The organism is Muriicola marianensis (assembly GCF_014638095.1).
GTDB lineage: Bacteria > Bacteroidota > Bacteroidia > Flavobacteriales > Flavobacteriaceae > Muriicola > Muriicola marianensis.
Map to the genome: position 1 here is coordinate 1,710,599 of NZ_BMFH01000001.1, position 57,671 is coordinate 1,768,269.

Genomic DNA, 57,671 nt, shown 5'->3' on the forward strand with positions numbered 1-57,671 from the left:
GGGATCTGCGTACACCACTACCGCAAGGAGTATCACGCTCCCCAGAACGACAAAGTAATTCGTGATCTGTGCATAGGCCCTTTGAGGGTTTTCAGACCTGGAATGGCTGAAAAAGAAGGGTTCGATGCCCAGCCTGAAGGCCGTGGCAAACAAGGTCATGAACAGGGCGATCTTGTAGCAAGCAGAGTATTTTCCAATCTCACTTTTGGCAATCGAGGCAGGGAGGAGTTCGGAGAGCATGATCCTATCGAAAACCTCATTGATGGTAAAAGCAATTCCTGCGATCATCACAGGAAGACCATACCGTATCATTTTAGACCACAGTACCCTGTCAAAGGCATAGGTGCGCAATCGATAGCTGGGAAACATCAGAGCCAGGGTTAGTCCGCTGGCTATAAGGTTTGAAATAAAGATATAGGAGATCTGAAAATCCGGCACGTAGATCGCGCTGAATAAACCTTCGGAATTTCCCTCCGACAATCCCGGTAAAAGCAAAAGAAAGAAAACATTAAGACTGAGATTGACCGCTACATTCAGGATCTTGATCACCGCATAACGCTGGGGTTTTTGCATCGCTCTCAACATGGCAAAGGGTATGATCGCCAGGGCATCGAGGGCCAGGATGAAGATCACGTACTTTATATACTGAGGGTCTATATTGAGCCAAACTGCCATTTGGTCCCTGATGACAAAAGCGATTAAGGTAAAAACAGCTGTAGTAGCTCCGATTGAGATCAGGGCTGTAGAGGTCACCCGGGTGGGCTTTTCTTCGCTGTTGAAGAATCTGAAAAAGGCTGTTTCCATCCCGTACGCCAGCACTACGTTGAAGATGGCAAACCATGCAAAGATCAAAGTAACCTCCCCATAAGCCCCCGTAGGCATGACCTTTGTGTACAAAGGTACCAGGATGAAAGATAACATCCTGGGTAAGACCGTGGCCAATCCGTAAATAAAGGTTTGCTTGAATAACTTCTGAAAAAGACTCAACCGCAGGAATGTTAGGTAAAGTCTAAATTTAGACAATTAGCGTCTGCCTGCAAAGTTAGTTTTGAGGTCTCGAGGGATATTGAACTGGCATTTTTTCTTTTATCCCGACGATCTTGTAAAAACGGGATTTCCGTTTTCCCTCCACTTTGTATTCTAAAACGGCCTCGTCACTATTCAGTTCAAATGGTAAATCTTCCTCTTTTTCCTTCAGCATTACAGGTGGTTGATTGCCTACCTCTTCCATCGGATCTGCATGCATGATGATGTCCTTCTGAGCACCTGCTTCTTCCCTCTCGAACTTACACACTAACTCCGAATTTCCTTTTTCTGTTTCCAACTGAGGTGTCAAAACCCTTCCTCTGAAATATACCTTTCCGAACTGTATGGATGGTGGTAAGGTTTCCAAAGGGATCCTTAGGATATATCCTGAACCTCCTTCGGGTCTTCCGGCGGCAAATTCCTGACAGGTCGGACCCTCTACCACAAATGGGGCCTGCTCCACCAGTTTTTTTTGTGAGGAACACCCGAACAAGCCTAAGATCAATATAAAGGTGTACAAAGGCATTTTATTCATAATACAGGTCTTTTTTTGACATAGTATTCAATAGTAATGCCAAAAGTAGTTATTCCGTGGTCCGGAAAAAAGAAACCCCGGCCAGTGCCGGGGTTATTTCCTGTAATGAAAAAGAATATTTATCCGTTCAAAGCTTCCGCACCACCAACGATCTCCAGAATCTCATTGGTAATGGCAGCCTGACGCGCCTTGTTATAAGTAAGCTTTAACTGGTCTCTCAATTCTGAGGCGTTATCCGTGGCCTTATGCATGGCAGTCATCCTGGCGCCGTGCTCACTGGCAAAAGAGTCCCTCACCGCTTTGTACAATTGCGTTTTAAGCGATTTTGGGATCAGCTCCATGACGATCTTTTCTTTTTCCGGCTCAAAAATATAGTCAGTTGAACTCCTGTTTTCAGAAGATTCAGGGACTATAGGCAGGAATTGCTCCGTCATCAGAATCTGCGTTGCCGCATTCTTGAACTTATTATAGACCAATACGATCTTGTCATAGGAACCACTTACAAAATGCTCCATGAGCTCTTCTGCAATTTGTGCCACATGGTCGAAAGTAAGGTCATCGAAGACCTTGCTGTGATCAGTAACAACCGTGTTCTTCTTTTTTAGGAGATCAAATCCTTTTTTTCCCACGGTCATAAAGTGTACTTCCTGGTCGACAAAGGTATTTTCTTTAAGGGAAATACATTCCTTGATCACATTCGAGTTAAACGCGCCACAAAGCCCTCTGTTAGAGGTGATGGAGACCACCAGTACCTTCCTCACCGGTCTTTCTTCGGCAAATGAACTTCCTGTGTCAGAATCCAGACTCCCGCTCAGGTTCTGAAGTAGTTCGGTGAGCTTATCGGCATACGGTCGCATGGCTGTAATGGCATCCTGTGCTTTTTTCAATTTCGCAGCCGATACCATCTTCATGGCGCTCGTGATCTGCATGGTTGAAGACACCGATGCTATTCTGTTCCGTATTTCCTTTAGGTTCGCCATAATCTAATCTGCTGCTGAATTACCCTTTGTACTTCTTGACCAGATCCTTACAAACTGCCGTCAAGGTTTCGGTAACCTCATCTGTAAGCTTACCTGCTTTCAACGTATCAAGCACATCCCTGTGCTTCGCATTCAGTATTTCGAGGTAATCCTGTTCAAATTGTTTTACCTTCTCTACAGGTACATCCCTGAGGAGGTTTTTGGAGCCCGCAAAGATGATAGCTACCTGATCTTCCACAGTAAACGGATCGTTTTGAGCCTGCTTTAGGATCTCCACATTCCTCCTACCTTTCTCGATCACATTCAGGGTTGCCGCATCAAGGTCGGATCCAAATTTGGCGAAAGCCTCCAGTTCGCGGAACTGGGCCTGATCGAGTTTAAGTGTTCCGGCCACCTTCTTCATGGATTTGATCTGTGCAGATCCTCCTACCCTCGATACAGAGATCCCCACGTTGATCGCCGGCCTTACCCCCTGGTTAAACAGGTCCTGTTCCAGGAATATCTGGCCATCTGTAATGGAGATCACGTTCGTAGGAATATAGGCAGAAACGTCCCCTGCCTGGGTTTCGATAACAGGTAGGGCTGTCAGGGATCCACCTCCTTTTACCATAGGCTTAAGTACTTCCGGGAGGTCATTCATATTCTTAGCGATGGCATCATCATTGATGATCTTCGCAGCTCGCTCCAGCAATCTGGAGTGCAGGTAGAATACGTCTCCGGGATAGGCTTCCCGTCCTGGTGGACGCCTGAGAAGAAGAGACACCTCACGGTAAGCCACGGCTTGTTTAGAAAGATCATCGTAAATGATCAGGGCCGGACGACCGGTATCCCTGAAATACTCCCCGATTGCCGCTCCTGCGAAAGGCGCGTACACCTGCATAGGAGCAGGGTCCGAAGCGTTGGCCGCAACAATGGTGGTATAGGCCAGGGCTCCTTTATCTTCTAATGTTTTGGCGATGTTGGCCACTGTTGAGGCTTTTTGCCCAATGGCCACATAAATACAATATACAGGTTGCCCTGCATCATAAAATTCCTTTTGATTGATGATCGTATCCACACAAACAGTCGTTTTACCTGTCTGGCGGTCACCGATCACAAGCTCCCGCTGTCCGCGACCGATAGGGATCATGGCATCAATCGCCTTGACACCCGTCTGCAGGGGCTCATTTACGGGCTGGCGGAAGATCACCCCGGGCGCCTTGCGCTCCAGTGGCATCTCGTAGGTCTTTCCGGCGATCGGACCTTTTCCATCAATTGGGTTACCCAGGGTATCCACAACACGTCCAACGATTCCCTCTCCAACATTGATGGAAGCGATCCTTTGGGTCCTTTTAACGGTCGTACCCTCCTTGATCTCTTTGGATGGCCCCAGCAATACAACACCAACGTTGTCTTCTTCCAGGTTGAGGACGATCCCTTCCAGACCTCCTTCAAACTCCACCAATTCACCGTATTGTGCATTGGAAAGTCCGTAAACGCGTGCGATACCGTCACCGACCTGAAGGACTGTTCCTATTTCGTCCAAAGTTGCCTCGGCCTCAAAGCCAGATAATTGCTTCTTTAAGATTGCTGATACCTCAGCGGCTTTAACTCCTGCCATATGTTCTAAATATCTGTCGGAAGCGATTGGTTACGAATCGTCTCCGGAATTAAATTTTATACGCTTTTTGTAAACTCTCTTTTAATCGTGTTCAACTGGTTGGCAATACTGGCGTCGTATTGCAGGTCTCCTATCCTCAGGATGAATCCTCCGACAATACTCTCGTCTATCTTATTCTTCAGGACGACCTTATTGCCCGTGATCTTGGAAACCTCTTTTAAAACCCTTTTTTCTAATTCTCCGGATAAAGGAACAGCTGTAGTTACAAAAGCTACCCCTTCTCCTTTGAGTTCTTCGTTGAGGATAATATATTTTAAAGCGACCTCGTTGAGGAGGTTGATCCTCCTGTTCTGAAACAACAGGTTCAAGAGACCCTCTGTGATGGAATCACATCCCTTGAAAACCGATAGCAAAGCCTTTTTCTTTGCTTCAGCCTTCAAAACGGGACTGCTCAGCATCTCCCTCAGCTCCTTGCTTCCTCCAATGGTCTCCACGATAGCCCTCATGTCGTTTTCAAGGACATCGGTCTTCTTTTTCTCTACCGCAAAATCCAGGATGGCTCTGGCGTAACGTGCTGCTGCTCTAGATTCGTTCATCAGGATTATTTAAGCTTTATATCACCCAACATATCATCGACCAGCTTTAACTGCTTGTCTTTGTTGGCCAGTTGCTCTTTTAAGATCTTTTCTGCGATCTGAACGGACAAATCTGCAACCTGAGTCTTGATCTCAGCCACGGCTGCCTTTTTCTCGCTGTCTATAGTTGCCTTTGCCTGAGCGATGAGCTTGTCTCCTTCCTGTTTGGCTTGCTCCCTGGCATCAGCCACCATTTTTTCCTTGATCTCCCGGGCTTCCTTCAACATGGCTTCACGCTCACCCCTGGCTTCCTTCAACAGTTTCTCGCTGTCTGCAGTGACGTTCTGCATTTCCTTTTTAGCCTCCTCGGCCGCAGCAAGCGCATTCTTTATGCCTTCCTCCCTGTCATTGATCGCGCTGAGAATGGGCTTCCAGGCGAAGCGATACAACAAGTACAGCAATAGCAGGAAGAGCAGCGTTTGCCATACAAAAAGGCCAAACGAAAAATCATTGATCAGTTTTTCCATCTAATGTTATTTTATGTACAATTTTAAACTAAGGAGGGCCATAACCAACCGTTATGGCCGCTTCCTTAAGCTGGTGTGTTACACGGCGAAAAGAGCCGCGAAACCAATACCTTCAATAAGCGCTGCTACGATCAGCATCGCTGTTTGAATCTTACCATAGGCCTCAGGCTGACGGGCAATGGCCTCCATGGCAGAACCACCGATCCTACCGATACCGATACCAACGCCGATTACTACCAATCCTGCACCTACCATTACTGGAATTTCCATACGCTATCTAGTTTAAAATTAAAATTCAATTCATTAAATCATTTATCCCGGATAACCCCTATAGGTGGGCCAATTCGGGATCTTCTTCATGTTCGTGTTCCTCTGAGGCAAAGCCAAAATAGAGGGATGACAACATGGTAAATATATATGCCTGTAACAAGGCTACTAATACTTCGATCAAGGTGATGGCAAATGCCAGGAAGAAAGACAGGGGGCTGCCTATCCAACTCTTAAAGATGAACATCAATCCAATAAGGCTCATCAGTACGATGTGACCTGCCTGCATGTTCGCGTACAAACGGATAAGCAGTGCAAAGGGTTTGATAATCAATCCCAGCAATTCAATGGGTACCAAGATGATATAGATCGGAATCTTCCCGTACCAGGGCATAGCATCTCCGAGGGGATCTACCAGGTGTTTCCAGTAATCCTTTGTCCCTGTGAAATTGGTGATCAGGAATGTGAGCAGGGCCAGTCCGAAGGTTATCGCAATGTTCCCTGTTACATTGATTCCCAGGGGAGTAAGCCCGAACATATTCAGGAACCAGATAAAAAAGAATATGGTCAACAGAAATGGCATGTACTTTTTATACCGCTTTTCCCCAATAGTAGGCCTTGCGATATCATCCCTGATATAAATCACAATAGGTTCGAAAAACCTTCCGGCCCCTGTCGGTACCCCATTGTTCTTTGCATATGATTTTGCAAGACTTGAAAACAACCAGAGCATTAACAATCCGGTAATGATCATCATGACCACATTCTTTGTGACCGAAAAATCTATGGGTTTTGCATTGGTGACATGCCCCTCATCATCGTGGCTGAGGTTTCCTTCTGCATCGGTCTTGTAGATCTTCCCATGCTCCAGGGCGTAGTAATTACCTCCTGATTCTGCAATGGTTTCTCCGTGGTGAAATTTCGAGGAAGAAAAGACGTGCAGTCCTTCATCCCAGAGGATCACCGGAAGCGGAATTCCCACATAGACGTGTTCCCCGTTATCCGCCGTATAAGAAAAGATGGAAAAATCGTGGGAGTCCTTGAGGTGGTGATCAATATATTCCTTGATCTCGGTCTTGATATCTTTCTTTGAACCGTCTGCCGATTCCTCTTTGGCGACAGCCTCAAGAGAAAATGCAGAAAAAACGGTAAAAAGCAGTAAAATCCTAAGAGTAAAAAATCTTCTCATAAGGCCGTAAAATGCGGGTCTCTAAAAATCGGTGCAAATGTAAGCTATTCTCCCAAAAAGAAAAAAGCATTTCCCCGTTTATTTTAAAGCCCGCCAACAGGCGATTTACAGGCTTAATCTTCAGGCTTCGTGAGGAGTATTTTTGCTGTGAAAACAGTTTCGAATAAAAGACAAAGTAAATAGGGCACAAAGAAGGCTCCGAATTCCGATCGGGTGACCATGGCGTCTTCCCGGTATCCTGGGTAAAACAAGAGGAAAAATACAAGGAATTTCAGCAGACTGCCCCCCATGTAGATAAAACCGATCTGATGTTTATACCTCTTTCTCAAAAGAAAAAGAAGGACAAAGATACCGGTCGCAAGTAAGAAATTAACTGAATAGGATAGATAGAGCATGTCTGAGCCCCTCTCTAAGCCCACATAGTTCTGCCACAGCAAATGAAGCCACAGGGAAATCAATAAGGCCACGATAAGTGAGATAAGGTAAGAAGAAACCAGGCCGGGGGTCCGCATCAGTACTGAATTCTTTTGAGTTGCAGTAAAACCACGTAGATAGCGATAGCGACACCCAGGAGCGTTGCTGCTGCAGTAAAGATGCCTTTTTCCATTTCGTAATAGTGATCCAGCCAGATCCCTCCCTTGGCAGCCAGATAGATAATAACCCCCATCTCGATCCCTATGCCGGATAAAATGGCGATATTCCTGAGCTGGTTTTTACCTTTAGGACGCTTTTGCTGGTTCATTCTTACTTTGGACCGACGAAGCTTTAAAAGCTGAAGCAGAAGAGCTTGCCGATTGGCCACCTGTTGCCGTACTCATGGCTCCCTTTCCCTTCATGGAACAGGAGGCATTGAAGGTAGCGCCGGGTTCAACAGCCAGTTTAGCAACTGTTACCGTTCCCTCTATAAGGGCAGAGGACTTCAGGGTAAGAAGTTCGGAGACCATTAATTCTCCATTGAAGTTGCCTTCGATATCCGCATTGAGGCATTCTACCTTACCATTGATGTAACCGTCTTTGCCGATGACCACTTTTCCGGAAGTCTTGAGGTTTCCGTTGAGTTTGCCATCTATCCTGAAATCGGCCTCGGAGACGATGTCTCCTTTGATCTTGGTGTGTTTCTCTATCCTGTTGGGTTGTCCTCCTGTTTCTGTCATAGCTTTAGGTTTTTTGTTATCTGAAAACATGGATTTAGGGTTTTGGGGTTAAATTGAGCCTTCTGTAATCGTCTAAATTCTTATGTATCTGAACGGTTTTATAGTTATCTGCTAAAATTACGAAATTCTCATTACGGATCCGGTAATCTTTATTGTTTTTTAGCAGTTCAACAAACCCTAATGCAAAATCTTTTGATCGAAACCCGTGCACCACAACAAACTCGTCTTCAAGGTTATAGATGTCTTTGGATACCTTGTTGGGATACCTCAGGTCTTCAATGGCGTCTTCCAGTCGCTTCTTCAGCTTTAGGGCCACTTCGTCATTGCTCCTCTTGAAAGGAAATACCACTTTCCAGTTACCGCCTGTATCACCAATGCCGGAAACAAAACCATTAGGTTCGAGTTTGGGCAACTGCTCAGCGACCATTTCCTGTGCTTTTTTTCCTTCCGCCTGGTTCGGATAATTCAGGGCTACATAATTCAGGGCCTCCCTGAATTCTTTGAATCCCTGCAATCTTCCTATGGCCGTAGCCTTAAGCATCTCGAGTTTAGGGACGATTGGGTCACCGGTAAAGCGACTGATAGATTCCTCAGCTCCGGTGATCACCCTTAAGAACTCCTGTTGTTTGAAAAGCTCGAAAAGTCGGGCATATTGAGCATCAGGACCATCCTCAGAGGCCTCCAGAACCGCCCTTGGGTTCAGCAGCAACTCTGCATATCTAGAACTGGGATGATTGATAATGATATTTTCTCTCATGTCTGTTGCAAGCGGACTTCCCTCTTCTTCGTAGATCTTGTACAAGTTGTACTTAGATGGCAGGACCAATCTCTCCTCAGGATCTGAACGCAAGACACTTTCCAGTTTCCCGGCTGCCAGCATGTTTTCTCTGAATTTCTCTTTGTAGATCAGTCCCAGCTGGTAGTTAGCAAAATTCCTCTCTTTCTTAAGACTGTCTATAACGCCAATTTCCGTTGGCACCAGATTCATATAATATTCAAGGGAGTATTTCTGGTCCTCAGTCAGGTTTTCCGGTGCATCCGTTCCTGCAAGGGGTTCTGCCCCGATCTCCGTTGCCTGGCCGGTAGCCTTGTTGCTCCACCTCCAGTTGTCCTCCAAGGTGCGATTGCCCCATCTCCGTTTGAATTCAGTCTTCCCGTAACCCAGACTGGTAATGTTGTAGAAATAGAATTTTCCCTTGTTCTCCTTTCCCCCCTTTGAGGCCCCGAACGCTGCAAATCCCGCTTCGAGTTTGGCCTCCTCCTTTGCGATCTCTTCCTCAGCCTCCGCTTTTAATTTGTCTATATATTCCTGAAAATATGCCTCTCTGTCTGGCAGCGGCATATTGTAGAGTGTGATGACACTGTCTGCGTATTGCACCGTACCCTCATAAGCGATCACATCTTCCAGGTTATCGAGTTTTTTTCTGATAATTCTGTATTTCTTCGTGTTTTCCGGCAGGTTGGGGAGAACACTGTCATAGTAAGCCCCGGCAGTCTTGTATTCGCTCTTTTCGAAGTGGAATTCGGCCAGGTCCTCATAATTAAGCGCCAGCAATTGCGCAGACCTTCCTGCGAGTTTGAGAGATTTGTTGTAATAGGCCAGGGAAAGGCTGTCCTGATCAAGGGTATTGTAGTAGACTGCTATCTGCCTGTAGATCTTATCTAAAAATGGGCGGTTCTCCCTGTTTTCCTCCAGCCACGTAAGGTATTCCAGAAGTTCTTCCCTGTTCTGATCAGTGATCTCCGTATTCATGAGTTTCTGCAAATGCGCATTCACCCAGTAGACACGGGGTGTCTTGCGCTGGAGCTTTATGATCCTCTCAAAGGCCAGATTGGCACTGTCCTTATATCCCAGCTGATTGTACAACTGCCCAATGATAAAAAGATAGCGCCCTTTTTCAGAATTCTTTTTGGTATATGCCGTGGCTATCTTCAATTGCTGGATGGCCGTATCCGGAGCTTTCAGGTTGATGTAGGCCTGGGCCATCATCGCACGAGTGTCGGCGTATTCCTGATCTTTCAGACGTTCGAGCTTCATCAGCCTTCTCAAGTTCCTGATGGCCAACTCTTCATTGGAAAGTCGGATGTTGGTCTTTTCCCTCCAGATCGTGGCTTCGTTCAGCTTGTCACTGTCTGTGTATTTTTGGAGAACATAGTTAAAAGCCTCTATGGCAGGTACATAACGCTGATCAAAATAACGGGCTTTGCCCAGCAGCAGGAAAGCTTCGTCTGTCTGAGGGTTACGCTCTTCCCCCCTGATCTCCATACTGTGTTTCTGTATCGCTTTGGTGGCCTTGTCCTCAGCCCTTTCAAAATTGGGATTGTTGTCCTCAGAATCCAGTTTGATATCTTCCGTGACCTCCAGTCGTTCCACCGGCAGGACTTCCCAGTAATTGTCGCGGTAAGATTCGTTGAGTTGTTCCCTTCCTTCCTCAAAGGCGAGGTTACCGTTGTACAGGACATTGTACTTGGTATTCAGGGCATGCCAGTTACGGTTGACAAAAGCGTCCTTTTTCGTTGAGCAGGAACTCACCAAAACAGACGCCGTCAGACATAGGGCGTAAAAAGTACTTCGAAGCTTCAAATTTCGAGATGTTCGTCCCTTATGTAAACTGTAAAAGCCCCCGTTTAGTATATAGCTTCTCGATAAAATACACCTCAGTTTGCCCAAAGGGTGAAAAGTGGTGCCCGCAATAAAGAAAAGCCCGCAATCAGCCTGCGAAAAATGACTCCAGTTCCCTCAGTGTTTGCGGGGAGGTCTGGATGTCCCGGACCACCTCTCCTTTGTTCAGAACCACGATCCTCTCACATACCTCTGTGACATGCATTAAATCATGGCTGGAAACAAGCACGGTAACATCCTTGTCAGAGGCGAGATCCCTGATGATCTGTTTTAACCGTATTTGTGTGGTAGGGTCGAGGTTTGCGAAGGGTTCATCCAAAATGACCACTTCGGGGTTGCCGATAAAAGAGGCAACGATCCCTACCTTTTTCTGATTTCCCTTGGAGAGGTCCCTGAGGTATTTCTTCTGCCCGAGGATCTCCCCGTGGAAGAAATTTTCAAAACCGCCGATCAGGGCGTCCACATCCGCCTTGTTCTGACCTCTCAGTTCCCCGATAAAATAAAAATACTCCTCCGGGGTGAGGTATCCGATAAGGAAGGTCTCATCTATAAAAGCCGATGTAAAAGGTTTCCAGGCTTCACTGATATCTACCTGTACCTCATTGTTGAGGATCTTCCCTGTTGTGGGCTGTATCAGGTCGAGCAGCAGGCTGAAAAAGGTGGTCTTCCCTGCCCCGTTGTTTCCGACCAGACCAAAACTCTGACCTTTAGGGATCTCCAGGTGAGGGATATTGAGTACGGTCTGAGAACCGTATACTTTTGTGATGTCGTGTACTGATATCATAGATATTTGCTGATGTTATGAAGTTTGTTTGTACGCCAGTAAGGTCTTGTATTTTTCTTTTTTATAGATCTTCTCAATCAATCTAAACACCTGTTCCTTGAAAACATATCCCAGGATCCCCGAGAGGGCTACCGCCAGATAACCGGCAAGCGGACTGATCAGATAGTACCCTGCAGCAAAAACGATCAGGGGAAGTACGAGTTTTGGGATTGTTAGCAACATCGTTTTTACATTAAAAGCCTGTTTGTCTCCGAATGCTTTTTTATTGGAGGTAAGGTCGATGGGGGTTTTGATATAGGCTCCACCCCAGAGTACGAGATAAGAATTCACTCCGATGTTGTAGATAGCCCCCACAACGATGGCCATATAGGCCTGCCATCCAAAATACAGGTAAAAGGATGACACTAGGGTGGTGATGATGGTCGCGAAGACGATCAGGTACCATTTAGAGGAGATATATTCCCGGTATTGGATATTCTGACTCATCATCAGAGGATAGTAGGAACTGTCCCAGCTGGGCACAAACTGTCCGAAACTGAAGAGGAAGCCCCCTGAGACGAAGATCCCGGCAAAAATGCCCCACACAGGTCCTTCATAGGTTTCTATGCTGCCCGTAAAAAAAAGCAATCCGTAAAAGATAAAAAGGACTCCCATAATGACCGAGGTCCTGGACCGTTTGTTCCTTTTGATAAGTTTAATATCGTTCTTGAGAAAGGTTCCGAGGTTCCCGAAACGGTTGAGCCAGGTGAAATCCTCTGTTTTTGCTTCCTCGTGTTTGGTAGCCAGCCCCCCATCGAGGTACATGTGTTTCCTGAAATACCTGAAGGAGGTCACAACCAATAAGACCAATAGCAGGCAGGGAATCAAGGCGTACACGCCCCCATAGGGCAGATCGAAGAAAGAATCGAATACCGGGGCTGTATAGGTGGTTATATCGAACCATCCCTTGTATTGAAGGAACCCAAATATAGCGAGCAGGACAACCACCGGGTAAAATACCTTGTCGAGGTTGTTCATCATGATATTGAGAAAGTTGTTGCAAAAGAAAAGGACCATCACTGCTATGTGCCAGGTGAGAACAGCCAGCGGATGATAACCCTGTGTGATCAAGACAATGGAAAACGGTACAAAGAAAAAAGCGTGCATCCAGTTAAAAAAGGAAAAGACGGTCTTCCCCAGAGAATAAGTGACCACTTCATTCTTTTTAAAAGGCATGTAAAGCAAGGGCTTGATGTTCAGGATGGGCATCTTCTGGAACATATAGCGGATGTAGAGGTCGAAGACCAAATAGTAGATCATAAACCTGTTGACCACCCTTAGAGGGTCTCCCAAACCCTGTTTCTCAATAATGAAATACGATCCCACTCCCAGTGAGAGAAAGACCAGGATAAAATAAAGCGCCATAAAGATCATCAGGATCTTATAGGCGAGGTTGGTTTTAAAGGATGCTGCACGGAAGAACGACTTCCATTGAAGGTTGAAAAAATGCTTAAACATGACCCGGGATCAATTCGTTTTGTGGGTTAGTCTGCCAAATATAGAATTTGTTACATTATTCAGATATTCCATAAAATTGCTGTCGAATTCCTCTTCCAATCCTTAGTTTTGCAAAAAATTTTGCTAAATGAGCACCTTTTTCACTCTGCCCGTGGCTGATGTATGCCCCCTGACCCCGAGTTCAGTAGCTATTTCTTTTGACATTCCGAAAGAACTGAAAGAAAAATTTGCATTTAAATCCGGACAATTCCTGACCCTGAAACAAGAGATCGATGGGAAGGAAGTGAGAAGGTCTTACTCCATATCCAGCCATCCGTCTGATGACAAGCTTACCATCGGGATCAAAAAAGTGGAGGGTGGGGTATTTTCTACCTGGGCCCATGAGAATATCAAAGTCGGTGACTCTATCCAAGTCATGCCTCCTGCAGGACATTTTGTCTTTCCCCCGTCAGGAGAGGCCAAACACATAGCCGCTTTTGCAGCCGGCAGTGGTATAACTCCTATCATGAGCATTGCACAGACCGTCCTGGATTCTGATTCAGACAACACTTTTGTCCTGGTCTATGGCAACCAATCCCCTGAGGAAACAATGTTTCTCAAAGAGATCGAAAAAATATCGGAAAAATACCCGGACAGGTTTTTTGTTCAGTTGCTATTCAGCAGAACCAGGGAAGACGATGCGATATTTGGAAGGATTGATGGGTCAATTGTAAACCTAATCACAAAAAACAAGTTCAAGGATCGGCGTTTTGATCATTTTTACCTCTGCGGACCTGAAGAAATGATCAATGAGGTCAAGGACACCTTAAATAAGAATGGATTGGGCAATGACCAGATCCATTTTGAGCTCTTTACCACTTCCCAGGAGGAGGACTTGTCTGATCTCGAAGGGCAAACCCGGGTAGAAGTGACTCTGGATGACGAGGTCTTTACCCTGATCATGGACAAGAAGAAGCTGGTTCTGGACGCAGTCCTGAGCGAAAATATAGATGCCCCTTATTCCTGCCAGGGAGGCGTTTGCAGTACCTGCATAGCCCGTGTGACTGAAGGGAAGGCAGAAATGGTCAAGAACCAGATCCTGACTGATAGTGAGATCGAAGAAGGATTTATCCTCACATGCCAGTCGCACCCCATAACCTCAACCCTCAAGATCGACTATGACGATGTATAATGGGTGTTTTATTACTGTGATTTAACGCTGAGTTCTTCCAGTACACGGCAAGCGTGGTCATAACCTATGGTATAGGCATTTTCTATCGCTTTTTTGTCAAAAACCCCGATGTGTTCCAGTTCGACAGGTTCGAAAATAATATCGCAACTCCTGATCTTCTGTCTGTTGATGGCGTAGACCATCAGGCTCGTCGTCCTGGAAGCGAGTTGAAAGGAGGAGCTTATTTCTTTCTTTGATACTTCCCTAACCATAGATACATTGCTGCCAATGATAAAATCGGCTTTGCCTTTCAGAGGTTCAGAGGGAAAATTATTCATGATGCCACCGTCGGCGTAAAGCATATTGTTCATTTCAACCGGACTAAATACCGGCGGAAGGGCGGCAGATGCCAGCAAAGGCATGATCAGCTCCCCTGTAGAAAAGACCTCCTCTACCCCTTTCTGCAAATTGGTAGTCATAACAAAGAGCTGCTTGTGAAGGGACTCAAAATCCGCGAAAGGGATATATTCCTTGAAAATGGGATAGTAGCGTTCCGTATCCACAAGGCCGGGTTTATTGATCGTGACAAAGTTGTATTTGAACAATGGGGTCTCTTTGAAGAAGGCCAGCATATCCTTCAAATCACGGTTTCCTGCATATAAAGCTCCAACCAGTGCCCCCACACTGCTGCCCGAAATGACAGAGGCTTCGATCTTATGTTCCTGAAGCGCTTTGAGCATCCCGATATGACCCATCCCTCTGACACCCCCACCGGACAGGACCAGACCTACGGACTTATTTTGCAACTCATTCATATCCATACCTCGAAAACCTTCTCAAAGCTAAGAATTTGCCTCAATTCCTGAGATGGCATTTCATTAAATAACAAACTACCCGGTTTGGACTCATGCATTGGGACGATTGCGCGCCAGTAAAAAGTGCATAATATCGATAGAGCTGCTTCACTTATCGTTAAAATTCCGGAGCCTTCTATGGTTTTGAAAATTAAAACCGACTGAGCAGTCGGGTTGCATTAAATCGACATATCAACAACTACTGCGACTCAAGGAATCGTTAAAACCCTTATGAACTTTTTCATTTCATTGTAAGTTTGGCAGGATTAGACGACGAAACAAATATCTTTGAAGACAATCATCAAATGACCTTTCATTTGGGTTTAACAAGACACTTATAAAACCCATTAATAAGGTCTACCTAAAATTTCCTGACATGGCAAATACGTATTACGAACCAGCGGATTTGAGAAAATTCGGCAAGATCACTGAATGGAGCGAAGAATTGGGAACCAAATTCTTCGATTACTACAATAAGGTTTTTGAAGAAGGAGCGTTGTCTGCTCGGGAAAAATCCCTGATAGCACTGGCTGTTGCTCACGTTGTAAAATGTCCTTATTGCATAGATGCTTATACCAAGGATGGCCTGCAAAGAGGCATAACCAAAGAAGAAATGATGGAAGCTGTACACGCCGGTGCGGCTATAGAGAGTGGGGCTACCCTTGTACACGGAGTGCAGATGATGAATAAATACAATAAATTAAGCATGTAGGAAAAGGGTCTAAATGACTCGATTATGCAAACAAAAAAGCAGGAATGGCGACCAAATCACTCAAGGCCAGACATAAAGAATTGGCAAATACCCAAAGACAACTGGAAATTCTGAGTAATGGTATTTTCAGGGATGGGGATTTACCCTATTTCAAAGATAAAATTGCCGAAATCGGCATGTTTCCACTCAAACCCCGCAAGCTGGAGGTCCTGCAGATCAATGTAGGATATATGTGCAACCAGGTTTGTGAACACTGCCATGTGGATGCGGGGCCGGATCGTAAAGAGATCATGACTCAGGAAACCATGGAATTGTGTCTCGAGGTGATCCGGAATACAGGGGCGCATACACTTGATCTCACCGGGGGTGCCCCGGAGATGAATCCCAATTTTCGCTGGTTTGTGGAAGAGGCCGCCAAAGCAGGTATTCAGGATTTTATCGTAAGATCTAACCTGACTATCATAAAGGCCAACAAGAAATACCAGGATCTTCCTGAATTCTTTAAGAAATTCAATATCCATGTAGTTTCCTCCATGCCTCATTACACCAGGGGCAAGACGGATAAACAGAGGGGTGAGGGGGTTTTTGACAAATCCATTGCGGCCCTTCAGGAATTAAATGCTGTGGGATACGGGATGCCTGACAGCCCTTTGAGGCTTGATCTGGTTTATAACCCTTCGGGTGCCTACCTCCCCGCAGACCAGTCGGCTCTGGAACGCGATTTCAAGAAAGCTTTACTCGAAGACTTCAATATTCAATTTCACAATCTTTTTGCCATCACTAACTTACCGATTTCCCGTTTCCTCGATTACCTCATCGCTTCCGAAAATTATGAGGATTATATGATCTCCCTGGTAGATGCATACAATCCTGCAGCCGTGCAAAACGTCATGTGCACCAATACCATCTCCGTCAGCTGGGATGGCTGGCTGTACGATTGCGATTTCAACCAGATGTTGGGCTTGAAGGTCGGAAGCAAGGTTAAGCACATAAAGGATTACAACGAGGAAGTTCTCAATAACCGTAATATTGTGATCTCACAACACTGTTACGGTTGTACTGCCGGCGCAGGCAGCAGTTGTCAGGGTACGGTAGCCTAAAAAGTTCATAATTGGCGTAAGTCTACTCGTTTCCCCGCGTAATTTCTCTCACTCAGTGCATTTTATCGGGAAAAATTACCGACCAAGTGGTCGGTTCAAAATACCGAAACAAGCCATTTTATATCCTTTTTTACTTCTTATCGATTTTTCGAATAGTTTTACCTTGTGAAATCCAGTAAGGACAGACTTCCCGGGTTTTAGTTATAGACCATATGGTCTGATAAACATAAAAACCCAAATCTCATGGATAAGAACTTGAAACGCATGACTACCATGCATCGGATGCAGACAAAAGGCCTCGAATTGTTTTATAAGAAAGGCTTTTACAATACTAGTATTGACGATATCTTAAAAGAGCTATCTCTTTCCAAAGGTGCTTTTTACTACCACTTTCAATCCAAAGAGGATTTCTTTATCAGTATAATACAAAACCTTGTTGTCCGAAAGGTCTACGGTATGCTGATCGAACCCATAGAAGGTGAAACAGATCCTTTTACAGCCATTGAAAAATGCTTCGAAAATGCATTGGCCATTGCGGAACACAACGAACTGGATTACGGTTTCGTCCTGGGGAATTTCATGAATGAATTCAACGGCAGGAATGAAGAAATCTCCAAATACCTCAGGGACATCTACAAGGTATGGGAGGTCAATCTGGTCACTACCCTTCAAAAAGGTAAGACAGACGGCTACGTAGCCCGACATGTAGACAGTGAAGGAGTTGCGGCTTTTCTCATTTCATCCTATATGGGAATTCGCATGCTGATGGTGGAAGGTAACAGCAGGAACCTGTCCTATCATTTTCTGCAACAGATACGCCAATACATGAAATCCCTGGCTCAGACGAGGCTGGTCTAGGCTATCTGAGAAGTTATTTCGAGTATCCTTTTCACAACAGTATTCGGATCGATAGTACGCATGACATCCTCATATCCGCCGGGATATTTATTGCCATAGACCGAGGTGGGAATCAGAGGATACTGATCCCTGTCTGCTACCAAAGAATTTTCCATGGGTTGGGCGTAAGGAGCAAATCCTGCGTAGGGATGAGTAATTCCCCATAATGTGATGGTGGGAATTCCGAACATGGCGGCCAGGTGCCCGTTTCCGCTATCCATGGAAACCATGAGATCCAGATTAGAGATCAGGTCGAGTTCCTGATCAAAAGCCAATTGACCCGCTGCGGATAGGCAATGTTCAAATTTCCCCTCGAGTCTTTGTAAAACCAGTATTTCCTTAGATCCCCCACCAAAGAGAATAATTTTATACTGGTCAGTATTATTAATTTGTTTTACCACCACTTCCATGAGATCCAGGGGATACATCTTTCCCTCAAAAGCTGCAAAAGGAGCTATACCGATCAGTTTTTTATTCCCTTTGGACAGCCAGTTTTCAGAGGTTTCTGACAGGGTTCTCGGTCTCAATATATCCTGAGGGTTCAGCTCTACTTTATAACCCATTCTGCGAAACACATCGGCATATCTTTCGTGGGTCGACTTCAATCGGGTAATTTCCTTGTCATGCCATCGCGTAAGCTTCTTCTTTTCTTTCCTCCCCTTATCAATCTGCACATATCGTACTCCTGAACCAAAAAAGAATGTCTTAAGTATATTAGTCCGCAACACATTATGAAGGTCTGCAATGCCTGAAATCGCCTTATGCTTTAATTCCTTTGAGAGTTTGAAAATCCCCGGTAAACCTTTGTAGTTATTCTTAAAGTCTGCCGGAAACACTTCTGTATTCGGAAGATCCCTGAAAATAGGCACAAAGAATGGCCTGGAGAGGATTAGTAGCCTGAGTTGTGGATTTAGGCGTAAGAGGGAGAGAAGAACGGGTACGGTCATGGCTACATCACCCATGGCCGAGAGTCTGATCACGAGAAGGGAATCATCCTTGTTTTTGTCCACGCAAAACGGGATTTAGCTCATCGTCGTTGTACATCTTCATCTGTTTGTAGACTTTCATGTATTTTCTCCCTGCTTCTATATCTGCCAGCAGCTGGTCAATGGCAGAAGAAAGGTCTTTTTTCTGTTCCGTCAGTACGGATAATTTTTGTCTGCAGGCTTGTAAATGGTCCTCGCTGGCATCCTCCCTTTCAGTTTCCTCCTTCATGTGATAAATTTTCAGGGCCAGTATGGAAAGTCGGTCTATAGCCCAGGCAGGGGATTCCGTGTTTATCGTGGCGTCTTCGAGTATTTTTACCCCCTTGTATTTTTCGAGAAAGTAGCTGTCTATGTATTCCACCAGGTCGGTCCTGTCCTGATTGCTCGCATCGATCTTGCGTTTGAGTTCCAGGGCAGCCCCGGGTTCAATATCCGGATCCCGTATCAGGTCTTCATAATGCCACTGAACCGTATCGATCCAGTTTTTTCTGTACAGGAGATGCTCTATGGTTCCGGAGGGATATGGATTTTCAAAATTCTGATCCACCTTGTCGATCAGATGGTACTTTTTAATGCTTTCTTCAAAGATCCTGTAAGCTTCTTTACTGAACATGGAGATGCTTTTTTGCAAAGGTATCCTTTATTTGGTTAGCAACTCGACGCTAAAAATGAAAAAAGAAGTCAGGATGGCCCCTGACAGAACCATTTCCCGAATATTATCCCGTTTGATCATCTCCACATATTTCCCGAGGAATACAGCGGCCGGGAAGAATGCAATGAGAATTGGAAATTCTTCTGAGGTCAGGGATAACAGCACAACGATAATACTCAGGAAAAAATATATGGAAACTACCCTCAGATTAATAATCCTTCCAAGTCCCAACTTACCGGATTTAAGGAATACCGCAAAACTGGTGACGGATATGAATAAGATGAAGATGATCAGTTTTGTGTTCCTTATCCAGTCGCGCAGCACACTTTCCCAATTACCGACATTGAAGTTATAGTGGGCAGCAAAGAATCCTTCCGTGCCACTCAGGATCAAAATCGAATTCCAGATCAACAAGAAAGTGACAATCCCGGCAATGGGGACAAACCAGTTTTTTATATTCTTAGGTTCGTAAATATAGATTGCAATAAAGACCAGTAAAAGGAAAAGGATCGCCCACCCGAAGAAAAGACTGGCGGCTAATACCCACAATGTGGCGTCCAGTATCTTTAGTTTTATATTTCTGAGCGATCTCAAGCTGATGAGTCTGCGGCAGGCCAGCACCAGAAAAAAGTTACACCCTATGGCGTCCGTATCCTTTACCGATGAGGGAAAGAAAAAGACCAGGACGACAAAGAAAAGAGCCACGTAAGCATTCGTACTGGAAATCTGGTTCCTGTTTACGACAAAATCGATGACCAGAACAGAAAACAACAAGAGAAAAAGAAAAAAAAGTTGTTTTACCCAATTTGAGGGATCTGAGCTACTTTCATCCAGATAAAAAAAGACGATTGTATAAAGAAGTGAGAGCAGACCGAGGAGAATAACATAATTTATGGGTTTTGTTTTGCCAAAAATGCCTGAAATCATCCCCGGATTTTATATTTTTGTCCTCGTAAATATAACTAAGATGAGTTCATTTTTTTACGGCATAGAAGATTTATTCGTCAACCACTTGTTCTGGCCCTATGATTTTTTCCGGTTTATGCAGAACTGGTGGACCTCCAATACCGTCAATTGGTTGTTTATGATCATCGGCACAGTGGCCATGGTGTATTGGCTCATGCAACTAAAGAAATTCAACGACAATAACGAGGAGGATAAGTCGATTACCTCCCATTCCTATCTATAGGTCGAATCCCAGGTCTTTTCTATAATACATTCCATCAAAGCTGATCTTCGTCAGGTTCTCGTAGGATGTACCTAGTGCCTTTCTGAAATCTTCTCCCAGGGAGGTTACAGCAAGAACGCGCCCGCCGTTGGTGACAAGAGTCCCATGGGTCCGGGTTGTGCCAGCGTGAAAAACAACAGATCCATCAATTGAATTTACACCTTGGATCTCCTTCCCTTTCGGATAGTTTCCCGGATAACCTCCGGATACAGCCATTACGGTAACAGCACTTCTGGGATCGATCTCCAATTCAATTGAATCCAGATTACCCTCTGCCACAGCCTGGAAAACCTCAACCAGGTCGTTTTTCAACCTCGGCAGAACGACCTCCGTTTCGGGATCTCCCAACCGGACATTGTATTCGATCACGAAAGGATCTTCCCCAACCTTGATCAATCCGATAAATATGAAGCCCTTGTATGGGATCTTATCTTTTTGCAAGCCCTGGATAGTCGGAAGGATGATTCGTTCGTTGATCTTGCTCATAAACGAGCCGTCTGCAAACGGAACCGGTGATATAGCGCCCATTCCCCCTGTGTTAAGTCCTGTATCTCCTTCTCCGATTCGCTTGTAATCCTTGGCTGTGGGGAGGACCTTGAAGTTTTTCCCATCTGTGAGCACAAAACAACTCAATTCAATCCCGCTCAGGAATTCTTCTATCACGACTGTGCTGCTGGCCTCTCCGAACTTGGAATCGAGCAGCATACGGCTCAATTCGGCTCTCGCCTCATCTAGGTCCTGCAGGATAACAACTCCCTTTCCTGCAGCCAGTCCGTCAGCCTTAAGGACATACGGGGGTTTTAACGTGCCCAGAAAATTGAATCCTTCCTGCAACATTTCTGCAGTGAAACTCCGGTATGCCGCTGTCGGGATTCCGTGCCTCGTCATAAACTGTTTCGCAAAATCCTTACTTCCTTCGAGGGCTGCGGCCTTTTTCTCAGGCCCGATCACTGCGACGTGTTTCAATTCCGGATCAGCGCCAAAGAAGTCGGCTATACCGCGAACCAAAGGATCTTCTGGTCCGACAACCACCATGTGGATGTCATGCTCCAGAACGGCCTTTTTGATCGCCCCAAAATCAGTAGGTTTTATCGAAAGGTTTACTGCGATCTCCTCTGTTCCCGCATTACCGGGAGCAACGAATAATTGCTTGAGGTTCTTACTCTGCTTCAGTTTCCAGGCCAGGGTGTGTTCGCGTCCCCCGGAACCCAGTAGTAGGATATTCATCTATCAGCGCTTTGCGCAAAAATAAGGTATGGAGGAGAAACTATCAGGATATGCCGGAGAAATCACGATGCTCTTTTTGTTTGAGTTCTTCCGGGGATAGGGAAAGGAAATATTCGTAGACCTTCCTCAGTCCTTCTTTCCTCCCCACTTTGGGTTCCCACCCCAGGATCTCCTTTGCCCTGGTGATATCCGGCTGTCTCTGTAGGGGATCGTCTTTTGGCAAGGGTTTATGAATGATCCTGAGATCCTTGCCGGTGAGATCCAGAATCTCCTGGGCGAATTCGTTTATGGTGGTCTCATCAGGGTTTCCGATATTGATGGGATCCGTATAATCGCTCATCAAAAGGCGGTAGATCCCTTCTATCTGATCATCTATATAGCAGAAGGAACGCGTTTGTTTTCCATCCCCAAAAACGGTCAGGTCTTCCCCTCTGAGAGCCTGGCCCATAAAAGCAGGTACTACACGGCCGTCGTTCAATCTCATTCTGGATCCATATGTATTAAAAATCCTGGCAATACGCGTGTCGACCCCATGGAATCTGTGATAGGCCATGGTGATCGATTCCATAAAGCGTTTGGCTTCGTCGTAGACTCCTCTAGGACCTACAGGAGATACGTTCCCATAATAGTCCTCATTCTGGGGGTGGACCAGGGGATCGCCGTATACTTCTGAAGTGGATGCAACAAGAATTGTCGCTTTCTTTTCCTTTGCGAGACCAAGACAGTTTAATGTTCCCAAAGATCCTACTTTGAGAGTTTGGATAGGAATTTTGAGATAGTCTATCGGACTAGCTGGGGATGCAAAGTGAAGTATGTAATCCAGTTTGCCTGGAATATGTACAAATTTGGTCACATCGTGATGATAGAATTCGAAATGCTCCAGGGGAAACAGGTGTTCGATATTCTTCAAGTCGCCCGTAATCAGATTATCCATACCGATCACGTGGTATTCTTCAGCTATAAACCGATCGCAGAGATGAGACCCTAAGAAGCCGGCTGCGCCGGTAATCAAAATCCTTTTCACTTTAAATCTTTTTCATTCTAATGTTCCCTTTATCCTCTTCCGTTATTATCAAAAACTTAAGAGATATTAGAGGAGATAAGTTATCGATAAAAGTAGAAAGTTTCCTAAGTTCTTTCTATCCATTGGTTTATTCATTGAGGATTGAATCCTTCATTCCTCCATCCCCATCAGACCCCCCTGGAAAAAATTACTGTTGTAAAGGTCTTGAAGATAATCCTCAGGTCGAGCATGATCGACCTGTTTTTTATGTAATATAGATCATATTCAAGTTTCCTTGTGGAATCTTCCAGATTTTCTCCATACTTGTATTTCACTTGGGCCCATCCGGTAATCCCCGGTTTGATCACATGTCTGATATTGTAGAACGGGATTATCTTTACCAGCTCTTTGACAAACACCTTACGTTCCGGCCTTGGCCCGATAAACCGCATGTCTCCGCGAACTACAGAGATTATCTGGGGAAGTTCGTCAATTCTGAACAGCCTTAATACCCTTCCAAATGGAGTGATCCTGGCGTCGTTCTTTGTGGCCATTTTGGCTCCGAGTTTTTCCGCATCGACCACCATGGACCTGAATTTATAGATCGTAAATTCCTTTCCATACTGCCCCACCCTCTTTTGAGTGTAGAAAAGAGGACCTCTGTTGAAGAATACATTACATACAAAAACAAAAGGAATACAGATGACAAAAATGAGTCCTACGAATAAGGATAGTCCAAAATTGATCATAAAGCTGAACAATGCCTGTAGATATCTTATTTTCTTATTCCTGAGTTGCAAAATCTCATAAAAGCTGTCATTGTGCGAATTCACAGGAAGAGCCTCATAGGTGTTCTCATAGAACGAAGTATATGATATGATCTCTTTACCTTCCATGATCGATTTCAATATGATCTTTTGGAGATAGGGCGGTATGGCTTCATAACTTTCGGTGTTAATTATCCATGCATCCACCTTTTGTATAGCTTCCAGAAAACTCTTTCGATCTGTCAGGTCATTCCCTTCTATATGGTAGGTGAGTTTTACCTTATAAAAAGTATTGGTTTCGGCACCGTTGATCTTTTCTATAATGGATTTAAGATTCAGGTCATAGCCGTCATAGAGGAGCAGGACGTTTTTGGTGACGGGAATGATCTTGAAGAGGTTGCTGTATAATAACCTCCACAAAGCAACTTGTATGGGAGTTAGAAACAAAAAGGACAACAGTGGGATTCGCCAAAAGCTGATATCGTAGAAGATGATACATATCATGATCAAAGTGAAGATGAAGATGACGGATATGTAGATCCCCTGGGAAATGGCAGTCCGGCGCCTTACCAGTTTTTCAAGATTGTAGAAGTCGAGAATATACGCCAGGAACAGAAATAGGATCAACCCTATGACACTGATCTGTACTTTTAACCACAGGTAGGAATATTTCTCATCTATGGCGTGATTGACCAGCAGATTCAGGGCGGCAATGATCATGATCAAATCCCCTACGAGCAATATAAATTTCCGCTCGATAGAATTCAGGACTGAAGGTTTGGACATTGCTCTATCTATTTTAGTTATCTGATTCAGACCCTTCGGATGGTTACCTGCCCGATGACCTGAGCCAGGTGAGGCTACTTCTCTAACACTTTTAGTATATAACGATGTATTTTTTCGCAATTCACCTCCCTTGTGTATTTTCCCTGAAGGAGCTCCTTGTTTCTCTCCGAAGATAAAGATCGTTCTTTTAAACTGATATCTAATTCCATAATACCAGAAGCAATTGCTTGATCATTGCAGCTTTCCAACACAAGATTAGCTTTGTTTTCATTCAAAATATCCTTCCCTTCTCCGGTAATAGCCGCAAGTATCGGCTTTCCAAACATCATATAATCGAACAATTTGGATGGAATGGTCTTATCGAGTGCTTCTGAACTTATCAATCCCAGATAGAGGACATCGGAATTATTGAGATGCTCTGATAGCGCTGCTTTTGGAAAGACACCGTGAAAGTGGATATTCTCATTTAAACCCAACTCCTTACTCATCTTTTGAAGTTCCTCTTCCAGGACGCCTGTTCCGTAGATATCCAGATGCCAATCATGGGCCAACTCTCTGGATTTTAGAACGTCGAAGGCCTTTATGAGCTGATCCATTCCTTGTACCAGGCCCAGATTGCCGGCATAGGCGATTCTCGCCGTCCGGTTGTTATTGTTATTAAGATCCTTTGTTACCTCTGATAAATACTGTGCCTTTGGCCCGTTATATGCAACACAGATATCCCTTCTGTAATACTGTTCGATATATTCTTTCATCGGGGTACTAACACAGACAATACCGTGACTTCTCCTGTAGAGGAATCTCTCAAAAACAGAAGCAACCTTATAGGCTACCCCTCCTTTGCTTAATTGTCCGGCGGCCACCGCACTGTCCGGCCAAATATCCCTTATTTCAAGAATTAATTTTTTTCTGAACAGAAACCTCAGCATCACTCCGGTAATTCCAATAAAAATGGGTGGAGAAGAGATAAATACAACATCGGGCTTCCATCCCCTGAACCTCCATTTCAGACTGTATACCAGGCTTTTTGGAATAAAGGAAAGATAATGCAATAGAAAACCCATGAAACCCCTCTGCTTTACTTTTTTGAGCTTGATCCTTCTGATCTGATCCGGATTTTCAGGGCTCAAACCTTCCTCGCCCTGAATTTTATGAGGATAGGAAGTAATCACCCTGACGTCGACGTTCCGGCCTCTCATATACTCCACAAAGTCCGTACTGCGAAAGGCCGCAGCCGTGATATCTGGTTCGAAATAATATCCGAGAAATAGAAGTTTACATGTATCCTGGCCCATTCTTTTGCAATGTCAGCATCTGATTTTAACTTTTTTCAGGTCTGGTATGAATGAAACGGGTGTCTAATTCCTCCGAAAAGCTGACCCTGATCTTAAAGGCGTCCACAAGATTCCCGTATCCTGTTGCGAATTTATACAAATCGACTTGTATGCCCTTTATATCTCCATCAAATAAGATCTCAATTCCCAGGTCGTCAATCACCACTTTTTTTTCTTCAGACAGGCTGGGTCTGATCCCCGGATAGAAATGGAAATGGGCATCGGCCTTGTACTTCGTCCTTTTCTTTCTGATGATCCTGTCTTTGATGTCGACCCCCGTGCCGTCTCTCATTTGCAGACTGCGAAAATGATGAAGCCCCAGATGCTTATAGCCGTCGTGGATTCCTTCTGCACTGTATTCAGATTCTTCAAAATGCAGGATTTTAGCCCTCCTGCCAACTCGGAAAGTTCCCCAGATATCTGACTGAGGTTCATCATTGACCACAACCGTGTTATGCGCTGCCGTACTGCGTTCAATATGTCTTCTGCTCCCGGGCGCATAAGTGGATGTTCCGGAATCTACAAGCAGAGGTGAGCCATTGTAGTATATCTCAAAATTAAAGGTGTCTGCATGGGCGTGTCCCGGAATGTAATCAGGCCCAATATCTCCAAAATCGGCAAAGACCTCGAAAGGGAGATCCGTGAATTTTCTATACCCTGACTCCTTAAGGGGAATGGGGTCCCACCCAATACCTATTCTGCTTGCGAATCCAAACAAAGCCTCAGGATTGAACGCGAAGCCGTGTACTGAATCGTTCACCATGGGCACCGCATCGTCTTCATATCGAACTGCATCCAGCCAGGATAGCATCCTGCTTGTCGTTTCGTATACTAAAGAATACAGCGAACCTTCATCTCTGTTATTGAGTCTCAACAGATAAATAACATCCAGCATCCTGTGCAACAGGATACGGTGATACATAGGGGAGAGTTCAAAGTGTGCTCCGTCCCTGAGAAACTGTTCCCGTAGTTGTTCTTTCAAAATTTTTTCAGCTTTCTGAGAGAAATATGTGTCCTGAAAGTACACTCCTGCAAACATTAAAGACACTCCGTTCTCCAACAAATGATTGCCCATGATGTGATATTCGGGGCGACGGGAGAGCCTGACGAATTCCCTATAGAGGAATCTGTTCACTTTCTGATCCACAATATGGTGTTTCGAAAGGAATTTGATCCAGTTTATTCCACGGAGGGAAGTTGGGTAGGGTTCCTTCCCCGTTCTATGGTCCTTTTGACCCATATAGTCCTTGATCAATAGGAGTCCATTTTCAGGATCTATACGTTCCTGATTCAGGAAATCGAAATAATTCAGATTATAGGTCCAGAGTTTTCCATATTGATCAAGTTCCCATTGGATTCCTTTCTCAAATTCGTGTAGCGTGTTCAAAAAAATGAACCTGTCCTTCCCGAGAAAAGAATCTTTATAGGCAAGCCCCCCTTCCCATCTGATGGGAGAAATAGAAGATGTATACTCCCTCTTAGCGTATATTCCGGCGGGGAGGTAAGGTGCAATAAATCTGTAATACAACTGGTATCGTATCTGAACGGGTTTCAGGTATTTTACCGTATTTAAAAACCTCTTTATTTTCGGAATCACACCCATGACGGATTGTATAAATAGATATTCTCCAGTTTTACCGGATAAAGGTATATTCTGAGGAAGTTGAGCCCAACAGGACCTCATTTCCACAATAGGCACCTGCATTCTCATCCGAAGAAGTGATCCTTTCCAACTGTGCCCCCCATGCGTACACCTTGTTGAGAGAAGAGCCTTTGATCAGCGCATAGGCGGGGAATACCACAATCTCTCCCTCTGCGGGAACCTCGATCTTTACAGAAGCCCGGGTCCAGGCATCATCTGATAATTCGACCACCTCTTTATTCCAGATCCTCTTTTGCCCCCTGAACTCAACTCCTATAGCAAAGCTGCCCTTCGTACCAGGCGTTGATCGCAAATGAACTGAAAAGACAAACGTGCCGGACGGTACGGAATCAACCTTTTGATACACCCTGGATTCTTTTGGATCCTCAGAAATATCCAAAAGATCTGCAGTGCGATGTTTATTGGGATCAGTGGCCACATTATTTTGAACATCTGCCTCGTCTTTAAACCAATATTCATCATGAAAGTCTTCTGTATAATGCAAAAGGTTCTGGCAATATGTATTTCCTGCGATCTGGTCGCCCCATGGGGGGGTGTATCCTTCCCTGCAGGAGGAGAGGAATAGGAACAGAAACCAATAGTAAAGTAGCCTATTTCGTAACATAATATTATAAGTGGTCTTCATTGCTTCACCTTTTCTTCAACGTCAGCCTCCTCTCCCATATACGAATCCAGATATGCTACAAGAGAACCCCTGTCTATGACCACCTGGCTATTGCCAAATTGTCTCGTACCTGTGCAAAACATGGTAATTCCTTCAGGATCTGAATCTTCTGTTACCGGAAACTTTATTTCAGGGTATCTGAATATTTTCAGGGAGATGGAAGCCCAAAGATCCATTTTCAGCCTGGCAATCTGGATCCAGTTTTCGCACTCCCGGGACGCCCAAATTTCAACCGCCTTGGACCGATTGATCTCGCTGGGTTCCACAACCGTAGAAATGAGTGAGACGGATGGTGAATGATAGCTGTAGAAAGCGCTTCCTGAAATACGCCTTAAAGCCCTGAAACTATTTTGTTCCGGACTGAAGGACTGAATAAAATTTATTTCCTTCGGACTATCCATGGGTACAATGATCCGATCTTGCAGGGGGATAATAGACACTGCCCTGCATTTCTGACTTCCCGAAATGACACATTTCAGGGTCTTAAAGTGATCATTGGTGAACCACAACCCGGATTCCTCATCGGAATCGCCTGTCAATACCCAGACCCCGTTGCGAAATGGATCTTTGTAGATTCCGTGAACATGCCTGATGCTGCCGGCGGGGAAGGTATAAGATACCTCCCATTCAATTCCGTTATGAGAGCCGAATATATGTACTTCCGATCTGGATGGATTGGAAAAATATTCTCCCCAATACACCATATGCTCAAAGCTACACAGGTTCAAGGGCCGGCTTCCTCTTTCAATTTTAAAAGTCCTTACGAATTTCCTATCCTCCGGCCTTTTGGTGATGATAGCTCCTTTTTTGACCGCAATCAGAATTTCGCGATGTGGAATTATACTATTGATCTCAAGACGCAATACTCTCCTGGCTAATGAATTCCACCCAAAAAGCATTTCCATCAAAGATCGGGGAGTTCTATATACCTCCTTGCCCGATCCCGATTCGACCATAATTTTTGATCCTTTGGCAAAATATTCCTCCCCCGAAGATGAGTACCACAGAGGTTGTTTACCCCTTATCCTCTTGAGAACAGGCACATAAAATCCATATGATGAACTATCTTTCAATCGTGTTACTTTATACGCGTGTACAACATGGAGAAAGCCCTTACCCCCATGGTGGCCATGGGTAATCCCATTTTATGCCACAGCTTCAGAGATCTTGGTTGGGACATTTTCTCATATCCGAATTTCAACATCGTAGGTTTGGCTATTGCTTCGATCACGGCCAGTTGAAATGGAGTATAAAATTCCTTCCATTTAAATCTATTGCCTTTCATTAGTGGTTTCAGGGTCTCTTTTTTCCACTGCATCTCCTCCTTCGTTACCAGGTCCTTAGCTGCATCATTGAAACGGAGCATCCCCTCCTCAAAGGCAATACCGAGGAAATCGCACAACCCTTTCAGCGTTTCCTCAGGATCTTCGAGTAAATCCTCGTATCTGAGTCGGTAGTAGGAAACAGATTTTAAGCGATCGGCCGACTTCAGGCCATGTTTCATCTGAGCTTCACCAATCATCGCATGCAGCCAATAGGGCCTTTTTGAAGACCAATTCGCCTTTAACTTAGAGTATACTACGTCCCGGGGGTCCCGGATGATATGGATAATTTGTGCTTGTGGAAAATGACTGTGGATAGAAGAAATATTCTCCAGGTTCCTGGGGTCTTTGTCGACCAACCGGCTTTTCCTGTTCCTGTTTTTCAGCTGTTCATTGATCTCAGTGTACACATCGGCCATGTTAAAAGTAGCTCCTTCCAGGGCTTTAAATGATCCGGGGTTCAGTTCCAGCCTCTGAAAGTGCCTGTCATTTCTCAGAATCTTCGTGAACTCCTTTGAACCTTTTTTCTCGAACATTGCAGTTTTACCTTCCTTCGATAAATAGCTTCTGAAAAAATGCGATTCAGGAGCAGAAGTCAGTTCGGAATGGGCATGGAGCATGGATTGCAGCAAGCTGGTTCCAGATCTTCCGACTCCTACGATGTAAATCTCACTCATTTCCTTTGATCAGATTAAGTTTGCTGCCAGACTGATAGAGGCTATTGAATTGTCTTGAATAATTCAGCGCTTCCTTGCTCAATTCCGTATAATTTTCGTGGTTAAACCACCTGATGGCCTCAATCAGTGCGTTTACGTCCCTTGGGGGGATTAGCAGACCTGTTTTTTTATGTTCAATGATCTCCGGAATGGCATTCCATTCAGTACTGATCACAGGTTTCCCCATCGCGTAAGATTCAATCAGGATTCCCGGATATCCCTCTCCGGGATAATAGGTGGGAAGCATGATCACATCGTACTGTTCAATTACACCCATCACTTCTTCCGGCTTAAGAGGGCGCTGATATACCTCTTCAAAGGTCTGGTGCAGGTGATCGGGCAATTCAAGATCGACAATGGGTCCATAAATGTGAAGGGTATAATCCGGTCTGATTTCCTGTGCTGCTTCCAGTATCTCTATGACTCCCTTGGAGTTTTTTACCTGACTGATAAAGGCATATTTTCCGGAATAGTTCACATCGACCGGTGAGCGGTCTTCAAAATTCCGGGCATTGGGAAACCATTCAGCCCTTCCGAACTTTTCAAAAAATTGTACGAGGTGCTTGGTTTCATAGAATGATACTGAGAGATTCCTCAATAACCACCTCAATTTCCATTGTACGATTTTATTACTCTTTTTATAAAATTGATCAAAGCCGCCGCCGAGCTTTTTCATGCTCATTCTTTTCCCGTAAATACGGGCGATCATCAGAATAGCAGGGGCCAGATAAGCTACCACCCGGTCACTTCCGATGAATAATACACATCGGTGATTCTTCATTCGGCTCACAGCTCTCGCTATTACTTTGATGTAACTCAAAATAAATCCGCCGTGGTTGGCCGGGTTGATATCGATTACGGAAAACGATTCCCCCAGCGTTTTAAGATCACTGATAAATTCTTCCGAAAGCCTGATAGCCCCTCCGATCCTCTCAGGATCTTTATTATTATATCGCTTTGCGAATACGAGAATATCTATCTTTTCAGCCATTAGTCACCCTTAGTTTTCCTCCGATAAATTTCGCATCATCGAAATAAGACAAAAGGCAAAAGCCGATGCCTGTTCCTATAAACAAAATTCCCCAAATCCTGCTTAACAATCCTTCCGTGAGTCCGCAAATGCAGAATAAGAGAACAAAAATCACCCCTATATAATTTCTTACTTCATAGTTCCTGATGATCAGGCTTCCGAGAAAGCCAAACCAAAGCAATAATCCAACGATGCCATTTCTTACGAGAATAAGGAGGAAATCATTGTGGGCATTGAAGTTATCAAAGAATTGCCTGGTCAGAAAGTTATGGTAATAGCATTCCCTAAGGGCCAGGAGTTCATTACCACTACCAACGCCGAAGATCCAGGAATTGGACCGAAAAACTTCCAGGGCGCAGGACCAGGTATCCATTCTGATGGACATACTGTTAGAGAATCCATTGATCACCCGCTCTCTTATTAAAGCGACCGGTGTACTGTCTGATATCCATAGGATGGTGCCCGCAAGGATTAAAATCGCAACTGTAAATAATAAAGATGTTTTCAGAGTACTACCCCTCCTGAAACCGAGTATAAAATAGATGGGCACTAGCAGTCCAAATGCCAGGATGGCTGTTCTCGCTTTGATGACAAATACGGAAGCAAAAAATATAAACAGGAACAGGTAAATCATACTCCTGACTAACCGCTTCCTATAAATCTTCAGACCTTCCAAACAGAGAAAGAAGGAACACACTACGAACATGGAAATATAAGCAGGGTGATAATTTCCTGAACCCGAGATAAATATGGAGTAATTAAATGGGTTTTCAGCTCCGCTGCTATAGTGGCCCGCTGCATATGAATAGCTTATGAGAAGAATCAGGAAGGTGGAAATTACGAAACCGGACAAAGAAAAAGACAGCTGCTTCCTGTTCAGATTCCTGGCCGGAATAATCAGAATAGGCAAAAGGACCAATAAAACGAATTTTCCGATCTTTTCCAGATAGAGAGAGAAAAATTCCTGGTATGAAAATAACAGCCCTAAAAGGAACCACAATAAATTCAGGATGATCAGGATATAAGCGTACTTGCGGAATACTTTCCAAATGGATTTCTTATCCCCATTGATAAGCCAGGCAGCGCTTAGTACCATTAATCCCAGGTTGCTATATCTGTTCTCCAAGGGCAACGTAAAAAGAAAAAGAAACAAGGCGACCTGATAAATCAGGTCTGACCGCCCTCTTACAATGAAATTTTTTGTCCCTTCCATCATCCTCTTTTAATGTCTTTTTGAATGAACTTTAAAATGGCCTCTTTCAGTGCTTCACTGTCATTTGGGGGGATGAGTGCACTCCTCGTATCCCTGCTTTGTTGAACGATATCGGGCAGCCCTCCTGTATCTGTCGCTATTATCGGAATTTCATAGCTCAAAGCCAGGTAGCCTACCCCGGATTGGGTCGCTTTCCGGTAAGGCAGTAAGAGGCAATCCAGTCCGGCCATGAAGGTGTGAAATTCCAGTTCACTGACCCTTCGATTATGGATCTCCACCTCGAAAGGCAATTTCTCCCAGGCCTCAACACTTAAATCACCGCTGCCTGCCAACCTGATCTTGATAGGAACCAAGATATCGCTGTTTTCAGCTATCTTTTCAAAAGCACTCAATAAAATATCCAATCCTTTGTAAGATTCCATCCTTCCCAAAAACCCGAATACTACACCATGGAAGTTATCTTTACGGGCAGTTACCAGCCTTTCAGGTAATGGGTGAGGATGAATGATCACCTTCCCCGCAATATCCCTGCAATCAGACAAAAGAGCTTCGCTGTGCAGATGCAGGAAAAAATTTGGGTTTCTCCGGGACAAACGGTAGATCTTTTCTAAATATCTTTTCTTAATTCTTTTTGCGATCCCTCCTCTTTTCTCCTCATGAGGTACAGGATCATGTAAGGTGTAGACAAGTGTAATCTTATCGTTGAATGCCAAAAGGCTTCTTATCAGTGGGTAAGCAAAAATAAAACTGGTCAGAATATGGATTTGACTGAATTTTTGAACAACCTCCCTGTAATCGGCAAACATCCATTTAACCAGAAACACCGGAAGAAAAACAGAGACTGATGAAATTAACAGGCCCTTCCATTTCACTTCAGAACTAATGGATTTATACAATATCCGATTATCTGAAAGGTCTTCCTTGAATCGCTTATCCATCAGCAAGGAAGATGATCGAACATATTTTCGGATCTCACTTAGCCAGAGTTTGGTATAACTGAACATACCCCCCTGCTTTTCATAAATACCAGGAGCCAGCATCAAAAGGGGTTGCTGCCTTTGTACTACGTCTTCGTAACTAAATACCCTTACTTTGTTTTCCAATCCTTGAGGTTCTAAAGATCCTATCAGATCATATCCAGATATGGGAAAAAATTGTTTCGATACCTAAGGGCCGACTTTCTTTTCCCGATTACCCTGGCAGGATTTCCCGCCACGATGGATGAAGGAGGAACATCCTTTGTTACTACAGATCCTGCAGCCACTACGCTTCCCTTGCCTATGACTACGCCGGGTAAAATTATTGCTCGGGAAGCGAGCCAGACGTGGTCATGTATGATGACATCTTTGGAAATGGTGTCATGCATGTCGGAATGCGGATCGTGACCGATGGTAAAAATCCATACTCCCTTGGCGATATCCACATTATTGCCAATTTTCAAGAAACCTCCCCTGCCATCAAGGATGCAGCCCGAGTTGATGATGCAGTTGTCTCCGATTGTAATTTTACCCCGTTTAAAAGACTTGTTCAGCACCGTGACCCCGCTCATAATATTCGATTGCTTTCCCTTGATCAAATACAGCTTGAGAATCCAGTTTCTCAAATGTGGAAATGGCAGTTTTAATACCAGTTTATTGACCAGGAAAAGCCGTACACTTTTAATAAATTCTGAGATTTGTTTCATACCAGTAACCGATTGTTCTCATTTGAGAGCTTGTGTAACAAAATCATTATGAATCCCAAAAAGGTCAAAAAGGGCGATAACTCTACGATCAAAGATATCAGTATAAGGCCAATAAATGATGCCTTTATGGTTACGGGGACATTTCCGGACAGTGCCTTCCTGGAAACCATAAGTATCGGGACCCAGAAAAATATCCCGCAACTTACGGCATATTCCAGAAAAATAGATTTGGGGGTTGCATAGAGTTCCCCATTGAGAATTCCCCTGATTTCAACTCCCGTTAGGGTGCTTTGAATTGAATCGGATAGCATTTTATCAATGTACATGGAGTGAAATCCACCGAAACCAATACCCCATGGAAATTCGATCATCAATTGTAAGGCCGTGAGCACTGAACTGAACCTCAGGGTGAAGGTGCTCCAGATTCGATTCTGTTCGGTAAGTCCTTCGATACCCTGTTCCTTTAGGATCTCAATGAAATAGATTAGTCTTTCTACCTCATGCAGGCCTATAATGAATGGTGCAGCCAATACCCCCGCTATAACTATAATCCAAAAGGCCGTTTTTATCTTCTTGTTTTCTGACCTTATCACGAAGTAAAATATAAGAACGGGTACTACGAGAAAGAGGGCTTTGGACTGAGTGAGCAATCCAGTGATCAGAAATAAAATGATCCAGAACCTGGCACCTTTGTTTATATTGTAATAGCCTATCATCAAAGGGGCCAGGAACACATAGTACATCGCCGCTGCACTGGGTTCTGAGGTGAGCATGTAAATTCTTTTGGCATCTAAAAAAACCAATTGGTATAGGCCTGCAATTAGATGAATGAGCATGATGAGATACGCCAGATAAAGTATTTTCTCCAAGGAGAACCTCATGAGAAAAATGCAAACCGACATGGCAAATAAGATTCGTATGAGAAAATACCTGATCCTCAGCAAGACATTTTTTGTCTCGGCATCGGGAAATGCATCAATGCCGATCATGACCCCGGCAATACTAGCCCCCGCCAGGGCAATAATTAGGTAAAAAATAAAGGTGTTCTTAGGCAGGCGAAATGCCGGATAACTCGTAGCCAGGATAAAAAGGCCTGTGAATAGTGTGAAATAGGTATATCCCAGGGTGAATATAGCTATGGCCAAAGCAACTAGTAGAAACTGTATATGGATGTACAGACTTTGTCCTTTCATTTTCTGACATCTAAAACGATCTTAAATATGTACTTGATGACGAAAACCAACTGACGACCAAAAAACATTAAGAATGCAACGGGCCCTATCGAATGCTTCCTCATGAACAAATATCCGATCCTGAAGTTTTTGTAAGACCTGATGTTATTCAGATACCATTTGAGATTTTTAAAGGTAAATTGTTCTTTTCTCCCGGTATTCTCATGTACATTCCACGCCTTTAATTCGGGGTTTACTTCCATTTTAAATCCGGCCTTCCCTGCTCTTAGAAATAAATCAGTGTCTCCGTCATATTGAGGAAAGTTCTCTGAATCGCAAAGGCCTATTGATTCAAATACTTTCGTGGGAATACTCACCGCCATTCCGCCGCACCAATCAATTTCCCTTTTCTCACTATAGGCGGGCCCGTCTTTTTTTCCGGTTCCAATATTTATTTTGGTATCGGTCCAGGGCCGGTACAATCCTCCAAAAGAAAAAAGGATGTCAGGCGTACTTTTCCTGAACATCTTGGAAGCAATGATCGTCTCCTGACCATTATTACGAATTAATCTTTGAAGTATAATGAAGTAATCCTCCTCTACATAAAGATCCTTGTTCCAGAAGAGGATATGGGTAGGTTTCGGGGATTGATTAATGGCGTATTCGATGCCCTTGTTGATCCCGGCCGACCAGAATAAATTCCCGTCCCCATAAAGAAGGATCACATCCGGATAATGCTGTTGAATCCATGTGGAGGTACCATCTGTGGACCCGTCGTCAATTACAATAATTTCCAGCGGCCAGGCTTCTTCTGTCCGGCTCTGAAAATAAGCCATTGCACGATGAAGGTTCTCCAGGCACATCTGAGTGTATTTTAACTCATTAAATACCGGGATAAGTATACTGATGCGATACTCCATTGGTTAGGATGTTGATTTCGATTGGACCTTCATCGACCTAATCACCTGAATTACCTGAAAAGGCCCCGTAAAGCAAAACAAAGATAGGCTAATAATCGTGGCCAGGATGACCCCGTTCAGTCCCATAGAAAATGTATTTACAAATAAGATCGAGAGTGGAATATTGATAATTGCTCCGATGAGGGAGGTAGCCAGTTGAAGATTGGTTTTTGAAATCCCATTGGTAAAATACGCCAGAATCGAATGGACTATACTGAACCAAATCAACAAGGCCATAAACAGGTAATTCCCTGTCGTCAATCCCAGATCTCCTTTACCCAACCAGATACGAATAGCAATATCTCCGGAAAGGACCATGGCCCCCAACACCAAGATGTACACTCCGGAAAGACCCGTTAGGTTCCGCATCGTCTTCTCAATCCAGACAAAATCCTTTTTTTCATACGCCTCGGTATAAATGGCCCATAGGGGAGCATTGATCAGAGTGTGCAAAACGAGGAGAAGGTTGAAGAAGCGATATATCACGTCGTACCTGGTGACTTCTTCAGGACTTGTGAGTTGTAAGAGGATAAATCTGTCTGTCATCAAAATGACCATCATGGTGGTCTGAAGGAAAAAGAACCTCAATCCCAGCGAAAGGATAGGGCGTAAAAGTTCTTTGTCATATAGTTTAAAAGAAGGGCGCAAGAAGTTGTTTTTCCAATAGAACCACAGGCTCAATCCGAGATTCGCCAACACCATACTCATGCCGTAACCCAGGGCGAGCAGATGCAGGTCCGAATTCGTAAAAGTGATTAAAAGGACTACAACAAGAAGTGCCATTACCTGGAAGCTAAATTGATTCAACACCGCTAATGACGCTTTTTGAACTGCGTGAAAAACTGTGTTGATCAATGAAAGCACAAAGTTGGCAAGGGTAAAAAAAAGTACAATTAAAACCAATGTTTCGAGATAATCCCTGCCGTATTTATCAGAATTCAGAACGCTCTCCCAGGGTATGAGATCGGAGCATACATAGACGAGCAAATAGATCACGACTGAAAAACCCAAAAGGGCGAAATATCCAGTACTTAAGTATTTTCTGGCCAGCCTTTCATCTCCCATGCTCAGCGCCTCAGATAATTTATTCTTTACCCCGTTGGCAATCCCCAGGTCAAAAAATACGATCCAGTGCAGAAAGGAGAGTACCACAGCCCATAACCCATAATCCTCGACATCCAGATATTTCAAGAGGAAGCGAACCAGGATAAATGACAGGCCTACAGAGAGAACCTTATACAGGAAAGACCGTTTAAGTTGCTTGAGGAAATTCAGGCTACGGACATGAAGTCGGGATTTTCTATCCTCGAAGTACTTCATAGAGATGGTCTATTTCCTTAAAGAGTGGGATTTGATGATTCCCTACGAAAAATCCGTTTTTATCCAGGTATTTTGCATTGGGAAGCGCGCCGTGAACCTCATAATCAAAGTAGCGCAGGACCTCGTTCTTGGTAAAGTCACCGGTTACAATCGGCCTGGATTCGATCCCGTTGCTATCCAACTCCTTAATGACTTCGGACCTCTTGCGAGGGGAATCCGGTTTGATGATCAGACTAAACCCGAACCAGCTGCTTTGTTCAATCTCCAGCTGGATTAAAAAATCGGGGTGCCCCTTAAATTTCTCGACAAAATGCGCCGCATTTTTTCTTCGCTGATCTATGAAGGCGGGGAGCTTTTTCAATTGTTCAATCCCGATTGCCCCACTCATTTCCAGCGGTCTCAGATTGTATCCGGGGAGGACAAACCGAAATGATTCTGTAAACCAATCAGGGCTCTTTTTGGCCACCAGATTATCTTCGGGCAGATGCCTGGTCCAGCCATGAGACCTAATCGATAGGAGTATATGGTATAATTCCTTGTCATCGGTGACGATCAGTCCGCCTTCCATGGTGGACATATGGTGGGAGAAAAAGGTGGAAAAACTCCCCATGATTCCGAAAGTACCCGCTTGCTTTCCTTGAAATCTGGCCCCCATGGATTCACAATTGTCTTCAAAGAGCATAATATCCCTGTTTCCTATGATCTCCTGAATCTTTTGGAAATCGTTGGGATTTCCAAGAAGATTTACAGCCAGGATCATTTTTGTGGACTTGCTTACAGCTTCCTCCAGGGCTTTCAGATCGTAATTCAGGGTTCCGAGGTCAACGTCCACAAACTTTAGCTTTAAACCGTATTGGTATAAGGGATAGTAGGTAGTGGACCAGGATACGGCGGGGACTATCACCTCATCTCCCCTATTGAGCCTGGGATTTTTTGTATAGAACAAAGAGGCTATGGCTAACAGGTTAGCAGAAGACCCGGAATTGACCATCACGCAATACCTCGATCCTGTATATTCGGCAAATTTAGATTCGAATTCAAATACATAGTCAGACATGGTATACATGTCCTTATCTATGACTGATTGGATAGCCTTAAGCTCTGCGTCATCCCAGGTAGAAGATGCCAGTTTATATGTGTTCATTCCCTATGGATTTATAATATTCGAATGTTCTTCTTATGCCTTCTTCCAGAGAGGTTTTCGGCTCCCAGCCCAAGGCTTTTAGTTTTGTATTGTCCATCAGTTTTCTTTTCATCCCGACAGGTTTGGTTAAATCGTGTTTGAATGTTCCCCTATATCCCAGGATATCAGCAATAGTGTGATAATACTCATTGATCGTGTAGTCATACCCAAGACCTACGTTAAGATCCTGAGGTAATTCTTCAAACCTTTCAATAGCATAGAAGACAAAATCTGCCAGATCTCCGGAGTACATGAATTCCCTTCTACTGAGGCCATCCCCCCAGATGTCCACTTCATTGATCCCTTCCTTTACCGCCAGATCGATCTTTCGGATAACGGCGGGCAGCATATGCGAATTTCTAGGATCAAATTTATCAAACCGTCCATACAGATTGCATGGGATTAGTGTTTTGTAGGACAATTCAGGATTTGTATCACTAATATATTGGCAGAGACGTGTTGCGACAATTTTTGCGAGGGCATATCCTTCATTGGTCGGTTCCAGCTCTCCTTTGAGGACCATCGACTCTTCAAGTGGGTTCTTCGCCCCTCTGGGATACATACACGAACTCGCAATATTCAGAAGCCTGGGAACCTTTGCAGCCAGGGTCTCGCCTATGAGATTCCTTCCCATGTCCAGATTGTCCATCAGAAAACCAACGGGATTTGCCATGTTGGCCTGTATTCCTCCCACCAGGCCGGCTGCATGAATAATTAGATCAGGTTTATGGGCAGACAGATACGCTTTTACCTCACGCCTGTCTAATAAGTTGAGTTCAGAACTTGTCGGATGCAGAACGTCATGGTCTGTGGCTTCAGGATGCTCAAGGATATTCCTTCCCACCATCCCTGTACCTCCCGTCAATAGGATTTTATAAGGCATTGGGCTCTCGGCTTATTCGAAATAATTTTTTATCCTGTATCCCCCATCACGCAGATATTGTTCCTTCTGCATCAGTTTCAGATCACTTTCCATCATATCCTTGATAAGGGCCTGGAGATCGTATTTAGGTACCCACCCCAGCTTTTCTCTGGCTTTGGTGGCGTCACCGACCAGAATATCCACCTCGGTAGGTCTGAAATAACGAGGATCTATACTGAGTACTTCTTTGCCTGCCGGGAGCTGGTACTTTTCATTCTTGCAGGATTTTACAAACGCTTTCTCGTCCACGCCTTCCCCTTCAAATTCGATCTCCACCCCTGCTTCGGCAAAACTCATTCTGACAAAGTCCCTGACCTTGGTGGTCTTTCCTGTGGCGATGACCCAATCTTCGGCTTCATCGGCCTGTAAAATCATCCACATCATACGGATGTAGTCCTTAGCATGGCCCCAGTCTCTTTTTGCATCCAGATTTCCGAGATAAAATTTATCCTGGAGACCGAGAACGATCCTCGAAACTGCACGTGTGATTTTTCGGGTCACAAATGTCTCACCCCGTATGGGGGATTCATGATTAAACAAAATACCATTACAGGCAAACATGCCGTATGCTTCCCTGTAATTTACCGTGATCCAGTACGCATACATTTTTGCCACTGCATATGGGCTCCTGGGGTAGAAAGGCGTTTTTTCTGTCTGAGGGACTTCCTGCACCTTGCCATAGAGTTCAGAGGTTGAAGCCTGGTATATTCGCGTCTTTCGCTCCATCCCCAATAGCCTGACCGCATCTAGGATCCTCAGTGTTCCCAGTGCATCAGTATTAGCTGTGTACTCTGGTGTTTCAAATGACACGTGAACGTGACTCATAGCCGCGAGGTTGTATATCTCATCTGGTTGAATCTGTTGGATCAGCCTGATGAGATTCGTGCTATCTGTCATGTCTCCGTAATGGAGGAAGAAATGTTGATCTTCAACATGGGGATCCTCATAAATATGATCTATACGTTCTGTGTTAAAGATCGAAGACCTTCTTTTGATACCGTGAACTTCATAACCCTTCTTGAGGAGGAACTCACTCAGGTAAGCTCCGTCCTGCCCTGTTACCCCTGTAATTAATGCAACTTTCATGTTTACTCTTTTTGGGTGATCGTATTATTTGAATGCGGTTGTAACACCTGCAAAATCAAGAATGACCTTGTCCTCTGGACTGGGTTTTTCTACAAATTCTTTGTGTTTCACGAGGTATACCACAATATCAGCCTTTTCAATAGCTTCTTTCATATCGGTAAGCTTAAAGACGTGATGAGATTCTATGTTGGGCTCTACGATATAGATTTCTTCATTATTGGAATTTTGTAACACCTTTTGTGCTATATACTTGGCGGGAGACTCCCTTAGATCGTCTATATCAGGCTTAAAGGCAAGACCCATAATAGCCACTTTTGGTTTCCTGCCCGTATCCAGTTGGAACTGAAGCTTTGCCGATTGAATCTTTTCTGCGCACCAAAAGGATTTGTAGTTGTTGATCTCCCTGGCAGCTCCGATGATCTTGGATTCCAGGGGATAATCTGAAACAATAAAATAGGGGTCAACCGCAATACAATGCCCACCCACGCCACATCCCGGGCTCAAAATATTAACCCTGGGGTGTTTATTGGCAAGAGCAATTAATTCCCATACATCCACATTGGCTTTATCACAGATCAGGGAGAGCTCATTGGCAAATGCGATCTGAACATCCCGGGAGGAGTTCTCTACCAATTTACACATTTCTGCTGTTCTGGCATTGGTTTGGTGCAAAGCACCCTTGACGTATTTGCTGTAAAATTCAGAAGCCTTTTTTGTAGATCTTTCATCGATCCCGCCGATAACCCGGTCATTGTGGACCAATTCATACATAACATTTCCCGGTAGTACCCTTTCCGGACAATAGGCGATAAAGAGTTGGTCCCTTAGCTCCGGACGATGGTCGTAGATCAGGTCTCTCATTTTGTCCGTAGTGCCTATAGGAGAGGTGGATTCAATGATGTAGAGATCTCCTTTCTTGAGGAGTGGAATAATGGCCTGAGTCGCTGCTTCGACAAAGGAAATGTCCGGTTCATTTTTCCCCTTGAAAGGTGTTGGTACTACAATGAGGTATGCATCGGCAGAAACCGGCTTCACATCTGCCTTCAGCAAGCCTTTCCTCACGGCACTGGAAACCTCCTGGTCTAATGAAGGTTCTACGATATGTATTTTACCCTGATTGATGGTCTCCACTACTTCCGGATTCACATCAACCCCGTGTACCCTACTGCCACTTTTAGCTATCAGGGCCGCAGTGGGAAGTCCGATGTACCCGAGTCCCATCATAACAACATCTCGTTTCTCCATATTACTCTAGGTTATCTATGAATTCAACTATTTTTTTGCAGGCCGTTCCGTCTCCGTATGGATTGTGCTTGGCACTCATTTCGTCGTAGTGAACCTGATTTTTCAGCAACCTGTCAGTTTCCAAAAAAATCTTTGATCGGTCGGTCCCGACCAAAATTACAGTACCCGCTTCCACTGCTTCAGGCCTTTCTGTGGTTTCCCGCATGACCAGCACGGGTTTGCCCAGGCTAGGGGCTTCTTCCTGTACGCCCCCACTGTCTGTTATGATCATATAAGATTGAGCCATCAACCAAACAAACGCCGGGTATGAAAGGGGATCAATTAGTTTGACGTTTGGTATGTTATCGAGCATTTCATATACAGGCCGCCTGACATTCGGATTCAGGTGAACAGGATATACGAGGTCTGCCTGGGGATGTTCTTTTGCTATTTGCTTCAAGGCAAGACAGATTTCCTCAAATCCCCGGCCGTGATTCTCTCTTCTGTGGCCGGTGACCAGAATAATTTTTCTCCCATTTTTGACAAGGTTCTTGAGATTATCGATTTCCTTATCCTGAAAATCAGGTCTTGCAACTTTACCAGAACTGTAATTCAACGCATCTATGACGGTATTCCCTGTCACCAGGATATTCTTTGGTTCTATCTTTTCCTCCAACAAGTTGAGTTCTGCTTTTCGGGTAGGCGGAAAATGATAATCACTGATCACACCTGCGATCCTTCTATTCATTTCTTCAGGAAAAGGAGAATGCTTATTGAAAGTCCGGAGACCGGCCTCCACATGACACAATTTTGCTCCTTGGTAAAATGTAGCTAATGATGCCGCCATGGTCGTCGAAGTATCCCCGTGCACAAAAACATAATCGGGACTGAAGTCCTCCAGAACTTCCTTCAGATGTATGATGATATCGGCCGTAAGGGTATACAAATTCTGGTTGGGACGCATAAGATCCAGATCGTATTGTGGCTCAATCTCAAAGAAGTCGAGCACCTGGTCCAGCATTTGCCTGTGTTGTGCCGTAACGCATACTCTTGTGTCAAATTTTTCAGGGTACTTCTGGAATTCTTTGACGAGGGGAGCCATTTTAATTGCTTCGGGGCGGGTGCCGAATACGATCAGGGTTTTTTTTCTCATTCCTTCCCGGGCTTTTCCTCTAATAAAATACTATACGACGGTCTTCGTGCAAAACTACGATAATTCCTATCCCTGACAATCTCAACCGAATCTTCCAGGTTATTGGATTTCAGAATCCCTACTGCAAAGTCGTACCAGGTCATAGGATCCTTATCTGTAAAATGAATGATTCCGGGAGTCCAGTTACCTGTCTTGATCAGAGTAAGGATCAACCTCGCCAGATTTTTTGCGTTTGTTGGACATCCCACCTGAGAGTCCGTAACTCTTAATGTTTCTCCCTGTCTTGCCTTCTGTAGAATATTCGTATAAAAATTTGTGCCCGACTCAGAATAAAGCCAGGACGTGCGGATGATCAGAAATTCGTCAAGGAGCTGCTTAATATATTCCTCTCCTTTTAATTTTGATTTCCCATATTCGTTAATGGGGTTCGTTTGATCCCCTGGATAGTATCCCGTTTTCTTCTCCCCGTCGAAGACATAATCGGTAGAGATATGGATGAATCTCACCCGGTTCTTACGGCATTGATCAGCGAGATTTTTGACCCCTTCTGCATTGACAGCGAAGGCCTTTTCCGGAAATCTTTCTGCATTCTCCACCTGGGTATACGCAGCACAGTTAATACAATAATCAAATGTAGTCTTGGAAAATACTTCAGAAATTGACTCGGGTTTTGTAAGGTCGACCTCTGATTTTGAAGCAAAGGTCAGTTCCAGTTCTGGAAATTCATTCGCCATTTTTTGGATCGATACCCCCAGTTGACCCTGGGCCCCGGTAACTATTACCCGTTTCATATGGACAGATCCTTTAATTTGGGAAGTTTCATGTCCTTATCAGAAAGAATGATCTTATTTTCAGGAAAGCCCCAATCGATTTTTAAATCGGGATCATTATAGATAATGCCAGATTCGGCATCCTTGTTGTAATATTCATCGCATTTGTATAAAAAGACAGAGTCGTCCTTCAAGGAAAGGAAGCCGTGTGCCATTCCTTTGGGAATAAAAAGCATTTTTCTGTTGGATTCAGAAAGGATGGTCCTGAAAACGTTCCTGTAGGTGTTGCTGTCCCTCCGCAGATCGACGACCACATCAAGCACTTCCCCCCTCACCACTCTCACAAGCTTCGCCTGAGCATGTTTGCCGGTCTGAAAATGGAGTCCGCGCAAGACACCTTCATGGGAAACTGAATGATTGTCCTGTACAAAACCAACAGATCTTCCTAAAACTGCCTCCAGGGTTTTATGGTTGTAGGATTCGAAAAATAATCCTCTCCGGTCCCGAAAGGTAGGCGGTTCCATTAGAAAACAGTCTTCTATATTCGTTGGCGTGATTTTCAAGTCGGATCTATTTAAGATTTAACAAATACTCTCCATATCCGCTTCGAAGTAGAGGTGTAGCCAGGTCTTTCAATTCATTTTTTGTGATATATCCCATTTTATAGGCTACCTCTTCTATAGACCCGATCTTTAACCCCTGTCTTTCTTCAATAACTGCCACGAATTGTGCAGCCTGCATCAGGGAAGAGAAGGTTCCGGTATCGAGCCATGCTGTTCCCCGGTCCAGAATACTGACTTTCAATTTACCTTTTTGCAGATATGCCCTGTTGATATCTGTAATTTCCAGTTCACCACGTTTACTCGGTGTTATAGTACGGGCGATCTTCACAACTTCGTTATCGTAAAAATAAATTCCAGGGATAGCGTAATTTGATCGGGGATTAGCAGGCTTTTCATCTATTGATACTGCATTCCCTTCTTCATTAAAATCAACAACGCCATAACGTTGAGGGTCCTGAACGTGATATCCATAAATAATACCCCCGTCAGGATCCGTATTCTTTTGAAGTAAATCCTCCAACCCTGCTCCGTAGAATATATTATCTCCTAAAATCAGGGCTACTTTGTCCTTTCCGATAAATCCGGCTCCAATCAGAAATGCTTCAGCAATACCATTGGGAGCCTCCTGCACCTCATAAGAAAACTGACATCCCAATTGAGAGCCATCCCCCAGTAGTTCTTTAAACAAATGCGCATCTTGTGGATTTGTAATGATTAGTATTTCCCTGATACCGGCCTGCATAAGGGTTGCCAAGGGATAATATATCATCGGTTTGTCATAAACAGGCATGAGCTGTTTACTCGTGACCCTCGTAATCGGGTAAAGCCTGGTCCCTGAGCCCGCAGCCAAAACGATTCCTTTCATATTATACCTTTTGGATTTTTTTCAAATAACCCGATATGGTCTTCCTCAAGCCACTCTCGAAATCCTCCAGCGGCTTCCATCCCAATTGTTTCCGGACCTTTGCATCGTCCAGTGCATAGCGGAAATCGTGCCCTGGACGGTCTTTTACAAATGTAATCAGCTCTTTATAGCTCCCGCTTGTCCTGGGTTGTAAGTCATCTAACAGGGTACACACCTTCTTGGCCACTTGCAGGTTGGATTGTTCATTATTGCCGCCTATGACAAAGGTATCGCCGGACTGGCCCTTGTGAAATACGAGATCAATAGCTCTGCAATGATCCGATACATAGATCCAATCCCGGATATTGCTCCCGTCCCCATAAATAGGTATGGGTTCCTCCGCAATGGCTTTGCGTATGATCGTAGGGATCAGTTTCTCATGGTGCTGACGGGGGCCAAAATTATTGGAGCAATTGCTGATCAGGGTGTTCATACCATAGGTTTTGTGGTAACTTCTCACGAGAAGATCTGATGATGCCTTGGAAGCACTGTAAGGGCTGTTGGGGGCGTAAGGGCTGTTTTCAGTAAAGTGCCCTTCAGGGCCAAGACTTCCGAAAACCTCATCCGTTGAAATATGGTAGAACCGGGTATTTTTTGATTTCAGGAATCCGGGATTCCAGAATTTTCGGGCCGATTCCAATAATACAAAAGTCCCTTCAATATTGGTTTTGATAAAGTGGTCCGGGGAAAGAATGGAATTGTCTACGTGCGACTCTGCTGCAAAATGTATGACTGAATCAATCTGGAACTCAGAAAAAATCTGATCGACCTTTTTCCTGTCGCATATATCACCTTTTACGAACGTATACCTGTCCAAGTGTTCTATATCCCGAAGCCGGGCTAAATCAGCAGCATAGGTGAGTTTATCCAGGTTGATGACGTGATAATCCTGGTGCGTCCGAAGGATATATGGGATAAAACTACTCCCGATAAATCCTGCGCCTCCGGTGATCAGGATGCTTTTTTTGGAGGGGGACATGCTACTTTTTTAAATCCTTCTCCCCGGCCTTGCCGTTTAGATATACTATGAGAGAAAACAATAAGAATATAGAAACGAAGATCAGGGGGTAAAACACAATCTTTTTGAGCAAAAGAGGTTTTTGAGGTTTATAAGCCTGGCCAAAACTTATGACGGTTACGGCATCTTTTCTTTTGACGAGTTCAATTTTCTTGGTTTCAGTGTCCCGAAGTAAATTGTTCTTTAAATTGAACAGAGAGGGGACGTCCAGACTTTCCTGATTCTCTAAAACCAAACGGCCATCACTGGCGGCCTGTTCTTTTAAAAGGGTCTCTGAGTAATTTTTGATCAAACGATCGATCTGGGTAACCAGCGAATCATTCAGGGCAATCCGTTCCTCAGCATTTTCATTGAAGATTTTTACCAATTCTGAATAGTAATCATTCGAATTGATGTATTCCAATATTTTCTTGGCGAATAATTCTCCTTTTTCTGTTTCTGTAAAATAGAAAGTGATCTTATGGTCCTTCGTAGTTTTTTCCAATAATTCATTTCGAATGATTTCTTCGGCCGATGGGGAATTATTGAATTCCTTCAGAAGTTCGAGAAATTTTAACTCTTCTTCTTTGGAATTTGCGTCAATGGTCCTCAACGGAATAATTTCCAGGTCAAAAAAATCCTCTTCCCCTATTTCAAATCCGATGGACCTGAAAAACGTGGTATCCCTCGCCTGCAAGTCCGATTTAATCTCATTTACAATATCATAGAGGTAGGTGGGACTGGCAACATTCGGTGTAACGGTGACATCTAACTTTTCTATCTGAGGCGAAATCTGCTTGAGAACAAATCCGGTAACCAGTCCGAGAATCACCGCACCACCGAGCCAAAAGATATTTTTTTTCAGATAGAGGTAAACAGAAAGGATCCCGTCAAAGAGGAAAGAAAAAAATCTTTGCACTGCATTGAACAAAAGACCCAGGTCGACTTCATCTGAAGGCCCGGAAGGGGTATTTGGTTTTGTACTCATTGTACTAACTGTTAAATATTTGTCTTAGAATCTTATCCGTGATCAAATACGTCGGTTTTACTCCTGTAGTGCCTAAACCTCCTGAAGCCAGGGTGCTGCCAGTTTCCAGAGGGTTGTCAGAAGCATAATAGGCGTACCTTACGGTGATATCATCCCGAATGCTCTTCCTGATCTTGGAGGCGGATTGGATCGCCTTTTGATAGTGAACCCCCTCCATTTCCAGACCTATCGCTCCCCAGGTGGATTCGTGGAAAAATTTCAGGATGTCCTTGTTCTGCAGGGACGTACCCAAAACGGTAACCATGGTTCCTTCCAGTACTTTGAGGCCGTTACCCCTGAAATCATCCGCGCTGAATGCATTGTCAAAGGGATAGTTGTCTGCCGTGCCTTCAAAAATGTGTGCCGTTGGGATCATAAGATCCCCCTTACCTCCTTCAAGAATCCCGGCCTTACCCATTATAGAAATAGAGGCCACATCCATATATACCGGTTTCTGCCTTTTTCGTTTGTAGGGTTTCAGCAATTCATCGATCGTTTCAAATGCCTGTTCCCCAAAGGCGTAATCCATTACGAAGATAACAGGTTTTTCCTCATCAGGTATCCCTTCCTTCAATTCATAGCAACAGGCATCCTTGCCAAGTTTCGCCATATCGAAGATCTGAACGTCTATGCTGGTCCCTGATTTGTCCTTGATCTCGATCATCCCATTCTTTCGTGCCGAAGTGAGCACTTTATCTCTCAGGACTCCGTTCTTCTCGAGGCTTAGCTGCTGAAACATCTCCAGTTTACCCTCCCCCGGAAACTCCTTTCGCAAAGCCTTTTTCGCATATAATGAGTTCACCACGCTGTGCATGTTTGCGCTGATGATGTGCATAGGCCTGTGCAGTAATCCGTGTTTGTTCAGGACTTCCTTGATCTGATTTGCCCATTGCTCGCCGTGAATATGGTGCCCCAGCCGTTCCCTCAGCAATGTGCTAAAAGTGATAATCCTTTTTTCCCCTCCCATTTCTTCTTCAAGGGCAAGTTTCCCCAGCCAGTAGATGATCCTGAGGAACCTTTCCGGGTCCTTTTTAGTTCCCAGCTTTTGATATACGTCCATGGTCTCTACAAATGACCTGCCCAGAATATTGGCCGTGTGGATTAAGGCCACTTCTTTTTCGGCCTGACTCAACTTGTTCTTCTGAACTGCTTCCTCAAGTTTTTGCCAGTCCCTGATGGTCTTCTGAGTATCTTCTATCAGAACCTTGTTGCAGATTTTTCCGGATTCTATAAAGAGAAATGTCAGGTGGGTCAGGATATCATAGATATCAGATCGGCCGCGGGTGATCTCGATGTTCATCTGCTCCTGATCTATCCTATAGCAATTCCGGCGTCTCTTTGGGGGGATGATAGGGTGAAAATGGGACTTTGAATACCCCTCATCCGAAGTGAGGTTGATAAAACGGCATTGCTCTATGCCTTCCGGTAAGCGCTCCAGCACATAGATCAGTCCGTTTAGTTCAGATTTCTCCTCCGCCACAGACCCGTAAATTTCAGGTCGAAGCAAAAGGAGTGCATTTCGGAGTGTCTCACCGGATACCCCCATGGGCTTATAAAATCCCCTGTTAAAGAGGTGGCGCATGGTGATGTACAAACGCTCAATGGCGTTGGTAGACTCCTGTGCGCGTGTCGTATTCTTGATCTTGCTCATACTCAGCGCAAAAATACATTATATATTGAAGCCAGCCTTTTCTTTTTGCCTCAGGCGGATCAGGATATCCTGAGTTTTTCAAGTCCCTCTGCCACTTTCCTGTCATTAGACAAGCGTTGCACCTTGTTCTGCCCGCCTAACTTGCCGAGGGATTTCATGTATTCCTGGAAACCCGACTTCCTGACCGGGGTTATTTTCAAGGGTTGCAGTACCTTCCCCTCTATCAGGTCGAAGTAATAGCTGTTCTGCTCCTGCAGGGCCTTGTCAAGGCACATAGCGAAATCATCCATGTCATCGGGTTCCTTAACAAACTCAATAAACCATTCGTGATAAGGTAGTTCCTTCTTTTCTGGGGTGATCTGTGGAGCCACGGTGAATTCCTGTACCTGGGCTCCAGTCTTTTGTATCGCTTCCTGCATTGCCTGCTCGACCTCCTTGGCAATAACATGCTCTCCAAAGGCTGAAATAAAATGCTTGATCCTCCCCGAAACAACGATCCTGTATGGGTTCAATGAAATAAACTGAACGGTATCTCCAAGGTCGTACCCCCACAGTCCGGCGTTGGTCGAAATAATCATCGCATAGTTCACCCCAACCTCCACATCTTTGATGGTGAGTCTTTCAGGGTTTTCAGACCCATATTCACCTGCCCTGATAAACTCATAGAAGATCCCTGAATTGAGCAACAGCAACATGCCCTTTTTATCCTGCCTGTCCTGATAGGCGAAGAACCCTTCACTGGCTGGAAACAGTTCGATACTTGCCACCTTTCTCCCTATGAGTTCCTCAAAGGTGCTTCGGTAAGGCTCATAGTTGACCCCACCGTAAATAAAGAGCTCAAAGTTTCTGAACAGATCGCCCACTTTTTTGCCGGTAGCCACTTTCAGTCTTTCGAAATACATCTGAACCCAGGAGGGTATACCCGCGATCACCGTCATATCCTCTTCCCTGGTCTCCTCAACGATCCTGTCTACCTTGGTCTCCCAATCTTCTATGCAGTTGGTTTCCCAGCTGGGGAGACGGTTTTTCTGTAAATAATTTGGGACATAATGGGCAGAAATACCGGATAGCCGGCCGAATTTGATTCCGTTTTTCTCCGATAGTTCCGGGCTTCCCTGTAAAAAGATCATTTTGCCATCCACAAATGAAGACTTTCCTGTTTCATGGATGTAGTGCAGCATTGCATCCCGGGATGCCTGCACCTGGTATTTGATGGATTCGCCGGTAATGGGGATAAACTTGGCACCGGAAGTAGTCCCGCTTGTCTTGGCAAAATAATCGGGTTTGCCGGGCCAGAGTACGTCACTTTCCCCTTTAACGACCCTTTCAATATATGCTCTCAGGGCCTCATAATCCCTTAACGGAACTCGCCTGGCGAAATCCTCATAGGAATGTATTGTATCAAATCTGTGATCCTTTCCAAATGCAGTGTCTCTCGCCCTGCTGAGAAGCATTTTGAAGACCTTTTCCTGTGTCTTCAAAGGATCCTTCACCCATTTCTGGGTCCTTTCATAAATTATTTTGGCAAAGATCCGGGCGGCGAACGCTTTTAAAGACATAAGGTTTAATTGAAATCGATATAATCCGATGGATTTACCGGACTGCCATTATTCCACAGTTCAAAATGCAAATGTGGTCCGGTGGTGAGTTCTCCCGTATTCCCAACGGAAGCTATGACCTCTCCGGCTTTGACGATGTCTCCCTGGGCCTTGCTAAGGGACCCGTTGTGCTTGTAGACCGAGATCAGGCCTTCTTCGTGTTCCATAATGATTACATAGCCGGTTTCTACGGTCCACTCAGAAAAAATGACCGTTCCGTTTGCAACCGCTTTTACCGGAGCATCCTTCTCTGCCACGATATCCACAGCAAAATGTTTCTTTTTTGGGTCATAATCAAGGGAAACCACCCCGGTAACCGGGGAGAATAAAACGGGACTGCCCCCATTTACATTCCTCTGAAAAAGATTGTACTTATCCTCCAGGGCTACCTGTGCTCTTAAGACAGAATCCTCTCTTATAGGAGTGAGGTCTACCGTGGATGGGTCGATCTTGAACTGTTCGAAGAGAGAATCTCTGTTGATCTCATTGTTCTCCACATCCCCCCTGAGAACCATTCGGATATTTTGTAAATACCTATTGGTATATTCTAAAACGTTGACCAGGGAATCGGTCCTGTAGGTCAATTCCGTAGCCTGCTGTTTGAGTCGGGTCGACGAATATCCCGGGATGTATTCCCGCAAGGGCGTAAAGGCAATCAGTAGGGTCGTGAGGGCAATCAGGACGATGATAAATAGGGTGCCGGTAATAAAAACGTTGAGCCGACTTAGCTTGAATGATATCTTTTCCTCGAAAGTGCTCTCATTCAGGATCACCAGTCGGTACTTATGCAGCAGCTTGCGCTTGATTTCTTTCCTCTTTCTGCCTTTTTTTTCCATGAATCACAAAGATACATTTCGAATTGAATATCCGTCCACTACAAACATAATTTTGAAGCTTTTAGCTATTTGCCAAGAGAACAATGAGTGATTGAAAAAGTTAGTATTTACTGCTAAGTGGTCTGTTATCTTAACGCATTAAATTCAGCTGGTCTATCGACTTTTTTACTACCTTTGTTTACTCTTTAAATTCAAACAATGATCTTAACAGCACCTTTTCTGGCCATTGGCCCCTGGCAAATCGCCGTAATCGTAGTCCTGGTACTTCTTTTATTCGGCGGAAAAAAGATTCCCGAACTCATGAGGGGATTGGGTAGCGGCATCAAGGAATTCAAAGATGCCTCCAAAGAAGACGACAAATTAGGAGAGAAAAAAGATTGATCTCCCTATTCATAGACTACAAGGCATCCACTGGGTGCCTTTTTTTGTTTTGGCAAGTCGGCTTGCCTCACCCTTCCTTCGCCCCTGCATAGTGACCTGATTTCTTCTAGGAATCGACGGGCAATCAACTCGTTTGCCTTCTTCCTCATATCCCTGTTTATCTGCCTTTATCGACCAAACGTTTCACCTTCAGACACAGAGAACAGGGATACACGACAAAAAACAACCCTTTCACAACAAAAAATAAATCCTCCGCGTGAGAACCTCTATTTTCGGCGTTATAGTTCAGGGCTTACAAACCCTTAACAAATAAATGCTTTAAACCGAATAACTCTTTTTTAGGATCGAGGAAGTCAAAGGGGACATCAAACACATGAAACTCAGATCACGCCAGGCTTTATTGGTAATATTCCTTTCGGGTATCTTTTGCGTGTCTTCCGCATTCACCAGTGCAGATGGCAAGGCGGAAGGTATATCGACCTACGAGGTTTTCAGGAAAAAAGCCAAAGAACATCGCATAGCGACAAAAACGATACGGGTTTCAAACCAATATTCTTCCGGTTTCTATCTCGTGGCCGGAGTCTTCGGTGTTGCGGATAATGCCCGTGCATTTGCCCAAACCCTGAGGACACAAAAATTCAGCGCAAAAGTTTTTAAAAGTCCGGAAAACGGACTTAACTACGTGTATTTGCAAAGACACACCTCAGGGGATAAGGCTATTGACTCCTACTTAAATACCGCATATGACAAGAAAATGTGGATCCTGCACTTAGATGCAGGAGAAAAGCCCGGGAAGGCTGAGGTTAACTATTCCGAAGTAGAAATAAATTCCAATAAGAGGTCGCATGAGGCTTTTAAAGCCAGTGCGAAAAAATCGGGTGTTGCCACCAGAACAGTTGATGGTTTTACCGGACTAAACAACGGTTACTACGCTATTGCAGGCGTTTTCGGCGATCAGAACAATGTATCTCGATTCAAAAAGAACCTGATCAAAAAAGGCCTCCACTCAGAATCTGTTGTTCACCCGGAGACCGGGCTGTCCTATGTATACCTGTCTTTCAAGGAGGATGGGAATGCCCTGTTGACGGAAACCAATAATCAGTATGGAGGTCGCTATCAAGGCAAGACTTGGATCATGCATGTGGCGGATGCAAAAGTCAACGCAATTGCTCATCAGATGGAAAGGATCAGGTCTGTCAACCTGGAGGTCCAGAAATCTAAGCAATATAAGAGTGAAAGGAAATCTGTAAAATCTAGCAAAGACCCTCCGGCGAAACTGCTGCAAAAGGCAGATGCCTACTTCGCCAAGATGTGGTATGCAGAAGCAGCTGACCTATACGAGCAATACCTCAATGACAACCAGGACAACTACTCGTACGAGATCCTTCAAAAAGCAGGAGATTCCCATTACTTTAATAGTAATATGGAGCGTGCATTTTATTGGTACGATATCCTTTATACGCGATATTCAAATGATATCAGTTCCGAGAATATCTTTAAATACGCACACAGCCTCAAAGGGACAGGTAAGTATGCAAGGGCCAAAAGGCTGATGCGTATCTATGACAGGAGGGTTAAGAAAGAGGGGATGCGTTACGCCATAGACGATCCGCGCACTACTCCAAAAGAAAAAGCCCTGGACAATATCCTGAACACAGAACAAGAATATACTCTTCGGAATATTGCTACCAACTCAGAGTATTCCGACTTTTCTCCCATGTTTTACAACGGGGATCAGCTGGTTTTCGCCTCAGCCATGGATTCTTCATTTTTTACTACCAGGAGGTATAAATGGAATAATCAGCCGTATCTCGACCTTTATGTGGCCAAGGTAAACCAGGAGTCGCAGGAGGTAAAAGATGCCATTAAATTCTCTAAGAAGATCAATACCAAATATCACGAGGCTTCCGTAACCTTTTCACCGGACAACTCTACCATGTACTTTACGCGGAACAATTACGGAAAGAAATTAAAACGCGATAAGAACGGCGTCAATAATCTTAAAATCTACAGATCACGAAAGGTTGATGGTGCCTGGACAGATGCTACGGAGCTGCCTTTTAACAGTGATGACTTCTCAACGGGACATCCCGCGCTAAGTCCTGACGGTAAAAAACTCTATTTTGTTTCGGACAGGCCCGGAAGCCTTGGCGAGACCGACATATTCGTCGTAGATGTGTACGAGGACGGCGGCTTTTCAGAACCCAGGAACCTGGGGCCGGAGATCAATACGGAACGCAAGGAGATGTTCCCTTTTGTCACGGATAAAAAGTTGTATTTCTCCTCCAATGGCCATATCGGTCTGGGGGGCCTGGATGTTTATGAAGTGGCATATACGGAAGAAGAAGGGTTCGAGCAGGTGAAAAATATGGGCAAACCGATCAACAGTAAGCGTGACGACTTCTCTTACATCGTACAGGAAGAGACCCAGAAGGGCTTTTTTGCTTCCAACAGACGGGGTGGCAAAGGAGATGACGATATTTATTCCTTCTCCAAGCTCATGCCCGAAGAACTGAACCTCAACGCTATAGAAGGGGTGATCACCGATCTGGTTACAGGGGAGGTGATGCCTGAGGCCCTTGTTACTCTCCTTGACGAAAACAATATCAAACTCAAGGAAATTGTATCCGATGAGGACGGTAGCTTTGTCTTTGAGGATCTTGACAGCAATACCAAATATACCGTTCGGACTACGAAAGAGGGCTATTCTGAAGTGGTTACGAATGCCCCAACCAAAGACAATGAGGTCATCAACGTTGAAGTTAAACTCGAGAAACTGGAAGATCTTATCGTTCTCGAGGAGGGGATCAAGAAGATCAAATTGAATATGATCTTTTTCGATTTCGACAAATCCAATATCAGAAATGACGCTGCCGAAGAGCTGGATAAACTGGTAGCCGTCATGAAAGAGAACCCGTCAATGGTCATCAAGATCGAGTCGCATACAGACAGTCGGGGTAGCGCCGTCTATAACAAATACCTCTCAGACAGAAGGGCTAAATCTACCAGGGCCTATATCATTTCTAAGGGAATTGATCCGAAAAGAATTGAGAGCGCCATAGGGTATGGGGAAGAAAGACTCCTGAACGGTTGTGACGGCAGTATCCGATGCACCAGTGATCAGCATCAACTCAACAGGAGATCAGAATTTATTATTGTGAACATGTAGCAGCCGTTTCTGCCAACTTATTACATAAACCATCTGCATAATTGCAGGTGGTTTTTTATTGGGAATCAAACCAAAAAGTAATGTCGTTTTCCATAGAATCCTTGCGGATTTCAGAGTTCCCAACATCTTTTCACAGCTATACAACAAATCGGCTCCCGCCCTATACGTTCCAGGGTAAAAAACAGTTATAACCCTAAAACCATTAACCTAAATCTCACCATATGAATTATATTTTACTCATAAAGGAAATTTACCTGGAGGCCTTTAAAAATCTGGGTTCATATTTTGTAAGGAACTTCTTTAAGGTCTTTACCTGGTTTTGCCTTGCTTGTCTCCTGATCGTGCTGTACGCTTTTATATTCAGAGTGGCAACAGGGTTTGCATTCGATTAACCAACCCCATTTTTTTCATAAAGACACGGTGCAATTGTACCGTGTCTTTTTTTTGCTGCACTTCATCGTCATAAAGCAACCTTTCACAGAAGTAGAATTAAGAGGGGGTAATTCTAATCTGATTTATCAGCTATTCATCTATAAAGTATACTGCTTTCGGGTGAGAACCTAATCTTTGTCGTTGGATAAACACAAATGAAAGGGATATGGATAAAATTCTACTCGTAAAAGAAATTTACATCGAAGCATTCAGGAACTGGAGAAATATTTTCCTGAAAAAGTATTTCAAGGCTTTCTCCTGGTTCTGTTTTGCACTGTGGGTCATCACGATGTACGCCTTTATATTCAGGCTGTCTACAGGCTTCGCTTTCGATTGATCAAATAAAAAAACGCTTCCGAATCGGAAGCGTTTTTTTTTATCCATTTATTATTACTTGAATTTAATAGTTCGAAGGATGGCCTCCAGTTCGAACATATAGTCTCTCTTATTGGTTGCGGGAGCAAAGGTAAAGCCCTCCACGACCAGTTTTCTGTTATTTATCTCGTCGTCGATCACAAAGGTCATAAAAGGTCCGGCCATAGGATAGTTCTCCATATCCCAAATGCTGCGCACTTCAAGTGCGGGATGCCCATCGATCTCTGTTTGGAAGAAATGAGGGGCAAAAGCATCCTCCGTGGTCATGTAGGTTTTTTTGTCCCTCATGTCCGGTCCGGGGATATATTTCTCCCCGATCGAGTCCCTCATCCTAATGAAATCCGTGACCAGGGTTGAATCGTTATTCAGACGGTCGAATGGGATCTGATACGCAATAATGTTCATGCTCCCTTTTTGTATTTCCCTGTCTATCCAGACAAAATTGTCTTCCTGTTTTCCCAACTTGTAGATCGATGGAAGCCGAAAGGTCACCCCAAACTTTTCCTCCAGCAGCCTGTCCTTGTTGAGCGAGCGCAAGAACCGCTTTTGCGTCTCTTCCAACTCCATTTCCTTGATGGCGGCAATGATCTGATCCGAGTACGCATCCAGATTCTCAATGATCTCATCTTCCGTGCTTCCCTTGATAACCCCAATCTTCTGAGGGGCAGCGTAAAGATCTGATTTTATATGGGCCACATTAACCGTATCGATGTCTACAAACAATACAGCCCGGCGATACCGGGTAGTTGTGGTAAATACCTTTTGAGGCATTTGCTCCAGGCTGAAAAGAGGTTCATCCCAGGTAAGGCCGATCACGGGTGCGGCAAAGTGTTCCCGTATCTTGTCGCCGACTGGGCCTTCCCAAAGGTCATTCTCAATGACCACCCCCAGACTGTTAATGGCCCCTATGGATTCAGGTTTGTAGGTCTTTTTTGGCCCGTCATTGCAGGCTATCAGGAGAAAGGAAAGCAAAAGAAAGTAAACGTGTCTCATTTTATAGTGTTCTGGTGTTCAGGAATTCACGACGAACAGGCACACAATTTAAGTTTTGTGCCCGGCAACAATTTATTACCGCGAATACCATTCCATTCTCGTAAATTCTCGATGGTAATTCCGGGATATTTTTGAGAAATGGTCCATAAGGAATCTCCTTCCTTAACAGTGTGATACCTTACCTCACTGTTACTCAAAGGTTTAGTGGGATTTTGCTGTACTGTTGCAGATACATAAGGTTTTCTCGGGTAGATCGTAAGGCGTTGCCCTATCCTCAACGTATTGCTGCGCAGTCCGTTCCACTCCTTGATCTGACTCACCCTAACCCCGTATTGCTCTGCGATCTTACCGAGATAGTCCCCACTCCTCACCCTGTACCTGATTCTTTCTTCAGCCTTCACTAACTGAGGCAATGGAGTCTCGCGGGCTTTCAGTTGCTCCTCCACATATGCATAAATGGAATCTTCATTAGCCACGAATTTCCCGATCTCCCTGTTGGGCAAACGAAGTGTATATTCCTTCTCGGGGATATAGGGAATAATGTTCAATTTGTAGGAAGGGTTTAAAACGGTGAGTTCTTCCACACTGACATCAACCAGTTTGGAGATCTGGTCAAAGGTGATGAGTTTCTTTACGCGTACGGTATCCGTTTCAAAATAAGGTCGGGGTACATGCACTGGTTTGAGGCCGTGTTCCTCTGCGTATTCAAAAAGGTACATGGTCGCCAGGAAGGCTGGCAGGTAGCCGGCGGTTTCCCGGGGAAGATAGGGCCTGATATTCCAGTAATTGGAATAACCTCCGGATCTCCGGATAGCTTTATTTACATTCCCGGGACCGGAATTATAAGCCGCAAGCGCCAGGTCCCAGTCGCCAAAAATGTCGTATAATTTTGACAGGTACTGGCATGCGGCACGGGTCGACTTCACCGGGTCGCTGCGTTCATCAACATAACTGCTCACATCGAGGTCATACATCTTCCCGGTTCCATACATAAATTGCCAGAGGCCGGTAGCCCCTACCCGCGATTTGGCCCTCGGATTCAAGGCCGATTCAACAATGGCCAGATACTTGATCTCCAGAGGGATATTGTGATTATCCAATTCTTGTTCAAAAAGAGGAAAGTAGAACTGGCTGGCGGTGAGCATGCGTTCCATCAGATTCCTTTTTCGGATCAGAAACGATTTGATCACAGATTCCAGGGAGGGGTTATA

General features: G+C 44.5%; 57 protein-coding genes (2 of these 57 running past the window's edge). 9 read left to right on the forward strand and 48 right to left on the reverse strand.

Features of this window, described 5'->3' with window-relative positions:
* The 14 genes from IEV19_RS07765 to IEV19_RS07830 all read right to left on the reverse strand — a co-directional run.
* Positions 1–987: the 5' portion of a lipopolysaccharide biosynthesis protein gene (locus IEV19_RS07765; RefSeq protein WP_188370086.1), read on the reverse strand. The gene continues 480 nt to the left of window position 1, outside the view; only the first 987 of its 1,467 coding nucleotides appear in the window; its start codon is at positions 985–987; its stop codon lies beyond the left edge, outside the window.
* Positions 988–1,042: 55 nt separating this feature from the next.
* On the reverse strand, positions 1,043–1,561 hold the full coding sequence (locus IEV19_RS07770; RefSeq protein ID WP_188370087.1) for a hypothetical protein: 519 nt from the start codon (positions 1,559–1,561) through the stop codon (positions 1,043–1,045).
* Between the two features lie 119 nt (positions 1,562–1,680).
* Positions 1,681–2,541 (reverse strand): ATP synthase F1 subunit gamma, encoded by an 861-nt coding sequence (gene atpG, locus IEV19_RS07775; protein WP_188370088.1) that lies wholly within the window; start codon positions 2,539–2,541, stop codon positions 1,681–1,683.
* A 19-nt stretch (positions 2,542–2,560) separates the two neighbouring features.
* Positions 2,561–4,141: a F0F1 ATP synthase subunit alpha gene (gene atpA, locus IEV19_RS07780; RefSeq protein ID WP_188370089.1), complete on the reverse strand. Its 1,581-nt coding sequence runs from the start codon at positions 4,139–4,141 to the stop codon at positions 2,561–2,563.
* A gap of 56 nt (positions 4,142–4,197) precedes the next feature.
* Positions 4,198–4,737, reverse strand: a complete 540-nt coding sequence (atpH, locus tag IEV19_RS07785; protein WP_188370090.1) for an ATP synthase F1 subunit delta — start codon at positions 4,735–4,737, stop codon at positions 4,198–4,200.
* A gap of 5 nt (positions 4,738–4,742) precedes the next feature.
* Complete coding sequence (locus tag IEV19_RS07790) at positions 4,743–5,243, reverse strand: F0F1 ATP synthase subunit B (RefSeq protein ID WP_188370091.1); 501 nt, start codon at positions 5,241–5,243, stop codon at positions 4,743–4,745.
* Positions 5,244–5,321: 78 nt separating this feature from the next.
* Entirely contained in the window at positions 5,322–5,513 is a 192-nt protein-coding gene (atpE, locus tag IEV19_RS07795; protein WP_129606654.1) for an ATP synthase F0 subunit C, read from the reverse strand.
* Positions 5,514–5,571: 58 nt separating this feature from the next.
* On the reverse strand, positions 5,572–6,699 hold the full coding sequence (gene atpB, locus IEV19_RS07800) for a F0F1 ATP synthase subunit A (RefSeq protein ID WP_188370092.1): 1,128 nt from the start codon (positions 6,697–6,699) through the stop codon (positions 5,572–5,574).
* A 113-nt stretch (positions 6,700–6,812) separates the two neighbouring features.
* Entirely contained in the window at positions 6,813–7,211 is a 399-nt protein-coding gene (locus IEV19_RS07805) for a DUF6168 family protein (protein ID WP_188370093.1), read from the reverse strand.
* Positions 7,211–7,441 (reverse strand): AtpZ/AtpI family protein, encoded by a 231-nt coding sequence (locus IEV19_RS07810; RefSeq protein ID WP_188370094.1) that lies wholly within the window; start codon positions 7,439–7,441, stop codon positions 7,211–7,213. The genes IEV19_RS07805 and IEV19_RS07810 overlap by 1 nt, the downstream gene beginning before the upstream one ends.
* Positions 7,419–7,883 (reverse strand): bactofilin family protein, encoded by a 465-nt coding sequence (locus IEV19_RS07815; protein WP_188370095.1) that lies wholly within the window; start codon positions 7,881–7,883, stop codon positions 7,419–7,421. The genes IEV19_RS07810 and IEV19_RS07815 overlap by 23 nt, the downstream gene beginning before the upstream one ends.
* A 4-nt stretch (positions 7,884–7,887) precedes the next feature.
* Entirely contained in the window at positions 7,888–10,437 is a 2,550-nt protein-coding gene (gene porW / locus IEV19_RS07820; RefSeq protein ID WP_188370096.1) for a type IX secretion system periplasmic lipoprotein PorW/SprE, read from the reverse strand.
* 127 nt (positions 10,438–10,564) lie between these two features.
* Positions 10,565–11,260, reverse strand: coding sequence for an ABC transporter ATP-binding protein (locus IEV19_RS07825; protein ID WP_188370097.1), 696 nt, complete (start codon positions 11,258–11,260; stop codon positions 10,565–10,567).
* A 15-nt stretch (positions 11,261–11,275) separates the two neighbouring features.
* On the reverse strand, positions 11,276–12,757 hold the full coding sequence (locus IEV19_RS07830) for a DUF5687 family protein (RefSeq protein WP_188370098.1): 1,482 nt from the start codon (positions 12,755–12,757) through the stop codon (positions 11,276–11,278).
* A gap of 127 nt (positions 12,758–12,884) precedes the next feature.
* Here IEV19_RS07830 and IEV19_RS07835 point away from each other — a divergent pair, with 127 nt between their 5' ends.
* A complete protein-coding gene (locus tag IEV19_RS07835; protein ID WP_188370099.1) occupies positions 12,885–13,928 on the forward strand; it encodes a ferredoxin--NADP reductase in 1,044 nt (347 codons plus the stop codon).
* Positions 13,929–13,939: 11 nt separating this feature from the next.
* On the opposite strand, the gene IEV19_RS07840 is transcribed toward IEV19_RS07835, so the two are convergent.
* Positions 13,940–14,722: a patatin-like phospholipase family protein gene (locus tag IEV19_RS07840; protein ID WP_229732510.1), complete on the reverse strand. Its 783-nt coding sequence runs from the start codon at positions 14,720–14,722 to the stop codon at positions 13,940–13,942.
* A gap of 415 nt (positions 14,723–15,137) precedes the next feature.
* On the opposite strand from IEV19_RS07840, the gene IEV19_RS07845 reads away from it, so the two are divergent.
* The 3 genes from IEV19_RS07845 to IEV19_RS07855 all read left to right on the forward strand — a co-directional run bounded on the left by IEV19_RS07845 (position 15,138) and on the right by IEV19_RS07855 (position 17,431).
* Positions 15,138–15,473, forward strand: coding sequence for an arsenosugar biosynthesis-associated peroxidase-like protein (locus IEV19_RS07845; RefSeq protein ID WP_188370101.1), 336 nt, complete (start codon positions 15,138–15,140; stop codon positions 15,471–15,473).
* A gap of 44 nt (positions 15,474–15,517) precedes the next feature.
* Entirely contained in the window at positions 15,518–16,573 is a 1,056-nt protein-coding gene (arsS, locus tag IEV19_RS07850) for an arsenosugar biosynthesis radical SAM (seleno)protein ArsS (protein ID WP_188370102.1), read from the forward strand.
* A 243-nt stretch (positions 16,574–16,816) separates the two neighbouring features.
* The gene (locus IEV19_RS07855; RefSeq protein WP_188370103.1) at positions 16,817–17,431 is read left to right on the forward strand and encodes a TetR/AcrR family transcriptional regulator; all 615 of its coding nucleotides are present in this window, start codon (positions 16,817–16,819) and stop codon (positions 17,429–17,431) included.
* On the opposite strand, the gene IEV19_RS07860 is transcribed toward IEV19_RS07855, so the two are convergent.
* From IEV19_RS07860 to IEV19_RS07870, 3 genes are read right to left on the reverse strand one after another with little or no spacing between them, the layout of a single operon-like run.
* Positions 17,428–18,480, reverse strand: a complete 1,053-nt coding sequence (locus IEV19_RS07860) for a glycosyltransferase family 9 protein (protein WP_229732511.1) — start codon at positions 18,478–18,480, stop codon at positions 17,428–17,430. The genes IEV19_RS07855 and IEV19_RS07860 overlap by 4 nt on opposite strands.
* A complete protein-coding gene (locus tag IEV19_RS07865) occupies positions 18,461–19,069 on the reverse strand; it encodes a DUF4254 domain-containing protein (RefSeq protein ID WP_188370104.1) in 609 nt (202 codons plus the stop codon). The genes IEV19_RS07860 and IEV19_RS07865 overlap by 20 nt, the downstream gene beginning before the upstream one ends.
* Positions 19,070–19,096: 27 nt before the next feature.
* Positions 19,097–19,882, reverse strand: a complete 786-nt coding sequence (locus IEV19_RS07870) for a DUF6427 family protein (protein ID WP_188370105.1) — start codon at positions 19,880–19,882, stop codon at positions 19,097–19,099.
* A gap of 193 nt (positions 19,883–20,075) precedes the next feature.
* On the opposite strand from IEV19_RS07870, the gene IEV19_RS07875 reads away from it, so the two are divergent.
* Positions 20,076–20,297, forward strand: a complete 222-nt coding sequence (locus IEV19_RS07875) for a DUF6341 family protein (protein WP_188370106.1) — start codon at positions 20,076–20,078, stop codon at positions 20,295–20,297.
* On the opposite strand, the gene purD is transcribed toward IEV19_RS07875, so the two are convergent.
* The 28 genes from purD to IEV19_RS08015 form a co-directional block, all read right to left on the reverse strand.
* Positions 20,292–21,563, reverse strand: coding sequence for a phosphoribosylamine--glycine ligase (gene purD, locus IEV19_RS07880; protein ID WP_188370107.1), 1,272 nt, complete (start codon positions 21,561–21,563; stop codon positions 20,292–20,294). The genes IEV19_RS07875 and purD overlap by 6 nt on opposite strands.
* Positions 21,564–21,606: 43 nt before the next feature.
* The gene (locus tag IEV19_RS07885) at positions 21,607–22,587 is read right to left on the reverse strand and encodes a UDP-glucuronic acid decarboxylase family protein (RefSeq protein WP_188370108.1); all 981 of its coding nucleotides are present in this window, start codon (positions 22,585–22,587) and stop codon (positions 21,607–21,609) included.
* 167 nt (positions 22,588–22,754) lie between these two features.
* Entirely contained in the window at positions 22,755–24,119 is a 1,365-nt protein-coding gene (locus tag IEV19_RS07890; RefSeq protein ID WP_188370109.1) for a sugar transferase, read from the reverse strand.
* A 74-nt stretch (positions 24,120–24,193) separates the two neighbouring features.
* Positions 24,194–25,414, reverse strand: a complete 1,221-nt coding sequence (locus IEV19_RS07895; RefSeq protein WP_188370110.1) for a glycosyltransferase family 4 protein — start codon at positions 25,412–25,414, stop codon at positions 24,194–24,196.
* 25 nt (positions 25,415–25,439) lie between these two features.
* On the reverse strand, positions 25,440–27,056 hold the full coding sequence (locus IEV19_RS07900; protein ID WP_188370111.1) for a heparinase II/III family protein: 1,617 nt from the start codon (positions 27,054–27,056) through the stop codon (positions 25,440–25,442).
* 31 nt (positions 27,057–27,087) lie between these two features.
* Positions 27,088–27,720: a phage head spike fiber domain-containing protein gene (locus IEV19_RS07905; protein ID WP_188370112.1), complete on the reverse strand. Its 633-nt coding sequence runs from the start codon at positions 27,718–27,720 to the stop codon at positions 27,088–27,090.
* A gap of 17 nt (positions 27,721–27,737) precedes the next feature.
* Positions 27,738–28,685 (reverse strand): hypothetical protein, encoded by a 948-nt coding sequence (locus IEV19_RS07910; RefSeq protein WP_188370113.1) that lies wholly within the window; start codon positions 28,683–28,685, stop codon positions 27,738–27,740.
* Positions 28,686–28,858: 173 nt separating this feature from the next.
* The gene (locus IEV19_RS07915) at positions 28,859–29,779 is read right to left on the reverse strand and encodes a sulfotransferase family protein (protein ID WP_188370114.1); all 921 of its coding nucleotides are present in this window, start codon (positions 29,777–29,779) and stop codon (positions 28,859–28,861) included.
* Complete coding sequence (locus IEV19_RS07920) at positions 29,772–30,809, reverse strand: glycosyltransferase family 4 protein (RefSeq protein ID WP_188370115.1); 1,038 nt, start codon at positions 30,807–30,809, stop codon at positions 29,772–29,774. Before IEV19_RS07920 ends, IEV19_RS07915 begins: the two co-directional genes overlap by 8 nt.
* Positions 30,802–31,944 (reverse strand): O-antigen ligase family protein, encoded by a 1,143-nt coding sequence (locus tag IEV19_RS07925; protein WP_188370116.1) that lies wholly within the window; start codon positions 31,942–31,944, stop codon positions 30,802–30,804. The genes IEV19_RS07920 and IEV19_RS07925 overlap by 8 nt, the downstream gene beginning before the upstream one ends.
* A 116-nt stretch (positions 31,945–32,060) precedes the next feature.
* Positions 32,061–33,164 (reverse strand): glycosyltransferase family 4 protein, encoded by a 1,104-nt coding sequence (locus tag IEV19_RS07930; RefSeq protein ID WP_188370117.1) that lies wholly within the window; start codon positions 33,162–33,164, stop codon positions 32,061–32,063.
* 23 nt (positions 33,165–33,187) lie between these two features.
* A complete protein-coding gene (locus IEV19_RS07935) occupies positions 33,188–33,745 on the reverse strand; it encodes an acyltransferase (protein ID WP_188370118.1) in 558 nt (185 codons plus the stop codon).
* On the reverse strand, positions 33,742–34,938 hold the full coding sequence (locus IEV19_RS07940; protein WP_188370119.1) for a hypothetical protein: 1,197 nt from the start codon (positions 34,936–34,938) through the stop codon (positions 33,742–33,744). Before IEV19_RS07940 ends, IEV19_RS07935 begins: the two co-directional genes overlap by 4 nt.
* A complete protein-coding gene (locus IEV19_RS07945) occupies positions 34,935–35,837 on the reverse strand; it encodes a glycosyltransferase family 2 protein (RefSeq protein WP_188370120.1) in 903 nt (300 codons plus the stop codon). Before IEV19_RS07945 ends, IEV19_RS07940 begins: the two co-directional genes overlap by 4 nt.
* Positions 35,838–35,840: 3 nt before the next feature.
* Entirely contained in the window at positions 35,841–37,196 is a 1,356-nt protein-coding gene (locus tag IEV19_RS07950; RefSeq protein WP_188370121.1) for a lipopolysaccharide biosynthesis protein, read from the reverse strand.
* Positions 37,177–38,340, reverse strand: coding sequence for a DegT/DnrJ/EryC1/StrS family aminotransferase (locus IEV19_RS07955; protein ID WP_188370122.1), 1,164 nt, complete (start codon positions 38,338–38,340; stop codon positions 37,177–37,179). Before IEV19_RS07955 ends, IEV19_RS07950 begins: the two co-directional genes overlap by 20 nt.
* The gene (locus IEV19_RS07960; RefSeq protein WP_188370123.1) at positions 38,327–39,262 is read right to left on the reverse strand and encodes a GDP-L-fucose synthase family protein; all 936 of its coding nucleotides are present in this window, start codon (positions 39,260–39,262) and stop codon (positions 38,327–38,329) included. The genes IEV19_RS07955 and IEV19_RS07960 overlap by 14 nt, the downstream gene beginning before the upstream one ends.
* Positions 39,263–39,274: 12 nt before the next feature.
* Positions 39,275–40,387 carry a GDP-mannose 4,6-dehydratase gene (gene gmd / locus IEV19_RS07965; RefSeq protein WP_188370124.1) on the reverse strand — a complete coding sequence of 371 codons (1,113 nt, stop codon included), beginning with the start codon at positions 40,385–40,387 and terminating at the stop codon, positions 39,275–39,277.
* Positions 40,388–40,411: 24 nt separating this feature from the next.
* A complete protein-coding gene (gene wecC, locus IEV19_RS07970; protein ID WP_188370125.1) occupies positions 40,412–41,632 on the reverse strand; it encodes a UDP-N-acetyl-D-mannosamine dehydrogenase in 1,221 nt (406 codons plus the stop codon).
* A 1-nt stretch (position 41,633) separates the two neighbouring features.
* Positions 41,634–42,764, reverse strand: a complete 1,131-nt coding sequence (wecB, locus tag IEV19_RS07975) for a non-hydrolyzing UDP-N-acetylglucosamine 2-epimerase (protein ID WP_188370126.1) — start codon at positions 42,762–42,764, stop codon at positions 41,634–41,636.
* On the reverse strand, positions 42,761–43,555 hold the full coding sequence (gene rfbD, locus IEV19_RS07980) for a dTDP-4-dehydrorhamnose reductase (protein WP_188370127.1): 795 nt from the start codon (positions 43,553–43,555) through the stop codon (positions 42,761–42,763). Before rfbD ends, wecB begins: the two co-directional genes overlap by 4 nt.
* Entirely contained in the window at positions 43,552–44,097 is a 546-nt protein-coding gene (gene rfbC, locus IEV19_RS07985) for a dTDP-4-dehydrorhamnose 3,5-epimerase (RefSeq protein ID WP_188370128.1), read from the reverse strand. The genes rfbD and rfbC overlap by 4 nt, the downstream gene beginning before the upstream one ends.
* Before the next feature lie 7 nt (positions 44,098–44,104).
* Positions 44,105–44,962, reverse strand: coding sequence for a glucose-1-phosphate thymidylyltransferase RfbA (rfbA, locus tag IEV19_RS07990; protein WP_188370129.1), 858 nt, complete (start codon positions 44,960–44,962; stop codon positions 44,105–44,107).
* 1 nt (position 44,963) lies between these two features.
* Entirely contained in the window at positions 44,964–45,980 is a 1,017-nt protein-coding gene (rfbB, locus tag IEV19_RS07995) for a dTDP-glucose 4,6-dehydratase (RefSeq protein WP_188370130.1), read from the reverse strand.
* A 1-nt stretch (position 45,981) separates the two neighbouring features.
* Positions 45,982–46,986: a hypothetical protein gene (locus IEV19_RS08000; protein ID WP_188370131.1), complete on the reverse strand. Its 1,005-nt coding sequence runs from the start codon at positions 46,984–46,986 to the stop codon at positions 45,982–45,984.
* A gap of 4 nt (positions 46,987–46,990) precedes the next feature.
* Positions 46,991–48,676, reverse strand: coding sequence for a DUF6909 family protein (locus IEV19_RS08005; protein WP_188370132.1), 1,686 nt, complete (start codon positions 48,674–48,676; stop codon positions 46,991–46,993).
* Between the two features lie 59 nt (positions 48,677–48,735).
* Positions 48,736–50,235: a GH3 auxin-responsive promoter family protein gene (locus tag IEV19_RS08010; RefSeq protein WP_188370133.1), complete on the reverse strand. Its 1,500-nt coding sequence runs from the start codon at positions 50,233–50,235 to the stop codon at positions 48,736–48,738.
* Positions 50,236–50,240: 5 nt separating this feature from the next.
* On the reverse strand, positions 50,241–51,110 hold the full coding sequence (locus IEV19_RS08015) for a M23 family metallopeptidase (RefSeq protein WP_188370134.1): 870 nt from the start codon (positions 51,108–51,110) through the stop codon (positions 50,241–50,243).
* A 198-nt stretch (positions 51,111–51,308) separates the two neighbouring features.
* Between IEV19_RS08015 and tatA the strand changes: the two genes are divergently transcribed.
* The 4 genes from tatA to IEV19_RS08035 all read left to right on the forward strand — a co-directional run bounded on the left by tatA (position 51,309) and on the right by IEV19_RS08035 (position 55,429).
* Positions 51,309–51,491, forward strand: a complete 183-nt coding sequence (gene tatA / locus IEV19_RS08020; RefSeq protein WP_188370135.1) for a twin-arginine translocase TatA/TatE family subunit — start codon at positions 51,309–51,311, stop codon at positions 51,489–51,491.
* Positions 51,492–51,864: 373 nt separating this feature from the next.
* The gene (locus IEV19_RS08025) at positions 51,865–54,660 is read left to right on the forward strand and encodes an OmpA family protein (RefSeq protein ID WP_229732514.1); all 2,796 of its coding nucleotides are present in this window, start codon (positions 51,865–51,867) and stop codon (positions 54,658–54,660) included.
* A 221-nt stretch (positions 54,661–54,881) separates the two neighbouring features.
* Complete coding sequence (locus tag IEV19_RS08030; protein WP_188370136.1) at positions 54,882–55,052, forward strand: DUF6747 family protein; 171 nt, start codon at positions 54,882–54,884, stop codon at positions 55,050–55,052.
* Positions 55,053–55,258: 206 nt separating this feature from the next.
* On the forward strand, positions 55,259–55,429 hold the full coding sequence (locus IEV19_RS08035; protein ID WP_188370137.1) for a DUF6747 family protein: 171 nt from the start codon (positions 55,259–55,261) through the stop codon (positions 55,427–55,429).
* Positions 55,430–55,482: 53 nt separating this feature from the next.
* On the opposite strand, the gene IEV19_RS08040 is transcribed toward IEV19_RS08035, so the two are convergent.
* A complete protein-coding gene (locus tag IEV19_RS08040; protein WP_188370138.1) occupies positions 55,483–56,460 on the reverse strand; it encodes a DUF4837 family protein in 978 nt (325 codons plus the stop codon).
* 26 nt (positions 56,461–56,486) lie between these two features.
* On the reverse strand, positions 56,487–57,671 hold the 3' portion of the coding sequence (locus tag IEV19_RS08045; protein WP_188370139.1) for a lytic transglycosylase domain-containing protein. Its footprint extends 402 nt past the window's final position; 1,185 of the gene's 1,587 nt are visible here — the last part of the coding sequence; its start codon lies off the right edge, out of view; its stop codon occupies positions 56,487–56,489.

Excerpts from the sequence above, each read along its gene's own strand:
- IEV19_RS07770 (WP_188370087.1), bottom strand. The coding sequence starts at position 1,561 with ATGAATAAAATGCCTTTGTACACCTTTATATTGATCTTAGGCTTGTTC.
- atpG (WP_188370088.1), bottom strand. The coding sequence starts at position 2,541 with ATGGCGAACCTAAAGGAAATACGGAACAGAATAGCATCGGTGTCTTCA.
- atpA (WP_188370089.1), bottom strand. The coding sequence starts at position 4,141 with ATGGCAGGAGTTAAAGCCGCTGAGGTATCAGCAATCTTAAAGAAGCAA.
- atpH (WP_188370090.1), bottom strand. The coding sequence starts at position 4,737 with ATGAACGAATCTAGAGCAGCAGCACGTTACGCCAGAGCCATCCTGGAT.
- IEV19_RS07790 (WP_188370091.1), bottom strand. The coding sequence starts at position 5,243 with ATGGAAAAACTGATCAATGATTTTTCGTTTGGCCTTTTTGTATGGCAA.
- atpE (WP_129606654.1), bottom strand. The coding sequence starts at position 5,513 with ATGGAAATTCCAGTAATGGTAGGTGCAGGATTGGTAGTAATCGGCGTT.
- atpB (WP_188370092.1), bottom strand. The coding sequence starts at position 6,699 with ATGAGAAGATTTTTTACTCTTAGGATTTTACTGCTTTTTACCGTTTTT.
- IEV19_RS07805 (WP_188370093.1), bottom strand. The coding sequence starts at position 7,211 with ATGCGGACCCCCGGCCTGGTTTCTTCTTACCTTATCTCACTTATCGTG.
- IEV19_RS07810 (WP_188370094.1), bottom strand. The coding sequence starts at position 7,441 with ATGAACCAGCAAAAGCGTCCTAAAGGTAAAAACCAGCTCAGGAATATC.
- IEV19_RS07815 (WP_188370095.1), bottom strand. The coding sequence starts at position 7,883 with ATGTTTTCAGATAACAAAAAACCTAAAGCTATGACAGAAACAGGAGGA.
- IEV19_RS07825 (WP_188370097.1), bottom strand. The coding sequence starts at position 11,260 with ATGATATCAGTACACGACATCACAAAAGTATACGGTTCTCAGACCGTA.
- IEV19_RS07830 (WP_188370098.1), bottom strand. The coding sequence starts at position 12,757 with ATGTTTAAGCATTTTTTCAACCTTCAATGGAAGTCGTTCTTCCGTGCA.
- IEV19_RS07835 (WP_188370099.1), top strand. The coding sequence starts at position 12,885 with ATGAGCACCTTTTTCACTCTGCCCGTGGCTGATGTATGCCCCCTGACC.
- IEV19_RS07840 (WP_229732510.1), bottom strand. The coding sequence starts at position 14,722 with ATGAATGAGTTGCAAAATAAGTCCGTAGGTCTGGTCCTGTCCGGTGGG.
- IEV19_RS07845 (WP_188370101.1), top strand. The coding sequence starts at position 15,138 with ATGGCAAATACGTATTACGAACCAGCGGATTTGAGAAAATTCGGCAAG.
- arsS (WP_188370102.1), top strand. The coding sequence starts at position 15,518 with ATGGCGACCAAATCACTCAAGGCCAGACATAAAGAATTGGCAAATACC.
- IEV19_RS07855 (WP_188370103.1), top strand. The coding sequence starts at position 16,817 with ATGGATAAGAACTTGAAACGCATGACTACCATGCATCGGATGCAGACA.
- IEV19_RS07865 (WP_188370104.1), bottom strand. The coding sequence starts at position 19,069 with ATGTTCAGTAAAGAAGCTTACAGGATCTTTGAAGAAAGCATTAAAAAG.
- IEV19_RS07875 (WP_188370106.1), top strand. The coding sequence starts at position 20,076 with ATGAGTTCATTTTTTTACGGCATAGAAGATTTATTCGTCAACCACTTG.
- purD (WP_188370107.1), bottom strand. The coding sequence starts at position 21,563 with ATGAATATCCTACTACTGGGTTCCGGGGGACGCGAACACACCCTGGCC.
- IEV19_RS07890 (WP_188370109.1), bottom strand. The coding sequence starts at position 24,119 with ATGTCCAAACCTTCAGTCCTGAATTCTATCGAGCGGAAATTTATATTG.
- IEV19_RS07895 (WP_188370110.1), bottom strand. The coding sequence starts at position 25,414 with ATGGGCCAGGATACATGTAAACTTCTATTTCTCGGATATTATTTCGAA.
- IEV19_RS07900 (WP_188370111.1), bottom strand. The coding sequence starts at position 27,056 with ATGGGTGTGATTCCGAAAATAAAGAGGTTTTTAAATACGGTAAAATAC.
- IEV19_RS07905 (WP_188370112.1), bottom strand. The coding sequence starts at position 27,720 with ATGTTACGAAATAGGCTACTTTACTATTGGTTTCTGTTCCTATTCCTC.
- IEV19_RS07910 (WP_188370113.1), bottom strand. The coding sequence starts at position 28,685 with ATGGAAATGCTTTTTGGGTGGAATTCATTAGCCAGGAGAGTATTGCGT.
- IEV19_RS07915 (WP_188370114.1), bottom strand. The coding sequence starts at position 29,779 with ATGAGTGAGATTTACATCGTAGGAGTCGGAAGATCTGGAACCAGCTTG.
- IEV19_RS07920 (WP_188370115.1), bottom strand. The coding sequence starts at position 30,809 with ATGGCTGAAAAGATAGATATTCTCGTATTCGCAAAGCGATATAATAAT.
- IEV19_RS07925 (WP_188370116.1), bottom strand. The coding sequence starts at position 31,944 with ATGGTACTAAGCGCTGCCTGGCTTATCAATGGGGATAAGAAATCCATT.
- IEV19_RS07935 (WP_188370118.1), bottom strand. The coding sequence starts at position 33,745 with ATGAAACAAATCTCAGAATTTATTAAAAGTGTACGGCTTTTCCTGGTC.
- IEV19_RS07940 (WP_188370119.1), bottom strand. The coding sequence starts at position 34,938 with ATGAAAGGACAAAGTCTGTACATCCATATACAGTTTCTACTAGTTGCT.
- IEV19_RS07945 (WP_188370120.1), bottom strand. The coding sequence starts at position 35,837 with ATGGAGTATCGCATCAGTATACTTATCCCGGTATTTAATGAGTTAAAA.
- IEV19_RS07950 (WP_188370121.1), bottom strand. The coding sequence starts at position 37,196 with ATGAAGTACTTCGAGGATAGAAAATCCCGACTTCATGTCCGTAGCCTG.
- IEV19_RS07955 (WP_188370122.1), bottom strand. The coding sequence starts at position 38,340 with ATGAACACATATAAACTGGCATCTTCTACCTGGGATGACGCAGAGCTT.
- IEV19_RS07960 (WP_188370123.1), bottom strand. The coding sequence starts at position 39,262 with ATGCCTTATAAAATCCTATTGACGGGAGGTACAGGGATGGTGGGAAGG.
- gmd (WP_188370124.1), bottom strand. The coding sequence starts at position 40,387 with ATGAAAGTTGCATTAATTACAGGGGTAACAGGGCAGGACGGAGCTTAC.
- wecC (WP_188370125.1), bottom strand. The coding sequence starts at position 41,632 with ATGGAGAAACGAGATGTTGTTATGATGGGACTCGGGTACATCGGACTT.
- wecB (WP_188370126.1), bottom strand. The coding sequence starts at position 42,764 with ATGAGAAAAAAAACCCTGATCGTATTCGGCACCCGCCCCGAAGCAATT.
- rfbD (WP_188370127.1), bottom strand. The coding sequence starts at position 43,555 with ATGAAACGGGTAATAGTTACCGGGGCCCAGGGTCAACTGGGGGTATCG.
- rfbA (WP_188370129.1), bottom strand. The coding sequence starts at position 44,962 with ATGAAAGGAATCGTTTTGGCTGCGGGCTCAGGGACCAGGCTTTACCCG.
- rfbB (WP_188370130.1), bottom strand. The coding sequence starts at position 45,980 with ATGTCCCCCTCCAAAAAAAGCATCCTGATCACCGGAGGCGCAGGATTT.
- IEV19_RS08000 (WP_188370131.1), bottom strand. The coding sequence starts at position 46,986 with ATGAGTACAAAACCAAATACCCCTTCCGGGCCTTCAGATGAAGTCGAC.
- IEV19_RS08005 (WP_188370132.1), bottom strand. The coding sequence starts at position 48,676 with ATGAGCAAGATCAAGAATACGACACGCGCACAGGAGTCTACCAACGCC.
- IEV19_RS08010 (WP_188370133.1), bottom strand. The coding sequence starts at position 50,235 with ATGTCTTTAAAAGCGTTCGCCGCCCGGATCTTTGCCAAAATAATTTAT.
- IEV19_RS08015 (WP_188370134.1), bottom strand. The coding sequence starts at position 51,110 with ATGGAAAAAAAAGGCAGAAAGAGGAAAGAAATCAAGCGCAAGCTGCTG.
- tatA (WP_188370135.1), top strand. The coding sequence starts at position 51,309 with ATGATCTTAACAGCACCTTTTCTGGCCATTGGCCCCTGGCAAATCGCC.
- IEV19_RS08025 (WP_229732514.1), top strand. The coding sequence starts at position 51,865 with ATGAAACTCAGATCACGCCAGGCTTTATTGGTAATATTCCTTTCGGGT.
- IEV19_RS08030 (WP_188370136.1), top strand. The coding sequence starts at position 54,882 with ATGAATTATATTTTACTCATAAAGGAAATTTACCTGGAGGCCTTTAAA.
- IEV19_RS08035 (WP_188370137.1), top strand. The coding sequence starts at position 55,259 with ATGGATAAAATTCTACTCGTAAAAGAAATTTACATCGAAGCATTCAGG.
- IEV19_RS08040 (WP_188370138.1), bottom strand. The coding sequence starts at position 56,460 with ATGAGACACGTTTACTTTCTTTTGCTTTCCTTTCTCCTGATAGCCTGC.